The sequence below is a fragment of the Clostridium celatum genome (assembly GCF_021412605.1).
Lineage (GTDB): Bacteria > Bacillota > Clostridia > Clostridiales > Clostridiaceae > Clostridium > Clostridium celatum.
The window spans coordinates 115,344-163,680 of the sequence record NZ_JAJKGM010000003.1 but is presented as its reverse complement, the minus strand read 5'-3'; the positions used below and the strand labels follow the sequence as shown (position 1 = coordinate 163,680).

At 30.0% G+C, this 48,337-nt stretch carries 59 protein-coding genes (1 of these 59 running past the window's edge); 2 read left to right on the top strand and 57 right to left on the bottom strand.

What is annotated here, in order from left to right; all coding sequences use genetic code 11:
• Positions 1-63: 63 nt before the first annotated feature.
• The 3 genes from LPC13_RS02710 to LPC13_RS02700 all read right to left on the bottom strand — a co-directional run bounded on the left by LPC13_RS02710 (position 64) and on the right by LPC13_RS02700 (position 4,975).
• Positions 64-2,679: a ligand-binding sensor domain-containing protein gene (locus tag LPC13_RS02710; RefSeq protein WP_234088537.1), complete on the bottom strand. Its 2,616-nt coding sequence runs from the start codon at positions 2,677-2,679 to the stop codon at positions 64-66.
• A 273-nt stretch (positions 2,680-2,952) separates the two neighbouring features.
• Entirely contained in the window at positions 2,953-3,984 is a 1,032-nt protein-coding gene (locus LPC13_RS02705) for an ATP-binding protein (RefSeq protein ID WP_169317568.1), read from the bottom strand.
• A gap of 280 nt (positions 3,985-4,264) precedes the next feature.
• A complete protein-coding gene (locus tag LPC13_RS02700) occupies positions 4,265-4,975 on the bottom strand; it encodes a LytR/AlgR family response regulator transcription factor (RefSeq protein ID WP_040418828.1) in 711 nt (236 codons plus the stop codon).
• 359 nt (positions 4,976-5,334) lie between these two features.
• On the opposite strand from LPC13_RS02700, the gene LPC13_RS02695 reads away from it, so the two are divergent.
• On the top strand, positions 5,335-6,126 hold the full coding sequence (locus LPC13_RS02695) for an EFR1 family ferrodoxin (RefSeq protein ID WP_005211504.1): 792 nt from the start codon (positions 5,335-5,337) through the stop codon (positions 6,124-6,126).
• 45 nt (positions 6,127-6,171) lie between these two features.
• On the opposite strand, the gene LPC13_RS02690 is transcribed toward LPC13_RS02695, so the two are convergent.
• The 52 genes from LPC13_RS02690 to LPC13_RS02440 form a co-directional block, all read right to left on the bottom strand.
• The gene (locus LPC13_RS02690; RefSeq protein ID WP_005211505.1) at positions 6,172-6,540 is read right to left on the bottom strand and encodes a winged helix-turn-helix transcriptional regulator; all 369 of its coding nucleotides are present in this window, start codon (positions 6,538-6,540) and stop codon (positions 6,172-6,174) included.
• Between the two features lie 193 nt (positions 6,541-6,733).
• Positions 6,734-7,030, bottom strand: a complete 297-nt coding sequence (locus tag LPC13_RS02685; protein WP_040418830.1) for an STAS-like domain-containing protein — start codon at positions 7,028-7,030, stop codon at positions 6,734-6,736.
• 11 nt (positions 7,031-7,041) lie between these two features.
• Complete coding sequence (locus LPC13_RS02680; protein ID WP_005211507.1) at positions 7,042-7,938, bottom strand: ATP-binding protein; 897 nt, start codon at positions 7,936-7,938, stop codon at positions 7,042-7,044.
• Between the two features lie 141 nt (positions 7,939-8,079).
• Positions 8,080-9,678 carry a recombinase family protein gene (locus LPC13_RS02675; RefSeq protein ID WP_005211508.1) on the bottom strand — a complete coding sequence of 533 codons (1,599 nt, stop codon included), beginning with the start codon at positions 9,676-9,678 and terminating at the stop codon, positions 8,080-8,082.
• Complete coding sequence (locus LPC13_RS02670) at positions 9,679-10,899, bottom strand: recombinase family protein (protein ID WP_234088536.1); 1,221 nt, start codon at positions 10,897-10,899, stop codon at positions 9,679-9,681.
• 54 nt (positions 10,900-10,953) lie between these two features.
• Positions 10,954-11,109, bottom strand: coding sequence for an SHOCT domain-containing protein (locus LPC13_RS02665; protein ID WP_005211510.1), 156 nt, complete (start codon positions 11,107-11,109; stop codon positions 10,954-10,956).
• Positions 11,102-11,527, bottom strand: a complete 426-nt coding sequence (locus LPC13_RS02660; RefSeq protein WP_005211512.1) for a transcriptional regulator — start codon at positions 11,525-11,527, stop codon at positions 11,102-11,104. The genes LPC13_RS02665 and LPC13_RS02660 overlap by 8 nt, the downstream gene beginning before the upstream one ends.
• An 85-nt stretch (positions 11,528-11,612) precedes the next feature.
• The gene (locus LPC13_RS02655) at positions 11,613-12,293 is read right to left on the bottom strand and encodes an N-acetylmuramoyl-L-alanine amidase (RefSeq protein WP_040418832.1); all 681 of its coding nucleotides are present in this window, start codon (positions 12,291-12,293) and stop codon (positions 11,613-11,615) included.
• Complete coding sequence (locus LPC13_RS02650) at positions 12,286-12,696, bottom strand: phage holin family protein (protein WP_005211515.1); 411 nt, start codon at positions 12,694-12,696, stop codon at positions 12,286-12,288. Before LPC13_RS02650 ends, LPC13_RS02655 begins: the two co-directional genes overlap by 8 nt.
• A gap of 23 nt (positions 12,697-12,719) precedes the next feature.
• Complete coding sequence (locus LPC13_RS02645) at positions 12,720-14,072, bottom strand: hypothetical protein (RefSeq protein ID WP_005211516.1); 1,353 nt, start codon at positions 14,070-14,072, stop codon at positions 12,720-12,722.
• Positions 14,073-14,087: 15 nt separating this feature from the next.
• Entirely contained in the window at positions 14,088-15,719 is a 1,632-nt protein-coding gene (locus LPC13_RS02640) for a phage tail spike protein (RefSeq protein ID WP_005211520.1), read from the bottom strand.
• Positions 15,720-16,421, bottom strand: coding sequence for a distal tail protein Dit (locus LPC13_RS02635; protein WP_005211523.1), 702 nt, complete (start codon positions 16,419-16,421; stop codon positions 15,720-15,722).
• Entirely contained in the window at positions 16,422-19,331 is a 2,910-nt protein-coding gene (locus LPC13_RS02630) for a phage tail tape measure protein (RefSeq protein WP_234088535.1), read from the bottom strand. It lies immediately after the preceding gene.
• 18 nt (positions 19,332-19,349) lie between these two features.
• The gene (locus tag LPC13_RS02625; protein ID WP_157464282.1) at positions 19,350-19,496 is read right to left on the bottom strand and encodes a hypothetical protein; all 147 of its coding nucleotides are present in this window, start codon (positions 19,494-19,496) and stop codon (positions 19,350-19,352) included.
• 47 nt (positions 19,497-19,543) lie between these two features.
• Positions 19,544-19,867 carry a hypothetical protein gene (locus LPC13_RS02620; RefSeq protein WP_005211529.1) on the bottom strand — a complete coding sequence of 108 codons (324 nt, stop codon included), beginning with the start codon at positions 19,865-19,867 and terminating at the stop codon, positions 19,544-19,546.
• A 136-nt stretch (positions 19,868-20,003) separates the two neighbouring features.
• Positions 20,004-20,339, bottom strand: coding sequence for a hypothetical protein (locus tag LPC13_RS02615; protein ID WP_005211531.1), 336 nt, complete (start codon positions 20,337-20,339; stop codon positions 20,004-20,006).
• A 25-nt stretch (positions 20,340-20,364) separates the two neighbouring features.
• Positions 20,365-20,745, bottom strand: a complete 381-nt coding sequence (locus LPC13_RS02610; RefSeq protein WP_040418834.1) for a hypothetical protein — start codon at positions 20,743-20,745, stop codon at positions 20,365-20,367.
• Positions 20,746-20,778: 33 nt separating this feature from the next.
• Positions 20,779-20,961, bottom strand: coding sequence for a Sec23/Sec24 zinc finger-containing protein (locus LPC13_RS02605; protein ID WP_005211536.1), 183 nt, complete (start codon positions 20,959-20,961; stop codon positions 20,779-20,781).
• Between the two features lie 164 nt (positions 20,962-21,125).
• Entirely contained in the window at positions 21,126-21,698 is a 573-nt protein-coding gene (locus tag LPC13_RS02600; protein WP_005211538.1) for a major tail protein, read from the bottom strand.
• A gap of 1 nt (position 21,699) precedes the next feature.
• Positions 21,700-22,041 (bottom strand): hypothetical protein, encoded by a 342-nt coding sequence (locus LPC13_RS02595; protein ID WP_005211540.1) that lies wholly within the window; start codon positions 22,039-22,041, stop codon positions 21,700-21,702.
• Entirely contained in the window at positions 22,025-22,426 is a 402-nt protein-coding gene (locus LPC13_RS02590; protein ID WP_005211541.1) for an HK97-gp10 family putative phage morphogenesis protein, read from the bottom strand. Before LPC13_RS02590 ends, LPC13_RS02595 begins: the two co-directional genes overlap by 17 nt.
• A complete protein-coding gene (locus LPC13_RS02585) occupies positions 22,407-22,742 on the bottom strand; it encodes a phage head closure protein (RefSeq protein WP_005211545.1) in 336 nt (111 codons plus the stop codon). Before LPC13_RS02585 ends, LPC13_RS02590 begins: the two co-directional genes overlap by 20 nt.
• Positions 22,742-23,017, bottom strand: a complete 276-nt coding sequence (locus tag LPC13_RS02580) for a head-tail connector protein (RefSeq protein WP_005211546.1) — start codon at positions 23,015-23,017, stop codon at positions 22,742-22,744. Before LPC13_RS02580 ends, LPC13_RS02585 begins: the two co-directional genes overlap by 1 nt.
• Before the next feature lie 21 nt (positions 23,018-23,038).
• Positions 23,039-24,238 carry a phage major capsid protein gene (locus LPC13_RS02575; protein WP_005211547.1) on the bottom strand — a complete coding sequence of 400 codons (1,200 nt, stop codon included), beginning with the start codon at positions 24,236-24,238 and terminating at the stop codon, positions 23,039-23,041.
• Between the two features lie 16 nt (positions 24,239-24,254).
• Positions 24,255-24,950 (bottom strand): head maturation protease, ClpP-related, encoded by a 696-nt coding sequence (locus tag LPC13_RS02570; RefSeq protein ID WP_005211548.1) that lies wholly within the window; start codon positions 24,948-24,950, stop codon positions 24,255-24,257.
• Complete coding sequence (locus tag LPC13_RS02565) at positions 24,943-26,184, bottom strand: phage portal protein (protein WP_005211549.1); 1,242 nt, start codon at positions 26,182-26,184, stop codon at positions 24,943-24,945. Before LPC13_RS02565 ends, LPC13_RS02570 begins: the two co-directional genes overlap by 8 nt.
• An 83-nt stretch (positions 26,185-26,267) precedes the next feature.
• Positions 26,268-26,456, bottom strand: coding sequence for a hypothetical protein (locus LPC13_RS02560; RefSeq protein ID WP_234088534.1), 189 nt, complete (start codon positions 26,454-26,456; stop codon positions 26,268-26,270).
• Positions 26,449-27,498 (bottom strand): hypothetical protein, encoded by a 1,050-nt coding sequence (locus LPC13_RS02555; protein ID WP_005211551.1) that lies wholly within the window; start codon positions 27,496-27,498, stop codon positions 26,449-26,451. Before LPC13_RS02555 ends, LPC13_RS02560 begins: the two co-directional genes overlap by 8 nt.
• 74 nt (positions 27,499-27,572) lie before the next feature.
• Positions 27,573-29,120, bottom strand: a complete 1,548-nt coding sequence (locus LPC13_RS02550) for a terminase large subunit (RefSeq protein WP_005211552.1) — start codon at positions 29,118-29,120, stop codon at positions 27,573-27,575.
• Positions 29,120-29,596 (bottom strand): phage terminase small subunit P27 family, encoded by a 477-nt coding sequence (locus LPC13_RS02545; RefSeq protein ID WP_040418837.1) that lies wholly within the window; start codon positions 29,594-29,596, stop codon positions 29,120-29,122. The genes LPC13_RS02550 and LPC13_RS02545 overlap by 1 nt, the downstream gene beginning before the upstream one ends.
• 76 nt (positions 29,597-29,672) lie before the next feature.
• Positions 29,673-30,125 carry a gamma-glutamylcyclotransferase family protein gene (locus LPC13_RS02540; RefSeq protein WP_040418884.1) on the bottom strand — a complete coding sequence of 151 codons (453 nt, stop codon included), beginning with the start codon at positions 30,123-30,125 and terminating at the stop codon, positions 29,673-29,675.
• Between the two features lie 61 nt (positions 30,126-30,186).
• Positions 30,187-31,095 carry an amidoligase family protein gene (locus LPC13_RS02535; protein WP_005211555.1) on the bottom strand — a complete coding sequence of 303 codons (909 nt, stop codon included), beginning with the start codon at positions 31,093-31,095 and terminating at the stop codon, positions 30,187-30,189.
• 149 nt (positions 31,096-31,244) lie between these two features.
• A complete protein-coding gene (locus LPC13_RS02530) occupies positions 31,245-32,480 on the bottom strand; it encodes a site-specific DNA-methyltransferase (protein ID WP_005211556.1) in 1,236 nt (411 codons plus the stop codon).
• On the bottom strand, positions 32,470-32,925 hold the full coding sequence (locus LPC13_RS02525) for a hypothetical protein (protein WP_005211557.1): 456 nt from the start codon (positions 32,923-32,925) through the stop codon (positions 32,470-32,472). The genes LPC13_RS02530 and LPC13_RS02525 overlap by 11 nt, the downstream gene beginning before the upstream one ends.
• A 266-nt stretch (positions 32,926-33,191) precedes the next feature.
• On the bottom strand, positions 33,192-33,545 hold the full coding sequence (locus LPC13_RS02520) for an HNH endonuclease (RefSeq protein ID WP_040418842.1): 354 nt from the start codon (positions 33,543-33,545) through the stop codon (positions 33,192-33,194).
• A gap of 248 nt (positions 33,546-33,793) precedes the next feature.
• The gene (locus LPC13_RS02515) at positions 33,794-34,675 is read right to left on the bottom strand and encodes an Abi family protein (RefSeq protein WP_005211559.1); all 882 of its coding nucleotides are present in this window, start codon (positions 34,673-34,675) and stop codon (positions 33,794-33,796) included.
• 123 nt (positions 34,676-34,798) lie between these two features.
• Positions 34,799-35,227, bottom strand: coding sequence for a DUF1492 domain-containing protein (locus LPC13_RS02510; RefSeq protein ID WP_005211560.1), 429 nt, complete (start codon positions 35,225-35,227; stop codon positions 34,799-34,801).
• Positions 35,224-35,460 carry a hypothetical protein gene (locus LPC13_RS02505; RefSeq protein ID WP_005211561.1) on the bottom strand — a complete coding sequence of 79 codons (237 nt, stop codon included), beginning with the start codon at positions 35,458-35,460 and terminating at the stop codon, positions 35,224-35,226. Before LPC13_RS02505 ends, LPC13_RS02510 begins: the two co-directional genes overlap by 4 nt.
• 20 nt (positions 35,461-35,480) lie before the next feature.
• Positions 35,481-35,837: a type II toxin-antitoxin system PemK/MazF family toxin gene (locus tag LPC13_RS02500; protein ID WP_005211562.1), complete on the bottom strand. Its 357-nt coding sequence runs from the start codon at positions 35,835-35,837 to the stop codon at positions 35,481-35,483.
• Entirely contained in the window at positions 35,824-37,182 is a 1,359-nt protein-coding gene (locus LPC13_RS02495; protein WP_234088533.1) for a DEAD/DEAH box helicase, read from the bottom strand. Before LPC13_RS02495 ends, LPC13_RS02500 begins: the two co-directional genes overlap by 14 nt.
• Positions 37,163-37,444, bottom strand: a complete 282-nt coding sequence (locus LPC13_RS02490; protein ID WP_040418844.1) for a VRR-NUC domain-containing protein — start codon at positions 37,442-37,444, stop codon at positions 37,163-37,165. Before LPC13_RS02490 ends, LPC13_RS02495 begins: the two co-directional genes overlap by 20 nt.
• Before the next feature lie 254 nt (positions 37,445-37,698).
• Positions 37,699-40,065 (bottom strand): virulence-associated E family protein, encoded by a 2,367-nt coding sequence (locus LPC13_RS02485; protein ID WP_005211567.1) that lies wholly within the window; start codon positions 40,063-40,065, stop codon positions 37,699-37,701.
• Positions 40,046-40,222, bottom strand: coding sequence for a hypothetical protein (locus LPC13_RS02480; RefSeq protein WP_005211569.1), 177 nt, complete (start codon positions 40,220-40,222; stop codon positions 40,046-40,048). Before LPC13_RS02480 ends, LPC13_RS02485 begins: the two co-directional genes overlap by 20 nt.
• Positions 40,223-40,228: 6 nt before the next feature.
• Positions 40,229-42,169 (bottom strand): DNA polymerase, encoded by a 1,941-nt coding sequence (locus LPC13_RS02475; RefSeq protein WP_005211571.1) that lies wholly within the window; start codon positions 42,167-42,169, stop codon positions 40,229-40,231.
• Positions 42,170-42,182: 13 nt separating this feature from the next.
• Entirely contained in the window at positions 42,183-42,719 is a 537-nt protein-coding gene (locus tag LPC13_RS02470) for a DUF2815 family protein (protein WP_005211574.1), read from the bottom strand.
• Positions 42,720-43,853, bottom strand: coding sequence for a DUF2800 domain-containing protein (locus LPC13_RS02465; protein WP_234088532.1), 1,134 nt, complete (start codon positions 43,851-43,853; stop codon positions 42,720-42,722).
• Positions 43,853-44,224, bottom strand: coding sequence for a hypothetical protein (locus LPC13_RS02460; protein ID WP_040418846.1), 372 nt, complete (start codon positions 44,222-44,224; stop codon positions 43,853-43,855). The genes LPC13_RS02465 and LPC13_RS02460 overlap by 1 nt, the downstream gene beginning before the upstream one ends.
• Positions 44,225-44,246: 22 nt before the next feature.
• Entirely contained in the window at positions 44,247-44,429 is a 183-nt protein-coding gene (locus LPC13_RS02455) for a hypothetical protein (RefSeq protein WP_005211577.1), read from the bottom strand.
• 17 nt (positions 44,430-44,446) lie between these two features.
• A complete protein-coding gene (locus LPC13_RS02450) occupies positions 44,447-44,794 on the bottom strand; it encodes an HTH domain-containing protein (RefSeq protein ID WP_005211579.1) in 348 nt (115 codons plus the stop codon).
• Positions 44,795-44,965: 171 nt separating this feature from the next.
• Positions 44,966-45,097 carry a hypothetical protein gene (locus tag LPC13_RS16925; RefSeq protein WP_005211581.1) on the bottom strand — a complete coding sequence of 44 codons (132 nt, stop codon included), beginning with the start codon at positions 45,095-45,097 and terminating at the stop codon, positions 44,966-44,968.
• An 89-nt stretch (positions 45,098-45,186) separates the two neighbouring features.
• Entirely contained in the window at positions 45,187-45,957 is a 771-nt protein-coding gene (locus LPC13_RS02445) for an ImmA/IrrE family metallo-endopeptidase (RefSeq protein WP_005211582.1), read from the bottom strand.
• A gap of 30 nt (positions 45,958-45,987) precedes the next feature.
• Positions 45,988-46,365 (bottom strand): helix-turn-helix domain-containing protein, encoded by a 378-nt coding sequence (locus tag LPC13_RS02440; protein ID WP_005211583.1) that lies wholly within the window; start codon positions 46,363-46,365, stop codon positions 45,988-45,990.
• A 401-nt stretch (positions 46,366-46,766) separates the two neighbouring features.
• Between LPC13_RS02440 and LPC13_RS02435 the strand changes: the two genes are divergently transcribed.
• Positions 46,767-46,964, top strand: coding sequence for a LexA family protein (locus LPC13_RS02435; RefSeq protein WP_005211584.1), 198 nt, complete (start codon positions 46,767-46,769; stop codon positions 46,962-46,964).
• A gap of 59 nt (positions 46,965-47,023) precedes the next feature.
• On the opposite strand, the gene LPC13_RS02430 is transcribed toward LPC13_RS02435, so the two are convergent.
• Together LPC13_RS02430 and LPC13_RS02425 are read right to left on the bottom strand one after the other, a co-directional pair.
• Positions 47,024-47,539: a DUF3267 domain-containing protein gene (locus LPC13_RS02430; protein ID WP_040418848.1), complete on the bottom strand. Its 516-nt coding sequence runs from the start codon at positions 47,537-47,539 to the stop codon at positions 47,024-47,026.
• Between the two features lie 301 nt (positions 47,540-47,840).
• A protein-coding gene (locus LPC13_RS02425) for a type I restriction endonuclease subunit R (protein ID WP_407080851.1) crosses the window boundary here: on the bottom strand, positions 47,841-48,337 show its end. 2,593 nt of this gene lie beyond the right edge of the window; only the last 497 of its 3,090 coding nucleotides appear in the window; the start codon falls outside the window, past its right edge; the stop codon is at positions 47,841-47,843.

Sequence of the window (48,337 nt, the reverse complement as noted above, 5' to 3'; positions counted from 1 at the left end):
ATGGACACATCCTTTCTTAACTAAATATTATTTTACTTAGTTCGATTTAATGTGTCCACTACTTTATACTAACACCATTGATCCTATAACATTTATTGGTGTTCTAAGCTCATGAGATAAATTTACAAAATAATTATTTTTAAATCTTTCATTATCTATTATTTCTTTACTTAATCTTTTATTTTCTTCTAATTGTTTATTTAACTTAATAGTTTTTTGATTAACCAAATGACGTAGTATCTTAACATAATTAAATATACAAATGAACAATGCTATTATTATAGATATATATATAATATATGCTAACTGGGTTTTCCATATTGGATTTTTTACTCTTATTTTAATACTTGTTTCCTTTGTCTTTTTACCTTGTCCATCTCTAGCTCGTATTTTTAAAGTATAAGTTCCTGATTCTAGATATTTAAAATCTAACTGATTTCTTGAATCAATATATATCCAATCTGAATCGAACCCTTCAAGCATATATTCATAAGTTATACTATTTATCCTTTCATAGTTGGGTAAAAAATAACTAATATACAAATTTTTGTAGTTATGCTCTAAAACTAATTCATCTCCATCATATACAACTTTATTTTTACCAACATATATATCTCCAATTACAACTTCATTATTATATGTTTTATAATCTTTTAATTCGCTTGGATTAAAATATGTAATTCCTTCTGTACTAGCAAACATTATATATCCACAATCAAGTTTTAAGCTTGAATTTAAATTGAATTGATATGCATGTAAACCATCCATTTTTGTGAAATTTGTAAAAACTTCTTCTTCTATATCAAATTTATTTAATCCTTTATTAGTACTTATCCAAATATCACCATTATCATCAACTAAAATAGAATTAATAAAGTTATTAGTTAATCCATCAGCTGTAGTATACGAAGTAAATTCATTTGTTTTTAAATTAAATTTGCTTAATCCTATATTGGTGCCTATCCATAAGTTATCACTAGAATCAAATACCATACAATTTATATAATCATTTATTAACGAATTCTCATTTAAAGTTTCTCTTACATATTTGTCCATAACACCATTTTGTTTATGGTATTTTATTAATCCAATATTAACTCCACCTAACCAAATAATATCTTCATCTTTATTATCTTGAAGTATATATTTTATGTTTCCTGGATTTATCCCAAACTCTTTCATATTTTCGCTATAATATGTCTTTTCTCCAGAACTTATATTGTAAGAGTAAAAATCCGTTGTTGTTGCTATCCAGATATTCTCCCAATCACTATACATATAGCTCAATTCTGAATAATAATCATCTCCAATAAGTATTTCACTATAAGAATTTTCCTCGGTATCAAAGTATATTAACTCTTTATTGGTAACAGCAATAATATATTTATTATTAATTTCAAACATAGATCTTATATATCTATCCTTTAAATTAAAATTTTCTTCTTCATATAAAACATCTACTAGCTCACTAGTCTTATAATCATAGATATATATACCATAAAATTTAGTACCTATCCATATATAATCATTATGATTTAATATAGCTACTGCATTGTTGTCATATTTATTAATACTTTTAAATATAATATTTTCATTTAATATATTAATCCCCTTATCCGTTCCAATCCACATTGTACCATTAAAATCTTCATAAAAGCAGGTTATAATATTACTACTAATTGAATTTTTAGATAGTTCATCTTTTTTTAATATATCAAATTTCTCGTTCTCACTTGAATATCTTATCACACCATTACTACTAGATATCCATATGTTATTATTACTATCATTAAAAACATAGTTATTATAGAATTTAACTTTTTTACCATTAAATTCGTAAATGCTATTTATACTATTTTTAGTGATATTGTATTCTTTAATACTCTCACTATCAATTATATATATATAATCTCTTCTCTCTTCTTTTATGTTATAAATAAAAATACCTTCTTTAGTAGATATCCACAAATTACCATTTTCATCCATGGTCATATTTGAAATAAATAATTTATCTGTACTACTATCACTTCTGTTACTGCTTACTTTTAAATCTTTATCTATTATATTTAACCCTTGTTTAGTTCCAACCCATAAAATATCCTCCCCCTCTTCTAAACAAGTTATTGATGAATTTGTTAATGAGTTTAAATCACTTGGATCATGATAAAAAGTTTGAATTGAGTTATTTCTAACATCTATTTTCATTAATCCATTTTCCGTTCCTACCCACATAATATTTTCGTCATATTTACTCTTTATTAGTGATGTTATACTTAACTCCCCTAAGTTATACTTATCTTTTCTATCCTTCATTCTTACAATGACACCTGTATCGGCCATCAAAAAATCCAATCCATTATCAGTAGCTATCCACATATTCCCATAAACATCTTCTTCTATATCCATTATGTAAGTGGAACTCAAAGTATTTTCACTCTTAACATTACAGTTATATATTTTTATTATTTGCCCATCATATTTATTAAGTCCATCTTTTGTTCCTATCCACATATAACCTCTACTATCTTGAAATATTGAAGTTACATTTTCATTTGAAAGCCCTTCATCAATAGATATATTTTCAAATTTCGCCTCATTTAATATTGCCCCAACTGAGTTTATAGGCATGAAAATATTTAATAAAATAAATATAATGAACATTCTTAATATCGTATACATTAAAACCTCTCACTGTTAAATCTACTTTGATGTAAATTAATATTTTAATTAATATATTAAATAAACTTATATATTTTTTTCTATACATTAATTTTTCATGCAAAATATTGTTATATTAATCATTTTACTTTATTTATTTTAATTTATTTTCAATTTGTCGCTAAATGACTATTTTTGTACCTAAATTGCATTATTAAATAATTTAAACATAAAAAAATAAAGGGATACTGTTTAAAATCAGTATCCTTCAATATGTTATAATTAAATTTTATATTAAACCATTAGATATGTAGTAAATATATTATTTTCATGTTTTCTATTAATATATCCATTATATTTTTTAACAACTTTATCAACTTGAATTAGCCCAATACCATGCATATTACTATGCTTCGTAGTTAAGAATTTACCATTTACTTCATTGACATATCCATTAGTATTATTACTTATCTTAACTACTAATCTATTCATTTCAGAAGCTATTTTTAAATCTATAAATTTATCTTCCTCAATAACATCACAGGCTTCTATGGAATTATCCAACAGATTACCTATAATAATACATATATCTACATTAGAAATTTTTATTTCTGAATCTATTTTCAGATTTAAATTTACCTTTATATTTTTTTCTTCTGCCATTTTCATTTTACTCATTAATATAGAATTTATAGCTATATTATTTGAATACATATTTTTATCAAGCTTAATAATATTACTAGTTATTTCATTTATATATGAAATAACTTCTTCCTTTGTACCTGCTTCTAATAATCCTAAAATCATACTTATATGATTTCTAACATCATGCTTCCATCTTATCATTCTTGTGTACATATTTATAATTTCTTCATCATGCATTTTACGGTCCAATTCCATTTTTAACAAAAACTTCTCTTCAGTTTCTTTTGAGAATGTATTTAAAACATATATTAATAATATTTGAATTATACATAAACTAGACACTATTATTATAATATTTATATTTATTCTATCTAATCTTTCAACTAAGTCTCTTTCCATTATAAATATTAATATATGGTGTAAAACTAAAATAGTTCCTCCTACATATAAAGTTTTATTTTTTATATATTTTATAAAACCTATATTATTTGCCAATATACTAATACATATAAATTGAATAAATCTATTAATAAGCATTGCTACACTTTTCTTATAATTACCGTAAAAAGCTATTTCAGCTATAGTTGTATTGAATATTTCTGCAACTACTATTAATACTATAAAAGAAATTATTAACATAATAGTAAGATAAACTGATGATAAAAAAAATTTTTCTGACATTCTCCCTCTCCTAAATACAATAGGGTATATTAATAATAAAATATAATAACCAAAAATAAATAAAATTATTCCATTTCCTTGTATATTAAAAATTACGTTATTGGTGTAATCGGATGGTATTAATGTATAAATAATTATCATAATTATTGTACATACTTGACTATATCTTTTATTTTTAGGTGGCATAACCTTATTAAAAAAATACATCATAATAAGAACATTTATAAATTCACCAATTACTTCCATCACAAATAAATCAATCATATAATTACCTCAAGCTTTATTGACATATATAATTTATAAAAGCGTCATTTACTTCTTTATACCTTCCTCTACTTATTGGTATTTTTAAACCACTTACTAGCAATACGTTATTTTTTATTATCGCTTTTATATACTTTACATTTACTATGTACGATCTATGGCATCTTATAAAATATTCACTAGGTAATACTTCTTCTATTTCACTTATTTTCTTTCTTAGTGTTATTTTCCCTGAATTTGTATGAATATCTATATAAGGTGAAAACATTATACAATAATTTATATCATTATAATCTAATTTAATAGTTTTTTTAGTTGTCTCTAAAATAAGTATAGATTCTTTAAATTCATTAGTTATTCTATTTAAGGACTTGTCCAAACAGAAATATAAATCAGAACTTTCTATAGGCTTTATTAGATATTGTAATGCCCCCACCCTATATCCATGTAATGCATATTTAAAAAATCCTGTTACAAATACAATATCAACCTTATTATTTTTTTCTCTTATTATATTTGATAACTCGATTCCTGACATCTTACTTAATTTTATATCTAAAAATATTATGTCATATTTATCATAATCAGACCATTCAAACAAAAATAATTCTGCTGTTGTAAAGTTATCAATTGATACATCAATATTTTTTTCTTTTGCCCATTTTTTAATTTTAACATTAAGAAAATCAATTTCTTTAGCTTCATCCTCACATACTGCTATCTTCATCTCTATGACCATCCTCCAATGTCTTTAGATATTATAATAGTTATATCTTCTTGATTTTTTGTCAATACTTTATCTTTATTCCAATCGCTTAGTTATTTTTCTAAATAACTAAATAATCGGCTTTTATTATAACTTACTTTTACATACATTGTAAATTTTATTTTGTAATAGCTATAATAGATGTTATTAATGCATGATCACTTCCCGCTAATATTGACTCCTCATATAAATACTTTGTTTCCATAATTTCACTAACGGCTTACTTACCCTTTGGTAACTACCTTACTAAAAAGTACATTATTGTTAATATTTCACCTGTTTGATATAGTAATTTTATCAAAATAGAAGGAATGATTTATATGAATAAAAATTTAAAAATATTATATTTTAGCCCTACTAGTGGAACTAAAAAAATTGTTAAAGCTATAGCCGAATCTATTGATTCAAACTATGAAGAATTTGATATAACATTGCCACAAAACAGAACTAATAACATAACTTTTTCTAGTGATGATTTAGTTATAGTAGGTATGCCAACTTATGCTGGAAGATTTCCAAGATTACTACATAATTTTCTAGATAAGATTACTGCTAACAATACACTTGGGGTATTTATAACTACTTATGGTAATAGAGATTATGAAGATGCCTTATTAGAGCAATATGATATTTTTACCTCAAAAGGATTTATAGGATTAGGTGCTGCTACCTTTATTACAGAACATTCATCAACAAGTAAATTAGCTACTGGAAGACCACATGCTGAAGATTTAAAAACTGCTTCTGATTTTGGATGTAAAATTATAAAAAGATTAAAAGAAATTAACTCATTATCAGATTTAAATTCTTTAACCCTACCCGGAAGCATGCCATATGTAGAAAAGAATATTCCATCTATGCCATTTGCTCCTGAAACTAATGAAAAATGTGTTACTTGTGGAATATGTGCAAAACACTGTCCAACTAGTGCTATAGACTTTTTAGACTACAGAACTATTGATATTTCTAAATGCATAAAGTGTAATAGCTGTGTTAAGAGATGTCCCTTAAATGCTAAAGCAATGACTTCAGAACCTTATAAAAATATGCAGAATATGCTTATTGCTAATTTTGCACACAATGAAAAGGTTCCTGAAACATTCTTAGCTTAAAAATTAATCCGTATCAAATTTTTAATGATACGGATTGATTTGTTATTACTTTGAAAATTTCAAATTTTCATCAATAATAATATTATATTCTTCTGTAAATTTATCTTTATTTTTCATTCCCCAATCAAACATAGATTCCATTATTGGATATAAGCTTTGACCTAATTCTGTTAACGAATATTCCACTTTTATTGGTACTTCTTCTGAGTAAACTTCTCTTTTTATAAATCCATTCCTTTCCAATTCCTTTAGTTGTGCTGTTAAAACTTTTGCACTTATATTTCCAATTTCATTTTGAAGCTCACCAAACCTCTTTGTACCTTTTCTTAACTTACACAATATTATAAATTTCCATTTATCACACAATAATGAAACTACTAATTCTATTGGATACTTTATTTCACGTTTCTTCATAAGTTTCTCATACTTCCTTATTAGCTTTATGCTTTAATTATATATTACTATATCTAAATCTCAAAATAATATAAATAAACACACTAAAATCAATTTAGATTTTAGTGGGTTTCATGTCTAATGACTAAAGCTTGGATACATTTTAATGTTATTTTTACAATTACACTAAACTGTATTCTGCTAAAAAGTATAACTAAGATTCTTTGTTAATTTTTTTCATTCTATCTTTAAATGCTTTTAAAATAATAGTATTATTACTATTATTACCATTAATAAAAGACGTATTTTTCTTTATTGTATCGAAATCAAACTTTAATAATAGTTTAGCAAAACATTCATCTGCAAATGAATTTGATAATATTTCAATATTATCTAGATCAAAAATAACCTTGTCATTATTCTCAATAGACTCTTCAATTTTCTCTCTTAATTTATTTCCTAAATCTCTTGTTCCTAAAGAAATTCCTAATTCACAAAATCTTATAATCATATTATTCTCCTTTACCACAAATCAAAAACCATGTCTTCTGCTTCATCAACACTTACTGGAATATTTTCTCCAAATATATCTTCTAGCCTAACCTCATTATCCATCTCTATTTGAAGTGATACTATCGTACCATTAAAATATGGTATATCCCTTATTTCCTTTTCATTATTTTCTATTATCAGCTTTTTATTTCCTGAGTATATCATTAATTTCCCATCATTTAACTCAATAAACCTAGTAGTATGATAAAGCCCATTCCCCATACCTTTTCCATTAGTAACCGATTCTCTTATACAATAAGAAATAGCCTCTTCTTCTGTTAGATTGCTATACTCGCTTTTATCATTTTCTGTTAAACTTCTATATATTCCCTTACCACAATCAATTATTGAGATACATAATTTACGTCCTGTCGGATATCGTTGTGCAACTAAAAATCCACCAATATTAGAATCAGCATGATTTTGAACATTATCTACAACTTCAAAAAAACAATAATTTAACATCTTAAAAACTGATTCTTCTAACTCAAGATTATTTCTAAAAATTTTCATTACCTCATTAACTAATTCTATACTATTAGTATTATCAAAGTTTGTAATCTCAACAAATCTTCCCTCACTACTATATCTATAGTTATTAACTACCGTTTCTTTATTTAAATGCTTATAAAAATCTAGCCTTTCTGCATAACTATTAGAATTTTTTATAATTATAGAAATTGTGTATTCTTCTGATATTTTATATTTGTATAGTGATACTATAACAGCTAAAGTCTCGGGTTGTACAAATTTATATAATACTAAATTAAGCGTGTATTCTTCTCTTTTATTATTAATTTTGTTAAATTCATTCGTAATTTGCTCGATTGTTATGTAATCTGTAATATTAATAGTAATATCTATCATCCTCTGTGCCTCCTAGCTAGTTACTTGAAAATTTTCTATTAATTTAAAATTTTAAGTAAATTATATCACAAATTACAATATTAACCTATTATCATTTCTTTATTGTTCCCAATTCTATTGCTTTTATTCCTTTATAGATATTCAAATAAAGCCATCCCCTGTAGAATATACATTACCATTCTTAAATTCAAATACTATTTCATCTTTGGAATTTACTTCAATTTTATTAATAACACTATTCCATATTCCTTCATCAAACCCTGTAATTAACTCATTACACTTTTCTAATCTTCCTATAAACTCTTTTATATTTTCAAACTTAATCTTTTGCTTAAATACATTTTTCTCTGCCTCTTCTACTCTATTCTTTACTTCCTCATACTTAGTAACTAATTCATTATATTTTTCTTCATACTCTTCTTGATTTAATGCTGCATGTGCATTTCTTTCTACTTGTTTTTTAAGTAACTCTATCAAAATTTCAGCTTCATTTTCTAATTGCAACTTCTCTTTTTCTAGTTTTGAAGTATCACCTAACCTATCAATTATTTCTTTATAATCTCTCAATATCTCATCTTTATTTTCTATCATCTCATTAAAAGCTTTAACAAATAATTCTTTAAGCTTGTCTTCATATATATGTGGTGTTTTACACCTTTCATTGTTATCATACTTATGGTTGCATCTCCATACAACCTTTCTATATTTACTATTAGAGTGCCAAGTCTTACTCCCATAAAATCCACCACACTCACCACATATTATCTTCCCAGAAAAGCAAGAATTACTTCTTCTCAATCCTCTATCACTTCTTCGCCTTTCAAATTCAGCTTGTGCTAAATCAAATACTTCTGCACTTATTATTGCTGGATGACTATTCTCAACATAGTACTGTGGAACTTCTCCCTCATTAACTTTCTTCTTTTTAGTAAGAAAATCTACAGTAAAGCTCTTTTGAAGAATTGCATCTCCCTTATATTTTTCATTATGAAGAATACTTCTAATAGTACTTTCACTCCACACTTTTTTTCCTGCTGGTGATGGAATGTTATTTTCACTTAAGTACTTAGCTATTGTTGTTCCTGCTGTTCCCTCTAAAAACATTTTATATATTAATCTTACTGTCTTAGCTTCTGATTCTACTATCTTAGGTAATCCATCTTCACCTTTTTCATATCCTAGGAATTGCTTATAGGGTAAGCTTACTTTTCCATCTGCAAATCTCTTTCTTTGTCCCCATGTAACATTTTCTGAAATTGACCTACTTTCCTCTTGAGCCAAGCTGGACATTATCGTGATCAGCAATTCTCCTTTACTATCTAATGTGTAGATATTCTCCTTTTCAAAATATACCTCTACCCCTTTATCCTTTAGCTTTCTAACTGTAGTTAATGTATCTACTGTATTTCTTGCAAACCTTGATACTGATTTAGTTATTATTAAATCTATTTTTCCTGCTAAAGCATCTTTAATCATTCTATTAAATCCATCACGCTTTTTGGTGCTTGTTGCTGATATACCTTCATCAGCATAGACCTCTACAAACTTCCATTGATTATTACTTTGAATATATCCTGTGTAATGATCTACCTGTGCTTCATAACTTGAAAGCTGCTCTTCATTATCAGTAGAAACTCTTGCATAAGCTGCTACCCTTTTTAATCTTAAACTACCTTCACTAGATACTGTAGCAAAAGTTTCTACTGCTGGTATCATTGTTACCCTTCTTGCCGTTGTCATTTAAACCATTCCTTTCTTTATTACCTTTCCATTTTTTAAAATCACAATTACTGTTCTGCTTTCTTCAATCTTTATTTTCTCTATAGTCTCATTAAATATATCTTCATCAAACTCTTTTATCTGTAATACTACATTAAGTAACTTTATTAATTGTTCTTCACATATTGGCTTTGCTATACACCCTTCATCTCCATACTTATGATGATTTGAACAAACCCAAGTGCTTCTTCCATTTCTATCTTTATGCTTATAGTTTTTACCACAAATTCCACATTGTATTTTAGAAGTAAATATATAATTTTTCTTTCCTGGCTCACATTTATATTTAATCCTATTAACTTTCATTATTTCTTGAGCTCTTTTAAATGTTTCAATATCTATAATTGCAGGATGTGTTTCTTCTGCATAATACTGTGGTATTGTTCCTTTATTTTTAATTAGCTTCTTAGTCAAGTGGTCCTTAACGTATTTCTTTTGCAGTAACGCATTACCTATATATTTTTCATTTTTAATAATGTCTGCTACCCTTTCAGAATTCCATTTTCCACCCCTTAATTTTTTCACCTTCATTTCTCTTAACTTTTTAGCTATTACTGTACACCCATATCCATCTAAATAATCCTGAAAAATCATTCTAACTATTTGAGCCTCTTCCTCATAAATCTCAATTTTCCCTTTGTCTATCCTATAACCATAAATAAATCTTAAGTTTATAAGCTCTCCCTGCTCAAATCCTTTTCTTATTCTCCATTTACAATTTTCACTTACTGATCTACTTTCCTCTTGCGAAAAAGAAGCGAGGATAGTAAGCATTAACTCACCATCCCCGCTCATACTATGAATATTCTCTTTTTCAAAAAATACATCTACATTTAACTCTTTTAATTCTCTTACAGTTTCCAACATCTTTACTGTATTTCTTGCAAATCTAGAAATTGATTTTGTTATAATCATATCTACCTTTCTATTTCTGCATTCATCCAATAACTTATTAAATTCTTCTCTATTGTCCTTAGTTCCAGTTACAGCTTCATCTGCATAAACACCCACATAGCTCCATTCATTATTATTTTGAATAAGATTACTATAATAACTTACCTGTGCTGAAAGTGAATGAAGCATTGCATCCTTACCATTTGATACTCTTGCATAAGCAACTACACGTTTTTTACTTGGAATTTTTGAAATTCCTTTTTGTATCACTTTAATAGTTCTTTCCATTAAATCACTTCCTTCCAGGTATCAATGTTAGCTCTACTAAATATATAAATCAAGTTATAAAGCCCCAACTACAGGATTATATTTTTTAACTAATAACTTATTTATTTTCTTATAATCCTTTTTATCTATTATTTCTTTTACTAGCATTGATTTTGCTATAGCTATTGCTACTCTATAATTCTTTTCACGATTAAATTGTTCTTCATTCATTTTCCCTATCCCCTTTACCAAAACGTTTCTTAATATAACAATTATGACTACAATACTTCCTATTCTTATTTCCATAGCTTTTAAACTTATTACCACACTCAGAACAAGTTAATGTATAATATGCTTTTCTATCAATACAATAATCATGTTCTTTCCACCATTGTCTCCTACATTTATCAGAACAGAACTTTTTTCTTTTACCTTTCTCACTTTGCTCTAATTCCTTTTCACACTGCTTACATTTAATATGTTCCTCTATCTTAGTATTAACTCTACTTGCTCTTACTCCACCTAAATTATTTCGTCTACAAAAAGCCTTTACCGTATTCTCTGATATCTCTAAAGCTACTGCTATTTTAGAATAACTATATCCTTTTTCCCTGAAAACCTTTATTTTTTCTTTTTCATTATTAGTCATATGAATCCTCCTAAATCGACTTATATAAATTTATTACTACATATCACTCTGAAATTTATATAAGTCAACATTATCCATATTAATTCTATTTATTAAAAATCATAACAGTTGCATCAAATCCACCGGCTTTAAGCTTTTGAACCTGCTTATCTGCATTTTCTCTAATAGAAAAAGAACCTGCCATAACTCTATATAATGTTTTACCATTACTAGAATTGCTAACAGATTCTTCTTTATAAGTTATTCCTAATTGAGATAATATAGCTTTTGAAACAGCTTTAATTATTTCTTTTTGCTTACTATCAAATAAACTATTATCCCTTGAATTATCTAAAAATCCTAATTCAATTAATACCGCTGGGGCTTTTGTTTCTCTTAAAACATGAAAATTTTCTTTCTTAACACCTCTATTTACAAATCCAATATTAACAATAGCTGCTTGTATTTTATCAGCCATAGCCTTAGATCTAGCATCTTGATTTAAATAGGTATAAGTTTCTACACCAGTTGCAGCTTCAGGCTTAAATGCATTTCTATGAAATGATATAAAGTAATCATAATTACTTTTATTCTCATAATTACTTCTTTGTTGCAATGTTAAAGTAGTATCAGTAGTTCTTATCTCATCAACAATTACTCCATGTCTTCTTACTTCCTTAGATACCTCTTTTCCTATTGCTAAAACATCATTACTTTCTTTTCTTCCATTATAACAAGCTCCTGGATCATTTCCTCCATGTCCATAATCAAAACATAATCTACTCATTAATATCATCCTCCTTATTTAATTGATGTAATATATCTATAAGTTTCTTTGGGATAGGTAACCCTACCCTACCTGCATTTTCTAAAATACTAATACCTTCATTAGAAATGTAGAAAAAAATAACGGCTGTACGAATTGCACTACCGTTCCCTAATATTTTTGAATCAATTATATGAGCTATTGATACTAATATAAAAATTACTACTTTTCTAAATATACCTTTAAACCCAACTTCACTTGAAATTCTCTTTTCAACTATTCCAGCCATAATTCCAGTAATATAATCTACTGCCACAAATAATACTAACGCATACGCTAAACCGTCTAAACCTCCTAACAACCACCCAAAGAACCCACCTAAAACTGTAATGAAAAATTGTCCTACATTAATAAATTCTTTCATCCTTTTATACACCTCTCTTTTAATTACAATATTTTTTGTATCTGAAAATCATATTGTATTTTCATTGTATTAGTAGGAGTTTTTGTTACCGGTGCTGCTAATAAAGTTTGTGCTCCTACATGTGTTCCAATAGAATATTTTCCTATTGTCAAAGTTACATTTGCTCCATCTTGTTTAATTTGTTCTAAGGTATATCCTATTTCGTTATCATCTACTCTATACTTTAAATGCCTTTGAGTTGATGATGTATCTATTATTATAGGAGTTGCTTTCACTGCATTATTATTTAAATAGCATATCTTTTTATCCTCACTTAAAAAAGCTACACTATCATTAAAATCACTAAAAAAATATGATGTTGCTTTACCATAGTCTCTTACTAATGTTAATGTCCCTCCATTTATAACGTACTCACTGAATTTACTTCCACTTACATAAACCTTATTTGCTCTAATATTCACATTTACATATTGGCTACCTATATTACTTGTATCAAGGCTTAATGTTTGTACTTGCCCTGTATCTATATCTATAATTGCTAAGTTATTAGTTTTACTGTAGGCATTTATAATAATTACTCCATTATCACTAGCTCCCCATCCACAAAAAGTATTAGTTATACTGCTGCTTAATTTTCCTGAAATATCTATATATTTATAAAAGGTAAAATCATCATTTAAAATTAATGCATATTTAGGATAAAATATTGATGTATAACTACTTGTACTTTTCTCTCCTAATATACAAACCCATTTATCTGATGATCTAGTCATGGCTTTTCCAACATAATAATTACTTCCACCTGCTATAGCATCTGTTCTAGTACATGGACATACTACTGTGATTTCTTCTTTTTTAGTTGGTAAAGTAGTCATATCTCCAATCCACCATATACTTTGGAAAGTTCCATTAGCAGCATGTGTAGGAAAATCAAAAACAAAATGTAATAATCCATTTCCCTCTGTGTCTAATTTGGTTTCAGCCGTATTTATTGTTCCCTTTAAAATATCACTTCCAGAATATGAAGTTGCTTTATCAGCATAAGCAACTAACTCACCTTTATAATAAGGAGTATCAGCACTTTCCTCTCCACTATAACTAGTTAAAACTATGTTTTGAAATGGAGCCGAATAATAATTACTATTTCTATTTCCCTTTATCTTTGAATAAAAATAATCCATATATGCTATTTTGCTAACATAATTATTAATAATATTTTCAGTTTTAGCTTCATATATTTTTTCTCCATTTTCACTATCAAATAACTCAACTGTTGCAATTCCCCTAGTTGGAACTTTTGGTTTTTGTTTTAACAACTCTTTTCTATCTTCATTTATTAAGTCTATATTGTAAGCAATACTTTCTCTAAATTCCAAAACCCTTACCCCCTTTTAATTTAACTCTACAATACAACTATCACTTGCCTTCTCTCCATTAATACTGAAATAATTTATTTCCTCAGTGATTATTTTATTTACTAAATCATTAAATAAAATATCTACGGCACTTCCTATATTTAAATTCGTGTCTACTCTTACAAATTGAATTTCTTGTTTCACTTCTGCATGTGGAAGCTCTGAACTTAATCCTCCTTGAAGATTCCTACCATCTATCATACATTGCATATTATATATAGGTATTTTTACTGTACCTGTGTCCGTTTTTAAATATATTCCTACATAATGTGCACCTGAACTAACCTGTGGTATTCCTAAAGGTATACCTATAACATTATCTCCTTGATGAAGTTTTTGCTTTGGCTTAAATGGTATTTCAACATTATCTAGTTCTATTTTAATTGTTAATGTACACTCTGAACTTGCTATGCAGCTTATTGCTACATTTAAAGCTAAATTAGTATTTGAAACAGCACTTACTCCTAAATACATTGGCTGAATTTCAGTAGTACTTACTGTTAACTCTAATGGATTTCCATAGTAAAGCATTGAGGTTAATGCCTGAGCAACTTGATTGCCTAATTCATCTGTAGCACTTTTTATCAATGCTGCTGGGTCCATTGATTTAAGAAAATCTCCTAATGGTTGTCCTAATTCAACTTTTGTGTTTATACCTGTAAGTAAATCCTTTTTTATCTTAATAACTTTAACCTTAACGTCAATATCAAATTCACTGTGTCTAACAGTTACAATATCTCCAACATTAACTTTTTCTAAATCCTTAAATCTTAAATATTCTCTACTCTTACTTAACTCTATAAAATCAACTTGTATATTAATTGAGCTTAACCCTATGGTTTTTGCTAATTCAGTTGCTACCTTTCTTAGAGTAACTTCATCTTCTGCTTCCTTAATTTCAACTTTCTTTATAATAGGAAATGGTGGATATAAATCACTATCCCAATTTGGAACATTAATGTATTTCTCATAAAGTCTTATTCCATTAGCTCCTTTGGGATATATTTTTGTGACAACATCAGTAGTGTCTATTGTTATTTTTAACCCACTAATATTTTTCCCATACTTTATAAGTACACCATTATCTTCCCCTCTTTGCTTTAGTATTTTTATATCATAATTATCTCTAACTAATTCTCCTTGACCCCATCTATCAATTATCTTAAACATAGCTTCAGCTGGACTAAGTTCTACCATATATAAAGTATTAGGAATAATAATATCACTATCTACACTATATATTGTAGATAAATCACTTATCATAGCTTTTTGCATTGCTGTTTTTACTGAAGCATTAGTTGGTCTTTCATCTTCAATAAAATAATTAGCTAGATCATAATATATATGATTAGCATATGCTTTTACTCTTTTATCAGCAGATTGGACTTTTTCAACTTTATAAATTCTAAATAACTGATTATCAGCTTTTATTATATTAAATTCTTTAAGATATATTGCCTTCTTTGAATTGGCTGGATATTCTATTTCTAAATAATATTGTCCATTTAACTCTTCTGTTACTTCTGCTAATATTGGTTCATTTAAAACTCCAAGTCCATTATTATCAAAATTACCTTTAATAGTTTTTTTATCATATATGCATAACACTTATAGCCACCTCCAATTTGGAATAACCTCCACTTTGGAAACACTACCTGTCCATGATATATTGTTTTCTCCTATTTCAAACTTAGGAAATTCACCAGTCATTTTATTATTCAAATTATCTGTAGCTTCGTTATAGCAATTTTGCTGAACACTATCTAAAATAATATGATTTGTAACTTCTTTTAACTTTATAACTTCTGAATTAATAGTTAAATTAATATCTCCACTACCAAATATCTTAATTATTGGCTCTGAATATATACTTCCTGGATTTGTTACACTTCCTTCTGCTGTCATTTCAATAACATCACTTTCTACTTCATACTTAAAAGGTCTGCAATTAAAAACTATAACAAACTTTGAAATATACTTTAGTACCTGTGTAAAATCTATTACATTAACTACTTGAGCTATATACTTTTTATTATCTTGATTGCTAAAAATTAAATTACTTTCTCCATATGACAATAGCCATTCTTTTATTTCATCTATTTTATTTGGTAATACTTTATCTTTAATTGAAGATTCCACAGCAATAGTAATATCTTCATAAGTATTCTCATCAAACCTCAAGCTTGAACTTTTTCCTGGAATAACTACGTTAGTAATTCTTCTTTTAGGAGATGGTATAGCTGGTCTTTTAGAAATATATACTCCATAATCTGAAAAGCTGTTTTTACCTCTAAAATTAAAACTAAACATCTATTTACCACCTCTTCCCATAGTTATTCTTTGTCTATAGAACTCTAACTCATAAGCTAATTGTTCTATATCTTTTTCAGTATTATTTATGAAGTTTTCAATATACAGCGTAAATGTACTATTACTATTTTCATTTGATGTTCCATTTACTTTTTGCAATGCCTTAGCTAATAAATCATCTAATCTATCTATAGGCAATACTGCTTCTGTACCAGCTTCACCAACACCTATAACACTTGGAGAATTAAAAATACCACCTTTGGCATACCAACTAACTGATAGTTTTGGTACACTTGGTGGTACTAAGCTAAACTCTCCACTTAAACTAAAGTGAGGTAATTTAATTTTAGGTATTTTTATTTCTGGCAATCTTAAATTTCTAAAGAAACTAGCTATTGAATCTAACGCTCCTTTAACCGTATTCTTTGCTGCATCTATTGGTGTAGTAATTGCAGTTTTAATTCCATTCCAAACACTTGTGGTAGTATTTTTAATGCCGTTCCAAATTCCTGATATCGTTGAGCTAATAGAATTAAACACCGTTGATATTACATTTTTAACCCCATTTACAACATTAGAAATTACACTTTTAATTCCTTCCCATATAGTTGATGTCGTACTCTTTATACTATTCCAAGTATTTGTCGTTATAGTTTTAATTCCATTCCATATACTAGTTACCACTGAATTAATAGCATTAAATACAGTTGTTATTGTATTTTTCATTGAATCTATTATTGTAGAAATACTATTTTTTATAGATTCCCAAACACTTGATGTTGTAGCTTTTATGCTATTCCACACAGCTGTGGTTATCCCTTTAATAGCTTCCCACACTGTTGATATTATTGCTTTTATTAGTTCTAATGTAGTGTTAATTATTCCCTTTATCAAATCTAGTGTAGTAGATATTATGGTCTTCATATTTTCCCATACAGTTGATGTTAGATTTTTAATAGCTTCCCATGCACCTTGCCAATCACCTTTAAAAATATTCACTGCTATGTTAATAACACCTTTTATAACTTCAAGTGTGTTTTTTATAACAGTAGATATTAATGTAAAAGCACTGGTTATTACATTTACAATACTATCTCCGCATTGACTCCATATTTGTTTTGCAAATTCAATAAAGACTTTAAATAATTCTTTTAGTCCATCTATAATTCCACCTATTATATTTTTGACTTCATTCCAAGTAGCGTTAACTACATTTTTAAACTCTTCATTGCTATTATATAAAGTAACAAATATAGCAATAAGACCTGCTATTACTCCAATAACTATTCCTATTGGTCCTGTTAACGCTGTAAGGACAGTTCCTAAAGCCCCTGTTGCTCCACTTGCTGCTCCTATAGCTGTGGATATCGATCCAAAAGTTGTGAATAATGAACCCCCAACACTAATAACTTTTCCAATAATACTTACTACGGGACCTATAGCTGCAGCTATCATTGCAAACTTTATTATCAAATCTTGTTGTGCTGGACTTAGTGATGTGAACTTTTCAATAATACCTGTAACTGCTTGAATTAATCTTTCTATAGATGGCATAGCTCCCTCTACAGCTTCAATTAACTTTTTGCCTAAAGGTTCTAAAGCTACAGCCATTTGGTTTTTTAATATTACAAACTTATCACTTATAGTTTCCGTATCCTTTGCAGCTTTTTCTATTGTTTCTGGACTACTTTCTATACTACTTATTAATTCATCAAGGTTTAATCTACCTTCTCTAATAGCAGCTGCCATATCTGGTCCTGCTTTTGCTCCAAACATCTCCATAGCTAAAGTATTTGCTTCACCAGCTGTACCAGCTTCTTTAATTCTTTCTATCATTTCTGCAAGTGCTTTATTAGGTTCACTTATTCCTTCCTTAGCCATCTTTCCAAGTGCAATTCTTAAACTTCCAAGTACAAGTTCTGTATTTACACCTTCCTTTTCAAACTTACCAAGCATAGCTGCTGAAGTCTGCCAATCAAATCCCATTTGTCTAAGTGGCCCACCAAACTTAGTCATTAACTCTTGAAGTCTTGAAACTCCTATTCCTGTACTTTGGCTAACCTTAAAGGTATAGTCTAATGCCTCTGCATAATCTTCTGTACTTATCCCTGCATCCTGAAACATTCTTGTAGCAGCTGGAATAAGTGTGTTTATATCCTCACCTGTTATCTTTGCTAGTCTTAACATTTGTGTAGATAATTCTTGTAGTGATTCTCCACTTAATCCTGTTCTTGTGTTTAAATCTGCTATTACTTGGCTAGCATCACTCATTGTAGTATTCACTGTAGTGTACACTGCCTTGAAGTCATTTTCTAATCCTTTAAGAGATTCTCCTGTAGCACCTGTTCCAATTCTTATAGTATTATTAGCTTTTTCAAAATCTGTAGCTAATTTATAAAGACCTGTACCAGCTGCAACTATAGGTGCAGTTACAGACATAGAAAGTGTTTTACCTACACTAGAAAACCCTTCACCTACAGTTTTCATTTTGTTGCCAATCCCCTCAAAAGTTTTACCCATTTGAGTCCAGCCGCTACTTTGAACTTTAAGCTCCTGATTAACACTTTTAAGTTCATTTTCCATCTTATTAAGCTCTGCTTGAGCATAATCTAATTTAATCTTTAAGTTTTCAGTAGCTTTAGCATCTTCACCTTTTGTCTCTGCACTTTCTTGATAACTTTTGGATAGTGCTGCTACCTTTTGCTTTTGAAGTTCCATCTGCTTGTTTAATGTATCTTGCTTTAGTTTCAAGGTTTCTGTTACTTTACCATAGACACCCATCTTAGTGCTTGCAGCAGCAAACTCACTTTGGACAAGTTTTAAACTTCTTTGAACTTTACTTATACCATCTTGAAATCCTTTATCATCAAGACCAATTTTAGCAACTACTGTATTACCTCCACTTGCCATATCTGTATCTCACCTCCCTTAGAAAAGAACATTATCTATATAATCAAATTCTTCTTTTTCTTCTATTCCATTAACTTTTTTATAAACACTAAAAAGAGCAGTTAATTTCTTAGGAGTACTTCTCCAAAACTGCTCTTCACTCATACCTAATAAATTTGTCCCCAAATAATAAAGCCACTCCCAATTCCATGTATCCGAATCGGTGTGGCTTTCTATTCCCCCATATTTTCTTCTATTTCAGGCATTGACTCACTTAATGCCTCATTAATTACTGTTCCTAATCTTTCCAAATCACCAAGCTGTAATAGATCTCCTACTGATTTTAAAGTTACAGTATCATCTTCAACTTTAATTGCTGCATATAAAAGAGCTCTTATAGCTTTAATTTTCATAAGCTGCAAATCTTCAAAGGCTTTATTAATATCACCATAAACCTCTTCTAATTCACAAAATGTATTCATATTAAACTTTAATTCATATTCTTTATTTCCTAAGGTAAATTTAATACCTTTATTTCTTAATTCTGCTGCTTTCAAAATTATCAACTCCTTTCTAAATTTTTAATCAACAAAAAAACAGGGCTTATTTTTCCCTGTTAATCTATAATGGTAAAATTATCTGGACTAATTATACTATACGTTACTCTACCTTAAATTTAGAACTACTCATTATTCACTCAAATGATCCTTCATCTCTATTCGGTACCACTCCCGCTGTTTCTTCATCTTCAGTATTTTTTATTTCGTCAATTAACTTTTCTTCAGCTGCTTTAGCCTCTTCACTAGTTACTTCCTTTGATTTATTTTTGAAATATCGAATAGCTTTTGGTATTTGACAAAGCAGTATTCCCCCAGCAAGTCCCACTAAGGCTATTGAAAACTGTTCATCCTTTCTTAAGTTTGCCCCCTCTTGAAAGCTATGCTTCTTAACAGTCTCTATATACTTCTCAGGACCACCATTTTCTTTTGCTTTACGTGATAAATTCGCATAACTCCAGCCTTCAGACATATTTCGCGCCTCCCTAATGTTTTACTTATATAAAAGCAATTACTACTCCAATCAGTATACATAATATAACACTTGTTAATATCCAAACTTTAACTTTTTCTCCAAATGATCTAGTTGAACTTTTATCATTTCTAAAATGCCATATATTCCATAATCTCATTGATCTTCTTGTATCCATATTAAACATAGAAACATCATCCATAAGAATATATTCAATAAGTGTAGATTTATAATTAGGATATTTTTTGTGCAACACTTTATAATACAGCCATGATAAAAACAGTATAGATGGATAGCTTATCGCCAACCCTATTGATAATTCTATACTAAATACATATTTACAAATTAGAAAAATTATCAATGCCACAAAAGATGCTATACGTAAAATACTAAACAATCTTCTCATTACCATTTTCCTCCTACATATATAAATGAACCTCTAGTTATTACCACTTCTAAACGCCTCTTCGGATTCATAAATATTTGATTCTGAAATACTGTTTTTATGACCACATTCTGTACATTTCCAAATATATCTATGATCATCAAACCCTAGCTGTTGATTTAAATATGCATTGCAACGGTCACAATACCAATCGATATCATTAAATCTATTACTCATTAATTTCTATCCCCCTTTCTTTTCTCTTGTTCCATCTAACAATTCATTGAGTAATCATAATTTTCTTACACCTTTCCCAATACCCATAGATATTAGAAGAAACATCATAATACACTTATTATACTAAACTTTCCATTTAATTCAAATAACTTTAATGAAATAGCTTATAAAGTCACAGCTGGCTCATCTGGAACTTCTGTAAACCAACCACTAACTATTGAAGTATCAACCCCAGTTCCATCTTCATCAACTATAAATCTATAATTGCCATCAAAATCTCTAGCATAGAACTTTCCTGATAGTTTCGCACTTTTAGGATTTGGTTTTTCTGCTTCAGTATCATATTCATCACTTGAAAGTTCAAACTTCCCTTTTAATAACCACACATATCTATACTTTCCATTAGTCTTTTTAGATTTAAACCCAAGAGCTATTGTTGGTGGTATATCATCTTTATTTTCTATAAGTACGCCTTTTACAACTTTTGCTCCTTGAAGTTTTGCTCTACTTGCTAAAGATAATTGATTAACTTCTATCTCAACATCTACTCCTTCAAATGCAGCAATAACATCTTCTACTGAATCATCTGAATATATATTTTCAGTATTTGATTTTGGTGATAGCTTTGCACTTATAGCTCTTTCTAATTTTTCTGGTGTTTCATAAGTTGCTCCACTTGCAGTATCTTCTGTTAAAATTGCTATATGAATATCTTTTAATCCCATTTGTCTAGCCATTCTATCCTTCCCCCTTTTCTTCTAAAAAATAAAATCTAATTCCCTTGTGATATATTGCTGTATCACTTTCATATAAATCTTCTTCATTAAGCCTCTTAAATCCACAACTAATTAATAACTCTTTTACATTACTTACTAACTGTGTATAATCTTCTTTACTCCATATATCCACTTGTATATAATGTCCTGTCATAGCTTCAATATCATCTTCATATTCTTGTCCATTAACTGAATACTCATGAAATGTTATATATACTTTAGCTTTTCCACTATACTTTTGAAAGGATACTGGCATTTTTAAAGGCTTTAAAGCATCAATAATTAATTTATTTATCAAACTCATCAAGCCCCCTTTGAAGTTCTTCTTTTATTACATTATTTATTCCTTTTTCATTTTCAATTACTGATTTTTCTGCCCAATGTTGAGCTGGTATTTTACTTGTACCCCATTCAGTAAACTTACTATAAAAGAACTCTGTATTATCTCCTTTATTAGGACCTATCATTACAAAATCTACTCCATTATCTTTGTTTATTTCTGAAACTTTAATATTATCAGCCATATGTTTTTTTATATCACTAGATCTTGGAGCTTTCTTTTCCATACTATCTTTTACAAGTTCACCTGCTTTATCTAACGCTTTCTTTTTAATTTCTTCTGACTTCTCACCTAACTTATTTACCTTATCAATAAGTTCAGCCATTCCTTCAAGTTGAATCTTCGCCATTAGAGTCCACCTCCATAGCTTTTATTTCACAATATTTATTTTCATATCTTATGTTATTTATATCTGTTATGTTGTACTTCCTACCTTCAAAATTAATTATCATACTTTCATCTATATCCTTTATAAACCTTATAATAAACTTAACTGTCTTTTCTTTATTTATAGTTGCAGCTTCAAAGTATTCTTTACCACTTAAATTTAAAACCTTAGCCCATACAGTTTTATAATCTTTCCATTCACTAACTTCAAATCCATTTTCATTAATAGCTGTAACTAATATCTGAAAAGTAATTCTATGTTTTAAACTTCCTATCATCACCATTCATCCTTCCTGTATGAAAATAAAAGCTTAGTCATAATATCTATAACTTCTTTAGCATCATAATCTTCTCTTTTTTCATACATATTAGCTACAGAATACATTACTGCTTGTTTAACAATCTCTGGCACTACTTCAAACTCTGATACAGAATATCTAAGAATACCTTCTACTAAATCTTCTGATACGTTAATAAAAGTTGAGATGAGTGTATCTTCCTCCTCACCATCAACTCTTAAATATAATTTAATTTCTTCTAATGAAACTACCATACACTCACCTCCACTAAATTATTATGATGTTTTCATTTGTATTACTTTTATAGCTTCAGGTAATATCAACTTACCATCAACTCTTTGTGTTGCTTTAAATCCAACTTGTCCATTAGCCGCATATAATTCATTCAATCTTTGGAATGACCTACCTTGTCTATCTGCTACCCAATAATACTTAAAGTCACCAAAAGCAATAGATTTTGCTCCTGCTCCTAAAGTTGGTATATATGCTGATGTTTTAACTGGCCTATTTAAAATAGTATCTGGTGCTCCTGCTGTAATTGATGGTTGCCAGATATATTGTCCATTTCCATCTTTAAGCTTTCTAATAGCTTTTACTGTAGCATCATTCATTGTGAATATTGCATTTTTTCTATATGGAGATTTTAAAGAATAAAATAAATCCATTATTTCATCTAATGTTATAGCTGTTGCACCTGCAGCTGTAACTCCAACTTCTGCTCCACCAGTATTTGCAAATATTCCTGTAGGCTTTCCTGTCCCGTCTCCGATAAAGAATGCTTCCTCTTCTTTAGCTCCAATTCTTCTAGCAAACTCTTTTGCTATATATTGCTCTAAATTAAAAACACTATCATTAAGAAGTTCTTCTGAAACTTTAATGATAGTGGCTAATTTATATGCTCCTATTGATACTTGCCCGAATGCATCATCTGACTCTGTAATTAAACCTTCTTCATCAACCCATGAAGCAGTTCCTTTAGTTGAAACTACAGGTATCTTCCTATCTCCAGAAGAAGTCTTTATTACATTAGCAAGCTGTCTAAATATATTCTGCTCTTCCAAGCTTTCAATTAATGTTCTTTCAAATTCATCTGGTGCAAGAAACCCTCCCTCACTGTCAGTACCAACTTGAAGTGCATTTTGAATTTCAAAACTGTTTTTATTTCTCATAGTATTCCAGAAAGCATTATTATACTCATCTGTTGCTCTTCCTGTCTTTTCTCCTTGAATACTTGCTTTTGGATTATTTCTTATTGCATTTGACGTAGCCTTTGATAACTCTAAATCTAATGCTGCTTGTCTATCCAATCTATCAATTTCTTTTCCTAAGTTAACAACATCAGCTTCCATCTTCTCATAAGTTTCTGTATCCTCTGCTGATAATAAACCTTTATCATTTCTTCTACTATCTAAAAATGATTTTGCACTATCCCATAGCTTTGCTCTTTTTTCTCTTAATTCTAATATTTTATTCATACACATTCCTCCAAATTTAATATTTTAATAACTCTAATCTTTTTAATAATTGATCATGTGGTGTTCCTATATTTTCTACAGGCTGTGTTTCTTTTACCTTTGGTATCTTTCTCATCAAAGCATTAGTAACTGTTACTTTGTCAAAAATAAATCCATCGGTAATTTCCTCACTATCTTCATATAAAACCGTATCTGCAAATCCTAGCTCCACTGCCTTTTGTGCACTGAACCAAGTTTCTGCATCCATCATTTTAGATATCTTCTTTCTTGGAAGTGATGTCTTTTTCTCATAAGCATTAATAATACTTTCTTTTACTTCTGAAAGCATATCAATTCCACTTTGTAGGTCTGAAGCTTCTCCAAATATAACTGTAGCTGGATTATGAATCATCATCATTGCAACTGGTGACATTAATATTTCACTACCTGCCATAGCAATAACTGAAGCTGCACTGGCTGCAATTCCATCAATTTTCACAGTTACTTTTCCATCATACTCCTTCAACATATTATAAATTTGGCTTGCTGCAAAAACATCTCCACCTGGTGAGTTTAACCATACTACAATATCTCCACCTGAATTAGTTAATTCTGATTTAAACTGCTTTGGTGTAATATCATCATCAAACCAACTATCTTGAGCTATATATCCATCAAAATATAAAGTTCTTCCTTCTTCATTTTTAACCCAATTCCAAAACTTTTTATTCATTACTGCCCTCCAATTTTGTATTATTTTTATTAGCAAATGCTCCCGCTTCTGAAAGCTTTGTCATGTTACCATTTACTAAATATAAATCTCCACCTAAGTCATCTGATATTCTATTCAAATTCTCTAGTTCCCTTATGTCATTAGCTGATAACCAACCATTTTGTCTTCCAACTGCATAACCATTCATACGACTTTGATAATCTCCTCTTAATAATCCATCTACATTAAACTTAACAAAGTATTCTTTCTTTTCACTTTCTGAAAACAATGCTCTTTTAATAGCTTGCTCCCATCTAACTACCCATGGATCTAAGGTGTACATTACAAACTCAAGACTTTGTTGCTCTATATTTGAAAAACTTGATTTATCTAAATCTCCAATCATATGAGGTGGTATTCTAAATATCCTTGCTATCTCATTAAGTTGAAACTTTCTTGTCTGTAAGAACTGTGCTTGTTCTGGTGGAATACCTATGCTTTGAAACTTCATTCCCTCTTCTAATACAGCAACCCTATGTGCATTTTTAGTACCTTGATAAACACTATTCCAGCTTTCCCTTACTCTTGCTGGGTCCTTAACTACACCTGGATGTTCAAGAACTCCTCCTGGATTTGCTCCATTTGCAAAGAAACTAGCGCCATATTCTTCTGTTGCTATTGCCATGCCTATTGCATTTTTAGCCATAGCTATTGGAGAATAGCCTATTAATCCATCAAAACCAAGTCCAGGTATATGCAATACTTCATAATTTCTAAGATAATATTGCTTACCTTCTTTGTTATAAATGTAATAAATCTCTCCACTATCAGCTCTATCCACAGTCATTCTATCTGGCATAAGAGGGTATAAGGCTATAATATTTCCTCTTCCATCTCTAATTATCTGTGCATATGCATTTCCCCATAATAAAAGATGACCCATAAGTGTTTCTCTAAACACAAATGAAGTCATCTCTGGATTTGGCTCATCTGCAAGCAAATGATATATTGAATGTTCTGTAGCTTTTTCTTTACCGCCTTCAGTATGCTTAAAAGTATGAAGTGGTAATGAAGATACTGTTTCTGCAAGTATTCTAACACAAGAATAAACAGCAGTAGTCTGCATGGCAGTTCTTTCATTTACAGTCTTTCCACTAGAAGTTCCTCCAAAGAAAAAGCTATAACTACTTCCTATTAAACTATTCTTTGGGCCTGCTCTAGGTTCCCATAACTTTGATATTATTGGTATTTTCATTTTACTTTCCTCCTAAAAATGCATAAAAAAAGTTCTCTTTTTATAGAGAACTAAATTTATATATTAATTTTTATGTATGTTAGCTAAGATTTTGTTTTAAATTTTCCCTTTGCCATTACTAAAGATACTATTGATACCACAACTGGAATAGCTTTAATTGCAACTTCCCCGCCTGTCTTCATAGCTTTTCCCGTTTTAGCTGCACCTTTCGTTAAACAGTGCTTGCATATAGTTCCATCATTCTCTTTTTTACAAAAAATACATTTACTCATTAGCTCTCCCCCTTAATAAATCTTTTCCTTTAAACTCTATACAAATATATTTCTTTTCTTGTAGTAATTTTAAGTTGCTATAATTATCTATTTCTGATAATATCTTTTCTTCATTATCATACCAAGCCAAGCTGCTTACTTCTCCATTTAAAACGACTTTTGATAATGCTTTCATTTTATAAGCAGAATCCTGTATTAACCTCTTAGCTGGTTTGAAAACCTCTTCTATAGCCTCTCTATTATTAGTTACTTCATATGAGATTGCCAATAAATTAGTTGCTTCAAAGTATGCATTTATTCCTTCTTCTAACTCTGCAAAATTACTTTCAATATCATCATAATAACTATTATTAAATAGAGATTTAAACATTAAAATTAATTTATTCTCTGGTATTTTTATATCTTTTTCCATTTCGTCTCTTATATATAATTCTAGTTTAGCCCTTCCATCATTTAAACCACTAATAGCATTAATTATTAGTTGCTTTTTATCTTCATTGCTATCACTTAACTTCATTGCTTGCTCTAACTTTTCTCTTCCCGATTTAACTAACGCTATTCTATCTAATACTTGCCCTCTTTTTACATCAATAAGAGTTTTCTGTATTTGATTTAACATTTGTGCTAAATCAGCTAACTGTTGCTGTAAAACCATATTAGATATATTAGCCGATAAATCTTTTAATTTTTCCTCTACTCCAATACTAACTTCCTCAAGTCTTATCTGATGAACTATATTTTTATTTTTAGGTAATGTTTTATCTATAATAGTGGACAATAACTCTCCATCTTTACACTTCATTATATCATACTGTCCACTATTCATTTTTTCAAGTATATCTGTTGGAAACTTAGCCATGTAAGCTTTTTCTGGATTTATTATATCTTTTATTTTTCCTGCCCCAGAGACCATCTCAGATATTTCATTTAATAAATTTTCCTTAATATTAATATAACGATTACTAAACTTACTCTTTAAAATTTCTGAACCATTAACTAAATCTATTGAAGTGTAATCATCAATCACTAATAAATCATCCATAAAAATTCTCCTCTTATATTTCCTAAAATTAGTATATCATTTAACTTACTCTCTTGAAATATATTATGCAATTTTTATAGAATCAATATTCCCCTATCATCATATACACTTCCACAACTTCCTTGATTCCTTATAGCTCTATCTAAAGCCATTATTAATGCAACAGCTCCATCAATCTTTTCTGTACTTTTCTCTTTGTCTGGTTTAATGTTTCCTGCCGGGTCTGTCTTAACATAAATATTATCCATCATCCATCTTAGTACAGGATTTCCTCCATGAGCTATTTTCTTTTCAAGCGTTATCTTCATTAACTCCTTTGATGGTGGTGACATATCTTTATAACCTTGACCAAATGCAACTACTGTAAAGCCCATGCCGTCAAGATTTTGTACCATTTGTACTGCTCCCCATCTATCAAAGGCAATTTCTTTTATATTATATTTAGTTCCTAACTCTTCAATAAAAGTTTCAATGAATCCATAATGAACAACATTTCCTTCTGTAGTTTTTATAAATCCTTGCTTTTCCCAAACATCATAAGGTACATGGTCTCTTCTTACTCTAAGTTTTAAATTATCTTCTGGTATCCAAAAGTAAGGTAATACTATATAACTTTCTTCTGAATTCTTTGGTGGAAAAACTAAAACAAAAGCAGTAATATCTGTTGTACTTGAAAGGTCAAGGCCGCCATAACATTCTCTGCCTCTTAAAGAATCTATATCAATATTAAAATCACATTCATCCCATCTGTCCATTTGCATCCAACGTGTAGATTGCTTCACCCATTGATTTAATCTAAGCTGTCTAAATATATTCTCTTCAGCTGGATTTTCCTTTGCACTATTATAAGCATTTCTAACTTTCTCAATATCGATTGTATGTCCAAGTGATGGATTTGCCTTATACCAATTCTTTTCTTCTCCCCAGTCATCATTATCTTCAATACCATAAATAACAGGATAAAAAGTTTTATCTATTTTTCTCCCTTCAATAATATCCACAGCTTTTTGATGCTGTTCAAAACATATTGAATTTCTATCAGTTCCAGCTGTAGTTATTAAAAAGAATAATGGTTGAAGTCTAGCATCCCCTGAACCTTTTGTCATAACATCAAATAACTCTCTATTAGGCTGTGCATGAAGTTCATCAAAAATTACTGAATGAGCATTGAGGCCATGCTTTGTATAAGCTTCAGCAGATAAAACTTGATAGAAACTATTAGTAGGTTTATATACTAATCTCTTCATAGACATTATAGGTTTAATTCTTTTCTTTAACGCTGGGCACTGCTCCACCATTTCTACAGCAACATCAAAAACTATTGAAGCTTGTTGTCTATCTGATGCACATCCATAAACTTCTGCTCCCCATTCACTATCACCACAAGTCATAAGTAATGCTATTGCAGCTGCAAGTTCTGACTTACCATTTTTCTTTGGAATTTCTACATATGCAGTGTTGTATTGCCTATATCCATTTTCTTTAACTGTTCCAAATATATCTTTGATTATTTTATCCTGCCATGGTAGTAAATCAAAAGGGATACCTCTCCATTGGCCCTTGGTGTGCTTTAAACAATTAATAAAGTTAACTGCTCTTTGTGCTTTTGCTTCATCAAACATTATTTAAGCTCACCCCTTAACATCAATTCCATAGGATCTACTACATCATTATTACCTTTATCTGCAACAATTCTACTCCTTGAAGATGGAGTAAGACCAAACTGTTCACAAAATTTAATCATAATTTTAAGGTACGTTTGAGCAATGGATACCTGTGGCACCTGTTGCCAATAACCACTAGGTGTTTTTACAATAGTTCCATGTTTTGAAATAAACTCTTCTGCTTCCTTCCATCTAGAATAAGCTTCACAATATCCAGCAAAAGCAGCCATATCAACTTCTGTTAATATCCCAAGGTCCTCTAATTGCTTAGATATTCTTCTCCATTCTTTTTTAGCTTCTTTATCTAGCCATGCTGGACATTTAGGTGCTTTCTTTTCAGGTTTAGGTTCTAATTCATTTAGCTGTCTTTTACCTGGATTACCCTCCAGTACTTTAACTGCTGTTGGCTTTGGTTTTCTTCCTCTTTGTGCCATAGGTTTCACCCCCAATCTTTTAAAATTTTATATAATAAAAGAGCCTATATTTCTATAGACCCTAATCTAAACTTTCTTACTTTTTAAGTTCCTCTAAACATTCCTCATATGCAATTTGCAATGGCTTTAAATCTAAAGCATTATCTGAATACCCTGTCACTATCACATTGAAATAATATTCAGTAGGTGCTGCAACCATATCTGTATATTCTTTAGCCATTATATAAACCATAGTTTTTACTGGCTTATCATCTACTATTACCTTAACTTCTTTTTTTACATATAGACTTGGAAAACCTTCATATACATCAAGTGCGCTTTCACAGTCATCAGTTATTTCCCATAGTACTATTGGCACCTCTTTATCTTTGCAAGGTTCAATATTAGCAACACCTTTATACCTGCCTCTAAAGGTTAATTTATAATCTTGAAGTATTCCACTTCCTATAACCTTAGCTTTGGGACATCTATGTGCCATTTGCTCTAGATTCATATTAGAACCATAAGCACCATATATTTTTCTTTTCATTCTCAACTTCTCCTTTTTTAATTTTTCAAAGGGGATTGCTCCCCCTTGCTTTATTTTAATCTCATGCTGCATTTGGATTTCTCCATGCTGAGTTTCCATCAAGTGCTTTCATAAGGTGCATTCTGCAATTCTTGAACTCTTCACCGATAAGCCCTAGTCTTAAAAGCCAACATCTGAAGGTGTACTTTTCATTATCTGTATGCGTTCTTCTTGCGCTTGCACTCTTTTGTGTTAATGCTTGGTGGCTTATTGCTAGGCATAAAACAATGTAGCTTCTTATTTTTCCTGCATGTAATGTTCCGTTGAAAAGTCTAAATTCAATAGTTCCTTTTGTAAAAGTACTATGTAAGTTTAATCCATGATATCTGCTTGTGTGGTAATGCCTGTCTCTGCTTTCAAATCCATATCCGCTGTACCAAAGGTCTGCAAGTTGTTCTAATGTCTTCGGCTTTTTCTTATTTATGGCTTGTATCAAATCTTCATTTACTTTTTTGCACCATCTTACTCTTGCTGGATCTATTTCTAAGCTTTTGTAAATCAAATCCTCTTTTGCAGCCATTAGGTTTACCAAGTTCTTCAAAGTATTTGGTGTATGGTCTTTTGCTCCTATGTGTATGTGTATTCCACATTGTAGCTCGCTATCACTAACTGCTCCTGCTTTTCTTAACCTTCTTATTAATTCTTGTAAGGTTTCAATGTCCTCATATCTCAAAATCGGTGTTACTAGCTCCACACTGTAATCCTTGTTGTTTACCGCCTTAAGTTTTCCTTTTGTATTTTTCATTGTCTTTATGCTTGCATCATTCATTATCTTCCAAACCCTTTGGTCTGGTGCTATTATGTTGTAAGTATCATATCCATCATATTCCCTTGTGATTCTTCCTCCTAAAAAGTTTACCGCAACCGCTGCTGCTTCTGCCTTTGTTATTCCTGTCATTTCAATCTCTACACCTATTGTTTGGTTTTTCATTTTTGCTTACCTCCTAAATGGTATTCAATACCCTTTTGCTAGTGTACATATTACCTCTGACAGGTGTACTTATCCAGTTATATTTAAAGAAAAAACACAGGTTTTTAACGACATTATTTATACATTAATGACAACAGAAAAGACACTATTTAAAGTGCCTCTTCTACAGTTTTAACTACATCTTTATACTTAATCTTTTCACCATTTCTTAATAGATACACACCTTCATCATTACCAACTTGCTCAATATATCTACTAACAATAACATCAGCATACTTTTCATCAAGCTCAATAGTGTAGCAAATTCTATCTGTTTGCTCACAAGCAATAAGCGTTGAACCACTTCCTCCGAATGGGTCAAGTACAATAGAGTTTATTAAACTTGAATTAGTAATTGGATAAGCTACTAATGCTATTGGCTTCATTGTTGGATGATATTTAGATTTTGTGGGCCTATCAAAATTCCAAGTAGTTCTTTGCTTTCTATCTGCATAGAATTTATGTCCTGCTGTAGGCTTCCACCCTACAAGTACTGGCTCATGATTATATTGATAATCACATCTCCCTAATACCGGTGAATTCTTTACCCATATACAAGTTTGGTGACAAAAGAAACCTGCATCTTTAAAGGCAGTTCTAAAGTTAACAGTTTCCTTATCAGCATGAAACACATAGATTGAACCTCCATCTGTAAGACTTTCATACATTCCTTTATAGGCAGCTAACAAAAATTCATAAAACTTTTTATCATCCATATCATCATTTTGAATCTTCCCTGCTGTACCCTCATAAGCAACATTGTAAGGAGGATCTGTTACCGTTAGATTAGCTTTCTTCCCATCCATTAACCTTTCATAAGTTTCAAGCTTTGTACTATCTCCACAAATTAATCTATGTCTTCCTAGTAACCAAATATCTCCGCTTTGTGTTACTGGATTTTCTGGTGGAACCTCATCAAAGTTATCTTCCTTTACACCTTTAGGATGTAACTCATTAAATAATGCATCAATCTCTGGTGGTTCAAATCCTGTAAAAGATGTATCATAATCTAAGTCTTGTAAATCCTTAATTAAATCAGCAAGTAATTCTTTATTCCACTCACCTGTAATTTTATTAAGAGCTATATTTAAAGCCTTTTCTTTAGTCTTATCGACTTCAATAACTACACAATCTATTTCCTCATAACCTAATGTTTTTAAAACTGATACTCTTTGATGCCCTCCAATTACAGTTAAATCTTTATTTACTATAACAGGGTCCACATATCCAAACTCATTAATGCTATTTTTTATTTTTTCAAATTCAGCATCACCAGGTTTTAATTTTTTTCTTGGATTATAATCAGCTGGTACTAATGAATCTATTTTTAACTTTTTAAACTCCATCCTCTTCCCTCCAAAATCTATCTTTTATATAACAATCATGGCTGCAGTATTTTCTTTTCTTATTTCCATAGGCAGTAAACTTTTTATTACAATAAGGACAAGTGTATTTATAAATTGCTTCCTCACTTTTATTTCTTTTATCTAAGTTTTCATTCCACCATTTATATCTACATTCATCAGCACAAAACTTTCTGGCCCTACCTTGCAGTTTTTGTTTAATAGGTTTTTCACAATAAATACAAAGTTCATTTTTCTTTATTTTTTCTTCTAAATTTAGAGCAACTACAGCTGAAACACCTATAAGACCATTTCTTCTACAGAACCCTCTTACAGAATCTCTTGATAATCCTGTAATACTAGCAATAGCCTTATATCCCATACCTTTTAATCTTAATTCTTTTATTCTTTCCTTTTCCTCAGTGGTCATGTTAATTGCTCCTTTCATTAAACTTTTTTGCAATAAAAAAAGTAACTGCTATCCCTTACAGTTACTTAATTACAACTTTATATTTTGCGATTTTTTAGTACCCCCCTTGTGTAATTATGCGAAATTTCACGTGAGAGGGGGCGGCGGTCGTTGGCTTGTCCTTCTTTTAAGATTAGATATCCCCCTACCCAACCTTAACCCCAACCATTAAATCAATTTCTTTATCTCTATTATAATAATATCAGAAATTCATACTCTACTTCTATCAACTTTACTCTACTCTTTTAATATTCATACTCTTTGTATCTATCTTCAGTCATAGTTTTCTTATCATGACACTTCTTACAAAGAGCTTGCCAGTTACTTTCATCCCAGAACAACTTCTTATCTCCTCTATGAGGTTTAATATGATCAACTACAGTAGCTTTAACTAATCTACCTTCCTCTTTACATCTAACACATAAAGGATTAACTTTTAAGAATATATTCCTAGCAGTTCTCCACTTACTATCATAACCACGTTCAGTAGCAGTAGCTCTTTCTTTTACCCTAAAATCTTTATGTTCATCACAATAATTATCTTCTGTTAACTTAGCACACCCCAAATATTTACACGGTTTCAATGGTTTCTTGGGCATTAAAATCACCTCATTAAAGAAAAAAGCCACTACAACTTTTGCTGTAATGACTCTTAATTTATTTTCTCTATTATAATAATATCAGAAGTTTGTACTCTACTTCTATCAACTTTACTCTACTTTTTAAGTTATTAATAAATTTTAACCTTGGATTGCTCCAAGGTCTGGCCTGCATTGTTACGCTTCTTTGATAGGCTTTGCAGGATCTATTAGTATATAGTATGTTCTTAATTTAATTTTAAATACACTTATTTTAAAATTTCTCTCCACGTTTCTGGAAATCCATAATGCTTTAAATTAACAAATGAGTATTTACTAATTAATGTTTCTAACCTATTAATAAAGTTCTCTTTAACATTAATATCATCTATTAATTTATTCATGATATAAATATACGCAAATACTTGTTTTGTATTTTTATTTAAATCTAAAGAATTATTTTTAAATAAATTCTTATCTTTTTTTGACAGCTTAGGTGCAAATGTTATGTACCTGTTATATAATCTTCCTCTATGAGCACATATATTACGAAGTATAACAAAACCTTGCAACCAGTTTTCTATATAATTATATGGTATAGATGCATAATGATCTTTACAAATTTCTTCTTTAATTTCAGCATGTAAATTTTTAAATCCTCTTGATAAACAACCAAAGGACATTAACTCTACTACTACCCAACATGGAAACTCTCCATCATATTTTTCATTATGATGTTTAACGAATATTTCATTCTTTTCATTTTCTTCTATAAGTTGAGTTATGTTTTTCATGAATTTTTCATATCTCCACTCATCATCAAAGCTTTCTTTATCTAAATATCCTAACGGCCCATATTCTTTTGAATGATAATATCCAAAATGAGTTCTAAACTCCACCTCAATATATTCTAGTAAATATAATAATGCAACTCTTAACTCTGCATCAAAATTATATATTTCCATTACTTGTTCTAACTTTACATTATTATAAAAAACATTATCTCTCCTTAATGTTAATGTATACCCACTTAATCTGTAATAATTAACATGAGATAAAACTCTAGAAGCATAGTCATTATCTTTAATTACCATACCTCGCTCTTTCAAAATTTCTATTTGTTCTTCTATACTTTTAAAAGGTTTTCCCATAAATTTCTCCTAAAACAAAAGGCCCACCATGTTACGCATGTGATATAAAAAAATATCACATAGGCTTGGTGGGATCGATTGATTAAATTATATCACAAGAATTTTATCTTCTCAATAATTAATTTACTTTTTTATTAAAATTTTATCATTTTGAACAATTATATTTTCTAAAGCTCTATCATGCACCTTATATGCATTTTGAATACTATATCCCATATCAACAGCTATTTGCTCCCAAGTTTTAAAACAAAGGTATCTCAACTCCAACAATGTTTGCTGTTCTGGATTATTAATCTTTTTTATTATAGACATTATTTCTTTCTTCAAATCTACAAGTACATCTATATCAGCATTAATTTCATTCTCTAATTCCATCATCTTTACTATTATTCCTTCCATAGAATGAACATTACGACTTCCACTTGGAGGTGTATCACTTAATGTAGATGTTGCTTTAGTTGCTAATTCTCTTAAAGACACTATTTGTTCAAGCTTACTATTTATTCTTTGATCTATTCTATAAGCTTGAGCTAAGTACTCTTTAGTTGTCATATCCTTCTACCTCCTTTTTGCCAAGGCATTGAACCATTATAATATTTATCTGATATATAAAGTTGTAATTGTCCATCTAAACTACTTAATCTTTTAAATACACTTCTTTGAGCTTCTTCTTGTTGTTTACTTGTTTGTTTAAAAGGACATTCATCACCTAAACAAATATCAACTACTAATCTTTTGCATTTATTCTTTCTAACTTTATTTACACATATATCTCTTAATTCCATACCTTCTATACCTCCTTAATTTAGCATACTTTTTTATTTAAATTAATACTTACAGAAAGTATTTCATTAAGTTTTGTACTGTCTTCTTCTTTAAGCTGACCTATAACATTTAATATTTGCCCCTTACATATTGTTAAAACCTGCTCTGCTAATATTGTGCTATCATATTTTAAGCAACTATAATCTTTTTTATATAATTCATGATGTGTAGGAAGTTCCTTTTTATGTTTTCCTGTTATAGGAACTACTATTGTTGTGGTAGAAAACTTATTACCTACATCATTTTGAATAACCACTGCTGGCCTTCTTCCACTTTGAACACATCCTTGGTTTTGGCCAAAGTCCACCATTATAATACTATCTCTATAAATCTCCATCTTTTATACCCCCGATTCTTGCTTTAACAGCATTAATTAAATTTTCTTGTCCACATTGTTTTCTTTGAAGAGCTTTCATTACTTCTTCATCTATAGTTCCTTTAGAAACAATGTGATGAATAACTACTGTATCTTTCTGTCCCTGTCTCCATAGTCTTGCATTAGCTTGTTGGTAAAGCTCTAAACTCCAAGTTAGTCCAAACCATATAATTGTTGAACCTCCAGCTTGAAGATTTAACCCATGTCCTGTTGCTGCTGGATGTGCTATCGCTATTTGAATTTTACCTTCATTCCATTTTGATATATCTTTACTAGTTGAAATTTCTGTAACCTTAAATTTTTTAGATATTCTTTCTTTATCATGTTTATAAGCATAAAATACTAATACTGGTTTTCCATTAGCTGCCTCAATTAAATCTTCTAAACCTTCTAACTTTTTATTATGAATTATCTTTGTTTCCTTCAGCTCATCATAAACTGCTCCATTTGCCATTTGAAGTAATTTATTAGATAGTGCTGCTGCATTAACTGCATCTATGTCTCCATCAGCTAACGGTAAAATCATATCTTTTTCTAATCTTTTATAAAGTTTCTTTTCCTCTTCTGACATTTTCACATGAACTACATTATCTATTCTTTCTGGCATATCTAAATAATCACAAGCCTTCATACTGACACAAATATCAGCTATTCTTTTATAAATTTCTTCTTCAGCACCTTCTCTAGGTTTATAACTAAATATTACTTGAGCATTTCTTTTATCAGGAATAAAAAAGTCATTTCTATAATTACTAATAAATCTTCCTAACCTTTGCCCCATATCAATTAAGTTTATTTGACTCCATAAATCCATTAAAGTATTTGGTGCTGGAGTTCCTGTAAGCCCAACTATTCTTTTTACCTTTGGTCTAATTTTTCTAAGAGCTTTAAACCTTTTTGAAGAAGAGGATTTAAAACTTGAAAGTTCATCAATGACTATCATGTCAAAATCAAAGTCATAATTATTACAAAGCCATTCTACATTTTCACGATTTATTATGTAGATATCAGCTTTATCAAATAGAGCCATTCTTCTTTCTTTTTCTGAACCTAAAACTTTTGAAATTTTAAGACCTTTAAGATGATCCCATTTTTCACACTCTTTACTCCAAGTATCTTGAGCTACTCTTAATGGAGCTATAACTAATACTTTACTTATTTCAAAATAATCAAATAACAAACTCCATAAACTTGTTAAAGTTATTACTGTTTTTCCAAGTCCCATATCTAAAAGTAAGGCACATGCTGAATTATTTATAATAAAATCCTGTGCATACTTTTGATATTCATGAGGTACATATTTCATCAAGTACACCTCCAATCTTTTCTTTACTATCTATGCAATAAACTAAAAATCCTAATGATTCTAATTGTCTTTTTCTCAATATTTGAAAAGGTCTCATTTCTTTTCCTGGTGCTTTAAGTTCTACAAAAGCAAGTTTTCCATCTTTCATTAAAACTAGCCTATCTGGCACACCTGCCATTCCTGGTGATACAAACTTAAATGCTATCCCTCCACGTTTCTTAACTTCCTTAGTTAAAGCTTTTTCAACTTCCCTTTCTCTCATAAATACCCCTTTCATATTAGGTGGAACAATTAAGGGAACAATGGTCTAAAAAACCCTTACGCGTGTATATATACGTAACATGTACTATTATTACTTATATATATATTATTTATCTCATAGGAGATTTTCTTGTTCCACTGTTCCTATACCCTTGCTTAACCCTTTAAAATACTAACTTCTTTACTGAAACACTACCTTAGTACAAGCTAACGCATATACCCACTGTTCCTTTTAATTTTGGAACACAATATTTCTTATTTTCCATTTTCAACTCTCATAAAAGCTCTTTGCTTATTATAAATAGGAAATCTTGTAGTGCCACTTTTAGTCCCGTTGTATGGTTTCCAATTTTCTAATCTAGACATTATTGATGTTATTTCATAAGAATCTGCTTTCTTTAAACTTGCAGAATCTTTACCAAAACATTCACACCAAATTTCCATACTACAAACAAGTTCTCTCTTTTTAGTACCTACTAAAGCTGCACCAAAGTCATTAGCACTTAAGAAATTTCTTCTTTCATAAAGACTCATAGTATCCCAATTATCTGGTAATAACTTTTCAAGATATTCTCTAACTAATCCTTCTCTATCATCACTTTCCATAGCATCTGCCTGCTGTGCTATAGCAATTTGAGCTTCATCTCCTTTTAAGAATAAATCCTCGCCTTGCTTATATATAAATAATACTTCTGCCCATACTTGATCTACCTCTGTTAAATCCCATGCTTTCTTTGAACTGTCTCCACTTACTCTAACGGGCCAGAACCTTCTATTTCCTGTGATATCTCTTAAGAATCCTGTTTCACTATTTGTTGTCCCTACAATAACACACTGCCTTGGATGACTTTCCACATTAACTCCATAGCTTGCCCTATATTTATCATCTGTTCTTGAAACAAAAGATTTAACTGTTTCAACATCAGTTTTCTTTATACCTGCAAGCTCTCCAAGCTCTAAAAGCCAATAACCCTGTAGCTTTTCTGCTGCTGCCTTATCACGCATATCACCTAAAGTTAAACTATCAGAAAACCACCCTTTACCTAACCTTGAAAAGAAAGTACTTTTCCCTATACCTTGTGGTCCATTTAAAATTAATACACTATCAAACTTAGTACCTGGCTCATAAATTCTAGCTACAGCTGCCACTAAAGTTTTTCTAATAACAGCTTTAGAGTATTCATTATCATCTGCTCCTAAATACTCTATTAAAAGCATATCTACTCTTTTAATCCCATCCCACTCTTCTAAATTATTTAGATATTCTTTTACAGGATGATATGCTCTTTCAGCTGCAACTGATATTAATGCTTCCTTTAATTTAGCAGGTGACCATATACCATAACTTCTATCAAAATATACTTTTAAAGCTGCCATATCAGAATCATTCCAACCTACTTTAATTTGCTTCCAAGGTAACTCTTCTTTCACATCAATCCCATCTCTATGCTGGTTGTAAGCTATACCCTTTAACATCTCATCATTTTTCATAATAAGTACTAGGTTCTGTAGCTCTGGTTTTATATTTCCATTCTTGTCTACAGTAAGTTTTTGTTGCCATTGCCCATCTTCTACTACATCAAACTCTGACTTTGCCTTTTCCATTTTTTCATTTATTAATTGCTTTTTAACCTCTTCATCCTTCATCCAAAACTCCTGCATAGCCTTAAAGGATGGAAGTTTAGTTGGTGTAGTTCCTTCTTCACACTCGCCATCTAAATCGCTAAACTTATGAATTCTAACTAAGTCAAAAGCATTGCATAACTTATTACAAGCTTTATCACTGGCATGATGTGAAAAAGAAAATTTATTATCATAAACAACTACACCTGCTGATGAATCTGCTGGAATATAATCATACCTACCTTCTATTAAACTTGGCTTATAAGTATCACTTAAAAATTTATCAATAGCTGCTTCAATAGTATATGTCCTACAAAAAGCACCTATCATCCCTTCCTTTTCCAAAGGATCTGCTTGCTTTGAGATATTATTCTTTATGACCTTATGTTGCCTTGAAGATACTGGCCATTCACTACTATCTCTCCAATCTTTATATCTTGATAGCACCTTGTCTGGGTCTAACAACTCTCCATCTTGGTCTTCAAAAACAAACTCTCCATCATAAGAAGTTGATGGCCAATACATAAGTCGTGTTGCTTCATAGGTAGTATCATCAAATTGATCTATTCCAATATCTGAAGCTATTAACCTAGAAACTGCTGTATACTCATCTGAACTTACATTTCTAGCTAAAGGTATGATTAATCTAAGTCGTGGTTTTTCTGAAGTGTGTTTATGAGTAGAATATATACAACATCTAAATCCATAAAACATAGTTATTTCGTCCCATAAGCTAGAACTTGCATAATCTAAATCTAAAGTAAGCATGGACCTGTATTCTACAAATCCACTTTTACGTTTTCCATCTCTTAACTCTCCTGCTACAAATCCACCTATATCTTTGACTTCATCCTGTTTATTTTTAGGCAGCTTCCTAAACTCATCCATAGTTTCAGTAGTTACCTTTGTACTACTTGCCATAACTAAAAAATTGTCCCAGGTAATATCTATGTTCTTCCACACTGTATCTTTTCTTGAATTAGCTACTGCAATTTTCATATCTACTATCACCTCTCTCTAATCTTAATTTAATTTTCTCCAATCCCTTTTTTGCTCCAACTAAATCTCCTGACAAGGCTTGACCTCTTAATGTCTTTATTATCTGTCTAGGTAAGTAACCTCTGTACTTACCTAGTTCTTTTATAAATACCTGCACCTCTCATCAATCCTTTCTATAATATTCACATTCAAATCCATCAGCTCTAAGTGGTAACCCCTTTGCCCATTCTGGAGCTATAGCCATAACATCACAAACTTCCTTTAGTGAACCTTCACCTATTGGTGTTTCTACTATAATTTCATCATGCACATGCATAACTATTTCATACCCTTTTTTATCTACATTAATCATAGCTTCTGCTAATAAATCTCTTGCAATTGCTTGAACTATATTCTCTACTAACTTAGGACCATAAGTTTCTATAAGCTCCCACTTCTTAGTTGCACCTATGCCTTCATAGGTAATTCCTTCTCTACCAAACTTGTTAGTTTCTAGTCTTGGTTTTATATAAGATAAATTTCTTCCTGAAGGTAAAGTAATAAACATTATTCCTCTTTCATAGAAGATTTCAATTTTACCTACTACTTCACAGCCTTTTTCCTTTACAACTTTAATTGCAGCTTTGTCTATATCCCACCATAACTTTGTAATATTAGGATTGGCCTGTCTCCATGCAGCAACTAATCCTTGAAGCTCATCTTCTTTAACTCCCATATCTAAGGCTCCCATAGCTGTAAGTGCTCCAACAGAACCACCATAACCAAGTGCCAGCTCTGAAATCTTCCCCTTCTGCCTTAAAGGTGAAGTCTTTGTTATCTCCTCAATAGGTACTCCAAACATCTGACTAGCACTGGCTTCATATATCTTTCCATGAGAATTAAACACATCAAGCCTCCACTTTTCACCTGCAAGCCAAGCTATAACTCTAGCTTCAATAGCACTAAAATCTGCCACTATAAACCTATTGTTTTCCTTTGGTATAAAAGCTGTTCTGATAAGCTCTGATAAAACCTGTGGTACATTATCAAATAATATTTCTAAAGTCTCAAACTCTCCATCTTTAACTAAATCACGTACTAAAGTTAAATCCTTCAAATGATTTTGAGGTAAGTTCTGAACCTGAACTAATCTACCAGCCCAACGCCCTGTTCTATTAGCACCATAAAATTGAAGTAATCCTCGTACTCTTTTATCTGGACATAATGCTCGTTCTATAGCCTCATACTTTTTAACAGAAGTCTTTGAAAGTTGAGCTCTTAAATTAAGTAATCTTTGCACATCTTCCTCTGAATCTTTAGCTAAATCTGCTACTGACTTTTTAGATAAAGATTCTACTTCTACTCCATTTTCTAAAAGCCACTGCTTAAGCTGCAATACTGAATTAGGATTTTCAAGTCCTGTTAACTTTTTAGCTTCTGCATAAGTATCTTCTTTATGGAGATTGTCACACTCTATAGCTTTTTTAACTAACTGTGTATCTATAAGAACACCTCTATCATTGATTTCTTGATCCAACACATAAATCTCTTGCTCACTATTTATGATTGGATACCTATCAAGCTTTTTACGTATTGCTTTTTCAACTTCTACATCTTGTGCACAGTACCGTTTATACGTACACCAGCGTTCAATTGAATGATGTGGATAATTTCTAGTTCTTTCTCCATTAGACTTTGTAGGTTTACAAGGCATTGAAAAATACCTAATTAAATCTTTACCTTCCTTCATTTTTTGCTTTTGCAATCCTAAAACTTGTGCAACTCCATCTAAAGATAAAGGTAATCCTAAACTTGCAGCTTGCACTGCTGTGCATCTCCATGACTTCGCTGATAATCTTTTATTAAGAAATTTTGATAAACATACTCTTTCAAAATTTGCATTAAATGCTGTTTTAATAATATTTTCATCTTCCAGCGCTACAATAATTTCATTAGGTAAAGTTTCTCCTGATGCTAAATCTATAACCTTTACTTCATCGTTATTAAAAGAGTAAGCAAATAATAATATTTCAAATTTAGGTGAAGTGGTGTATGCATAAACACCACTTCTGATTAAATCTATATCACTATAAGTTTCTATATCTATAGCTAATGTTTTCTGCATACACTATACCTCTTTAGCTTAAGAAGTCTTCGTCTTCAAAAGTTGAAAACTCATTTTCTGCTTTAGTACGTCCACTTAATGACTCTCCATCAGCTAACTTTTGTAGATTACCAAGTCCACAAGCAATTCCTTTATTACCATTTGAATTGAATGCATAAAAAGTTATACTTGCTCTTCCATAGCACCCACTATAAACTTCACTCTGGTCTAATATAGGCTTAACATTTTTATCTACTATTTGAGGCTTGTCCTTACTGTTTGCGTTAATAAAATAGCTGTTCTTATAAGCTTCGTCATCAGGTCTATCGATATCTCCATCCCTTAATGGAGTTTTTAAGTTAGACGGCACTCTTCCACCAAACTTAGCTTTACCTTCTTGCTTTGCAGCTTCTATAGCAGCTTTAACTTCATTAACTGTCTTTGTATCTGCCTTTGGTATTATTAATGAAACTGAATACTTTTCATCTCCACCATTGATTGATTTTGGCTCCCACACATTTGCATATGAGAATCTTGCCTTACCCGTTATAACCTTTGTATTGTTTTCCATTTATATTTCCTCCTTAAAATCAGCAGCTGCTGTGTTATTTATTTTTATTTCTTTTCTTTTATCTGAACTAGGAACTAATGTTGGCTTACCTTCTGGTCTTTCTATTAATGTTCCTAGAATTTCATTAAACTTCTTTTTGCCTATTAACTTTTCCATAGCTGTTATTCCTAAAAGTGATTTAGAATAAATATCTGTTATTCCGTTATCTTCACAAACTTTTATAACAGTCTTTTCATCCTTATATTTACGATTAGCTCTACCCTGAACTAACTTAAATCCTGGCCATTGTTTTCCTTCATTAATTGCTAGATGTAAAGCAAAATTATGAATATCATTAGCCCATGTTGATAATCTATCAGATATAAATAACACATCTGCTATTTCTTCATCAGTTAATAAATCCGGCTTCTTAAATTCATACTTAGCTGCATCTAAAAATTCTTCTGCTCTTGCTCTACAGTTATGTCTAACTCTACAGAATCTACAATGTTCCCCTGAAAGAAACTCACCTTCACCTTTAAAAGCTAAATCAGCCCTTGGTTTCAATTCATTCTCTGCCCAACTTAATAAATCTTCTGTTAACATCTCATAGGTAGATATACTTTCAAGTCTAGGTTGTACAATAGTCATTCTTACTTTTTTGATGTCATAAAGACTATCAAATAAGTTTAGAGCACCTATAGCATAAAGCTTCATTTGTGGATTATCTTCTGCTGAAACTGCAACACCTCTTCCATACTTAAGGTCCATTATATCCAAATTTTCATCTGCAACTATTAAAAGGTCTCCTGTACCAAATCCCTCTGTCACATAGCATGAGTAATCTAGCCTTTGCTCTATTAATATCACTGGATCTTTACAGCTTATCCTAACTTCATCAATAAGTTCAGTTGCAAAGTTCACATAAACATCTGTATATTGCTCTAACTCTTCACTATCAAATTCACTAACTGGTCTTTCAGTTTTAATACCAATATAATCTCTTAATTTGTATTCTGATAACTCATGAGCTGCTGTACCTTCTGCTGCAAATACACTACTTGTATTTTCTTCATGCTCTTCAAGCCTTGCAGATGGTGGACAATGCAACCACTTATGTGAAGCTGAAGCAGATAATAATGCATGCTTGGCCATTATAAAACCTCCGCTAATTCAAGAATCTCTTTATAATTCCATGGATGAATATCAGTTAGCTTATTAACTCCATATTTTTTAATAAGCTCCTTAACTTCTGCCTGCTTTCCATTCTTAGATTTTGTAGCTAATACTTTTCTAACTTCTTCAAGTGTTATAGTTTTTTCAGCTGCTTCTTCTTTATTTTCATTAACTTCTTTTTCTTTAATAGCTTCCTCTACCTTAGGCTCAATTTCTTTTACTTCAACATTCTCTTCTATAACAGAAGAAAGACTTGCTCCTAAATTCACCTTAGGTAATGCTTCTGCTAAAGCTAATATTGCAGCCATAATATGTGGCGATTCCACTGTTATTTTCACGTTAATATCCATAGTATTCACTCCTCTTAAATTTTTATAGTTTTTTTGCTTCTTGAATAAAATCAAAATAATCTTTCTCATCCAGTTCAATCAGCTTTCCAGCATTATACTTATTCAACAGATTTTTTATCTTATGTGCTTTTCCTTCTCTGCTTTTTTCATCTAAAATATTACTTATCATATTGATAGTTATTGTTTTAGAATTTAACTCATCCACTCTTTCTCCTCCTTTCCTTAATTGGTACTTAGAGCAAAATCTTGTAATATACTATTCATAATCAGTATGTCTTGGCCTGAAAGTTCACCTTTTAACTTTTCAAGTAGGCTCTTTTGTTGTTGATTAAGATATCTCTTATCTAAATCAAAGTCACCAACAATTCTAATTCCGCCACCATGTCTCCCACGAATAGTTTCTATTGGGTATGAGAGTGATAGATGTTCAATATCAGTTCTTATAGTACGTTCAGATACTCCACACTCATTAGCTAAATTTTTAATTTTTTCACTTCTTCTTTTACAAAGAACTTTTAAAATTGCCATTCTTCTTTCAGTTGGAGTTATCCAATCTGCTAACATTTCCATCACTCTCACCCCCTTTCTCTTGCTCTGTAAGTTAATATTAAAAGTTAAACCGGCAGACTAACTTACACTTTAAAAACTTTTTTAAAATAAAAAATGACCTAGAGTAAGCTATTATTTTTTAGCTTTACTCCGGCCATTTGATAACTCTTATTTGGTTTCGTTGCTCGGTAGTTATTTATTATATTTTATTTCTACTATATTTCTACAATGTGGACATTTCATTTCTATAACCACATTTCCTAGTGCTCTTAATATATCCAACGCTCTTTTATTACAGCATGGACACTTCATTTTTTCTCTCATAGATAACCTCTCCTTTTAAATTAACATGTTAGCATTTTTGCTTACACTTTATTGTTTTTTATAGCACCCTTTTTAAGGATGCCATTTATTTAAATTGCGTTATTAAATTTTACTGTAGGTGTACATTGATTATTATCATAACTATTCATTATTTTTAAGTTATTTAACCTTACCTCTGCAGCTTGTTTTGACACATTAAAAGTTTTTGATATTTTTTGAATTAGTAATTCATTATATCTTTTTTCATTTCCCCAACTCATAAATTTCAAATTTTCAATATAATCTTCATCATTGCAAATTTTAAATACCATGGATTTAGGCATTAATAATGCTGAAGCGAAATAATTTGCTTGCCACTCCATGGTATCGTTATCATTCCATTTATTAATTGGCTTAAATTTAGGCTCAACACTTACAGTCCTACATTGAATATTAGACATATCAAGAAAATCAAATAATGATATTTGAGCCATATCCCTATAATATTTTTTCTTATGAAATATCCAATGTCCTGCCTCATGTATAGCTGTAAATCTATATCTTTGTTCTTGACCTTCTTCTAATAAAGTATTATCAATGATAACGGTACCAGATTTCGCACTTATGTATTCAGCTCTTTCTGTATATATATCATATACTTGAACTTTACTTGTATCATTAAATACTAACATTCCTAGATAACAGCCACAATGAGATAGATATTGAAAATCCTGTTGCAATCCTAGATATTGTGCTAAAAACCTATCTTCATCTATAGGTTGCGGCGTTACTAAAGTTTCCGGACTAAAATCCATTATAAATTTTTCTGCTATATTGTCTATTTCTTCTTTACTTAATACTGGTACATTATTTGATTTCATTCTAAAACTAGGATTGTACATAAATGAAAACTACCCCTTTCTATTCTCGAGTTCTTCTATAAACTTCTTCCACTCTTCCTCTCCAACTTCTAGATCCATAGCTTTTCTAAGTGCAACACGTACATAATCTCTTTCCATAATATAATCTGGTAGATCCACTGATATAGAATTTCTCTTCTTCCCAGCTAAATCATACATATATCTGCATTCATCTTCACTTAAAGATAGTATGTTAGCTAACTCATCAAGCTTGTCCTTATCTGGAGGGTTACGTCTTTCCTTCTCAATGTCACTTAAATATGGTGGTGTAATCTTTAGTAATCTGGCCATTTCTCTTAAAGTTATTTTCTTTTCCTCTCTCTTCTTTGCAATAAATTCACCAAAACTCATTTCATTATACATATTCATATTCTTACATCCCTATCTCTCTATACACATTTACTTTTAAAAATATTTAAAATTAATTACGCGTATTAATTATTATTTACTCTTATCTCTATTCTTTAAACACTAATTTTCAAATTATACTCTTTTAAAATCCATACTATCTTCATACTTTTATTAACTCTTACTCTTTGTTTTGGATAGCTTTATTAACTATATTTCAGAATTGCTACATACACAAGGCCAATATGCTTGTAAGCTAAACTGCTAATTACATAATATAGCAAATTCCATTTAATTGCAATATATTTTCCTAAAAAAGTATTTTTTATTTATTTTATCCAAATAATATGTTATTAAAGAATTTGTGTTCTGTTATAGTTTAAGTACTATATTTATATTTTATAGGGGTCTTATGAATATTAATGGTATTAATAAATGAAATTTATCAAACAATAGTTAAATATCAAAAAGAAAATAGATTTCTACCATCAGTTGGAAATTTATGTATTCTTGTTAATCTTAAATCTACAGCCTCTGTTCATAATAATTTAGCTAAGTTAGAGAAAGACGGATTAATTAAGATTCATAATAATACTTCTAGGAGGATACAAATATTATAAAGTAAAATACCATCACTCCCCCTATCAAGTGATGGTGTTTTACTTTAATTATTTTTCAACTATTTCTCTATAATATCAAATCCGTATTCTTTATCTTTAATGTAGCTATTGCAATTACTCTTACATAAATAAATAGCCATAATAATATCTCCTGTACTTCCTAAAAAATTTAATAAAAATATTAATGAACCTAAACTACTTGTAAGCAATAATACACTTAATGAAATAATAGTTACTGGAGCTAATAATACTATTACAAATTTAGTCCTATGTAATATTACCCCTGATATTTCTTGTGTGTATGCATATATCCCCTTAAATCCAAATTTAATCTTACCCCCAAAGATAGTATATGCTATTCCATGTATTATTTCATGCACTAAAGTAATTGGTATCATTAGTATTAACGTAGTAATTATCATATCTAAGAAATAAAATCCTGTTAAACTAAAAAATTTGTAGTTAATAACTAAGTCTAAAAATACATTACTTATGTTGTCTATTTGAATATAGCAAAAGCTATATGCTAATAAGAAACATAAGATATGAATCTTCCATGAAATTTTAAAAGACATGCCAACACCTCCTTCTAAGAGTATTGACATGTCTTTATATTAACAAACTGTTCTTTAAACAATTTTATTGTTACTTGTTTATAAGCCATAATACACAAGCTTTCATATTAACGTAAATATTCTTTGCCACTTAGTCATTATCTTTATAATACCAGCTACAAACAATAAGTATTTTATCGAGTATTCCCCTTTTAAATTACTTTCCTAATATATCATTTTAGTTAAATAAAATTATATCATTGCTAAAACGAAAATATTTTATTGCTAGATTTATTTAAACCTGTATAAAGCTAATCTTCTATTATATTCTAAAATACTTTTCAAAGAACTGGCCTAATCTTTCAATAACTTTTTCCTTCTTTTTAGCTCTTGCTCCACCGAATCTAGACATTGGCGGAAGTATTTTATCAATATCAGTGCCTATGGTTTTTAGCTCACCATTCCTAAAAGAATTATCTACAAACTTTTTAGTTTCTTCTTCCTTCAATTTATCTTCAGTGATAATACTATTTAATTCTTCTTCTTTTTTCATATTAACAAACTGTACCCATTCCTTATTTACATCGAGTTCACCATTTATACTTTCTATAAAGTTCTCTATTAATTCCTTCTTGCTACGTAGCTCCATACTTGAATTGATTGATTTATCAATAGTTGTAAGTATACTTTTATCCTTACAATTAGATTGATAATACTTGGCTACAAGCATTAAAATATAATCAATATTTACTTCAACTTGCTTTATAAGCTCTATTTCAAATACAATATCATCATTGATTTTTTCTTTCTCTGTATCAT

Coding starts and splice junctions, on each gene's coding strand:
- LPC13_RS02710 (WP_234088537.1), bottom strand. CDS start 2,679: ATGTATACGATATTAAGAATGTTCATTATATTTATTTTATTAAATATT.
- LPC13_RS02705 (WP_169317568.1), bottom strand. CDS start 3,984: ATGTCAGAAAAATTTTTTTTATCATCAGTTTATCTTACTATTATGTTA.
- LPC13_RS02700 (WP_040418828.1), bottom strand. CDS start 4,975: ATGAAGATAGCAGTATGTGAGGATGAAGCTAAAGAAATTGATTTTCTT.
- LPC13_RS02695 (WP_005211504.1), top strand. CDS start 5,335: ATGAATAAAAATTTAAAAATATTATATTTTAGCCCTACTAGTGGAACT.
- LPC13_RS02690 (WP_005211505.1), bottom strand. CDS start 6,540: ATGAAGAAACGTGAAATAAAGTATCCAATAGAATTAGTAGTTTCATTA.
- LPC13_RS02685 (WP_040418830.1), bottom strand. CDS start 7,030: ATGATTATAAGATTTTGTGAATTAGGAATTTCTTTAGGAACAAGAGAT.
- LPC13_RS02680 (WP_005211507.1), bottom strand. CDS start 7,938: ATGATAGATATTACTATTAATATTACAGATTACATAACAATCGAGCAA.
- LPC13_RS02675 (WP_005211508.1), bottom strand. CDS start 9,678: ATGACAACGGCAAGAAGGGTAACAATGATACCAGCAGTAGAAACTTTT.
- LPC13_RS02670 (WP_234088536.1), bottom strand. CDS start 10,899: ATGGAAAGAACTATTAAAGTGATACAAAAAGGAATTTCAAAAATTCCA.
- LPC13_RS02665 (WP_005211510.1), bottom strand. CDS start 11,109: ATGAATGAAGAACAATTTAATCGTGAAAAGAATTATAGAGTAGCAATA.
- LPC13_RS02660 (WP_005211512.1), bottom strand. CDS start 11,527: ATGACTAATAATGAAAAAGAAAAAATAAAGGTTTTCAGGGAAAAAGGA.
- LPC13_RS02655 (WP_040418832.1), bottom strand. CDS start 12,293: ATGAGTAGATTATGTTTTGATTATGGACATGGAGGAAATGATCCAGGA.
- LPC13_RS02650 (WP_005211515.1), bottom strand. CDS start 12,696: ATGAAAGAATTTATTAATGTAGGACAATTTTTCATTACAGTTTTAGGT.
- LPC13_RS02635 (WP_005211523.1), bottom strand. CDS start 16,421: ATGTTTAGTTTTAATTTTAGAGGTAAAAACAGCTTTTCAGATTATGGA.
- LPC13_RS02630 (WP_234088535.1), bottom strand. CDS start 19,331: ATGGCAAGTGGAGGTAATACAGTAGTTGCTAAAATTGGTCTTGATGAT.
- LPC13_RS02615 (WP_005211531.1), bottom strand. CDS start 20,339: ATGTCTGAAGGCTGGAGTTATGCGAATTTATCACGTAAAGCAAAAGAA.
- LPC13_RS02610 (WP_040418834.1), bottom strand. CDS start 20,745: ATGAGAAGATTGTTTAGTATTTTACGTATAGCATCTTTTGTGGCATTG.
- LPC13_RS02605 (WP_005211536.1), bottom strand. CDS start 20,961: ATGAGTAATAGATTTAATGATATCGATTGGTATTGTGACCGTTGCAAT.
- LPC13_RS02600 (WP_005211538.1), bottom strand. CDS start 21,698: ATGGCTAGACAAATGGGATTAAAAGATATTCATATAGCAATTTTAACA.
- LPC13_RS02595 (WP_005211540.1), bottom strand. CDS start 22,041: ATGAGTTTGATAAATAAATTAATTATTGATGCTTTAAAGCCTTTAAAA.
- LPC13_RS02590 (WP_005211541.1), bottom strand. CDS start 22,426: ATGGCGAAGATTCAACTTGAAGGAATGGCTGAACTTATTGATAAGGTA.
- LPC13_RS02585 (WP_005211545.1), bottom strand. CDS start 22,742: ATGATAGGAAGTTTAAAACATAGAATTACTTTTCAGATATTAGTTACA.
- LPC13_RS02580 (WP_005211546.1), bottom strand. CDS start 23,017: ATGGTAGTTTCATTAGAAGAAATTAAATTATATTTAAGAGTTGATGGT.
- LPC13_RS02575 (WP_005211547.1), bottom strand. CDS start 24,238: ATGAATAAAATATTAGAATTAAGAGAAAAAAGAGCAAAGCTATGGGAT.
- LPC13_RS02570 (WP_005211548.1), bottom strand. CDS start 24,950: ATGAATAAAAAGTTTTGGAATTGGGTTAAAAATGAAGAAGGAAGAACT.
- LPC13_RS02565 (WP_005211549.1), bottom strand. CDS start 26,184: ATGAAAATACCAATAATATCAAAGTTATGGGAACCTAGAGCAGGCCCA.
- LPC13_RS02560 (WP_234088534.1), bottom strand. CDS start 26,456: ATGAGTAAATGTATTTTTTGTAAAAAAGAGAATGATGGAACTATATGC.
- LPC13_RS02555 (WP_005211551.1), bottom strand. CDS start 27,498: ATGGATGATTTATTAGTGATTGATGATTACACTTCAATAGATTTAGTT.
- LPC13_RS02550 (WP_005211552.1), bottom strand. CDS start 29,120: ATGTTTGATGAAGCAAAAGCACAAAGAGCAGTTAACTTTATTAATTGT.
- LPC13_RS02545 (WP_040418837.1), bottom strand. CDS start 29,596: ATGGCACAAAGAGGAAGAAAACCAAAGCCAACAGCAGTTAAAGTACTG.
- LPC13_RS02540 (WP_040418884.1), bottom strand. CDS start 30,125: ATGAAAAGAAAAATATATGGTGCTTATGGTTCTAATATGAATCTAGAG.
- LPC13_RS02535 (WP_005211555.1), bottom strand. CDS start 31,095: ATGAAAAACCAAACAATAGGTGTAGAGATTGAAATGACAGGAATAACA.
- LPC13_RS02530 (WP_005211556.1), bottom strand. CDS start 32,480: ATGGAGTTTAAAAAGTTAAAAATAGATTCATTAGTACCAGCTGATTAT.
- LPC13_RS02525 (WP_005211557.1), bottom strand. CDS start 32,925: ATGAAAGGAGCAATTAACATGACCACTGAGGAAAAGGAAAGAATAAAA.
- LPC13_RS02520 (WP_040418842.1), bottom strand. CDS start 33,545: ATGCCCAAGAAACCATTGAAACCGTGTAAATATTTGGGGTGTGCTAAG.
- LPC13_RS02515 (WP_005211559.1), bottom strand. CDS start 34,675: ATGGGAAAACCTTTTAAAAGTATAGAAGAACAAATAGAAATTTTGAAA.
- LPC13_RS02510 (WP_005211560.1), bottom strand. CDS start 35,227: ATGACAACTAAAGAGTACTTAGCTCAAGCTTATAGAATAGATCAAAGA.
- LPC13_RS02505 (WP_005211561.1), bottom strand. CDS start 35,460: ATGGAATTAAGAGATATATGTGTAAATAAAGTTAGAAAGAATAAATGC.
- LPC13_RS02500 (WP_005211562.1), bottom strand. CDS start 35,837: ATGGAGATTTATAGAGATAGTATTATAATGGTGGACTTTGGCCAAAAC.
- LPC13_RS02495 (WP_234088533.1), bottom strand. CDS start 37,182: ATGAAATATGTACCTCATGAATATCAAAAGTATGCACAGGATTTTATT.
- LPC13_RS02490 (WP_040418844.1), bottom strand. CDS start 37,444: ATGAGAGAAAGGGAAGTTGAAAAAGCTTTAACTAAGGAAGTTAAGAAA.
- LPC13_RS02485 (WP_005211567.1), bottom strand. CDS start 40,065: ATGAAAATTGCAGTAGCTAATTCAAGAAAAGATACAGTGTGGAAGAAC.
- LPC13_RS02475 (WP_005211571.1), bottom strand. CDS start 42,169: ATGCAGAAAACATTAGCTATAGATATAGAAACTTATAGTGATATAGAT.
- LPC13_RS02470 (WP_005211574.1), bottom strand. CDS start 42,719: ATGGAAAACAATACAAAGGTTATAACGGGTAAGGCAAGATTCTCATAT.
- LPC13_RS02465 (WP_234088532.1), bottom strand. CDS start 43,853: ATGGCCAAGCATGCATTATTATCTGCTTCAGCTTCACATAAGTGGTTG.
- LPC13_RS02460 (WP_040418846.1), bottom strand. CDS start 44,224: ATGGATATTAACGTGAAAATAACAGTGGAATCGCCACATATTATGGCT.
- LPC13_RS02450 (WP_005211579.1), bottom strand. CDS start 44,794: ATGGAAATGTTAGCAGATTGGATAACTCCAACTGAAAGAAGAATGGCA.
- LPC13_RS16925 (WP_005211581.1), bottom strand. CDS start 45,097: ATGAGAGAAAAAATGAAGTGTCCATGCTGTAATAAAAGAGCGTTGGAT.
- LPC13_RS02445 (WP_005211582.1), bottom strand. CDS start 45,957: ATGAAATCAAATAATGTACCAGTATTAAGTAAAGAAGAAATAGACAAT.
- LPC13_RS02440 (WP_005211583.1), bottom strand. CDS start 46,365: ATGAATATGTATAATGAAATGAGTTTTGGTGAATTTATTGCAAAGAAG.
- LPC13_RS02435 (WP_005211584.1), top strand. CDS start 46,767: ATGGTATTAATAAATGAAATTTATCAAACAATAGTTAAATATCAAAAA.
- LPC13_RS02430 (WP_040418848.1), bottom strand. CDS start 47,539: ATGTCTTTTAAAATTTCATGGAAGATTCATATCTTATGTTTCTTATTA.